Origin of the sequence: Pseudomonas bubulae, assembly GCF_900618535.1 — a bacterium.
Taxonomy (GTDB): domain Bacteria; phylum Pseudomonadota; class Gammaproteobacteria; order Pseudomonadales; family Pseudomonadaceae; genus Aquipseudomonas; species Aquipseudomonas bubulae.
The window spans coordinates 115,343-173,013 of the sequence record NZ_UYJA01000007.1 but is presented as its reverse complement, the minus strand read 5'-3'; the positions used below and the strand labels follow the sequence as shown (position 1 = coordinate 173,013).

The window sequence follows — 57,671 nt, the reverse complement described above, 5'->3', positions numbered from 1 at the left end:
CTTTCGCATGCTGAACGGCTTCGATGGTCTGCGGCATTACGCCGTCGTCTGCAGCCACAACCAGAATCACGATGTCAGTCGCCTTGGCACCACGAGCACGCATTGCGGTAAACGCAGCGTGACCCGGGGTATCGAGGAACGTGACCATGCCGCGTTCGGTTTCAACGTGGTACGCACCGATGTGCTGGGTAATACCACCGGCTTCGCCAGCCGCTACCTTGGCACGACGGATGTAGTCGAGCAGGGACGTTTTACCGTGGTCAACGTGGCCCATTACGGTCACAACCGGTGCACGGGAGAACGACTCGCCTTCGAACTTCAGGGACTCGGCCAGGGAATCTTCCAGGGCGTTGTCGCTGACCAGAGTCACTTTGTGGCCCAGTTCTTCAGCAACCAGTTGGGCAGTTTCCTGATCCAGTACCTGGTTGATGGTTGCTGGAGTACCCAGCTTGAACATGAACTTGATGACTTCGGCAGCCTTGACCGACATCTGTGCGGCCAAATCGCCGACAGTGATGGTCTCGCCAATCTGCACGTCACGAACTACAGGGCCGGTTGGGCTCTGGAAGCCGTGAGCGTTGCGCTTCTTCAGCTTGCCCTTGCCACGACCACCGCGACGGAAGCTGTCGCTTTCTTCGTCGGAAGTGCGCGGAGCAACACGTGGAGTCGGTGCTTTTTCTTTAACCGAGGCACGATGCGGAGCGTTTTTGCGATCGCCGTCACCACTGCCGCGACGATTGTTATCGTCTGCGCGTGGTTTGTCCGGGCGACGCTGTTCGTCACGCTTGCGTGCATCAGCGGCTGGAGCCGGTGCTGGCGCTGCGGCTTGCACAGGTGCAGGCGCTGCAGCGGCCGGAGCCGGTGCTGCAACAGGAGCAGATGCAGGCTGGCGGCGCGCTTCTTCTTCGGCGCGACGCTTGGACTCTTCTTCAGCCTTTTGACGTGCGGCATTTTCTACTGCACGACGTTCATCCATCTCACGTTTGCGCTCGGCTTCGATTTCTTCCGGGCTTTGCTGTACGAAGACTTTCTTCTTGCGTACTTCAACGCTGATGCTTTTGCTGCCAGCTACACGCAGGGTACTGGTGGTTTTACGCTGCAAAGTGATCTTGCGCGGTTCTTCCACTTTAGCCTTGTGGCTGCTTTTAAGGTGAGTCAGCAGAGCCTGCTTCTCACTATCGGTTACATTCTGCTCGGCGGCGTTGTGCGGCAGACCTGCCTCACGCATCTGCTGCAACAGGCGCTCAACCGGTGTTTTGACCTCATCGGCCAGTTGTTTCACCGTGACTTGCGTCATGCATTTCTCTCCTCAGGCCGCGCCTAATTACTCGAACCAATGGGCTCGGGCGGCCATGATCAACTTGCCGGCACGATCATCGTCAATGCCGTCGATGTCGAGCAGGTCGTCAATAGACTGCTCGGCCAGGTCTTCGCGGGTAATTACGCCGCGCACCGCCAGTTCCATCGCCAAATCCTTGTCCATACCCTCAAGCGAGAGCAGGTCTTCGGCCGGATGGGCGTCTGCCAGCTTTTCCTCAGTAGCGATGGCTTTAGTCAACAGTCGATCCTTGGCGCGAGCGCGAAGCTCGTTGACGGTATCTTCGTCAAAGCCATCGATGTTGAGCATTTCCTCCACCGGTACGTAGGCAATCTCTTCCAGGCTAGTAAAGCCTTCATCAACCAGTACCTGCGCCAGGTCTTCATCAACTTCCAGCTCTTCGATGAAGTTGCGCAGGATATCGCCGGTTTCTGCTTGCTGCTTGGCCTGGATGTCCGATTCGGTCATCACGTTCAGGGTCCAGCCGGTCAACTGGCTGGCCAGACGTACGTTCTGACCGCCGCGACCAATCGCCTGGGCCAGATTGTCTGCGCCAACGGCGATGTCCATTGCATGGGCATCTTCGTCGACGATAATAGCCGCCACTTCTGCTGGCGACATTGCGTTGATCACGAACTGCGCCGGGTTGTCATCCCAAAGGACGATATCCACTCGCTCTCCGCCCAATTCGCCGGACACTGCCTGGACACGCGAACCGCGCATACCAATGCAGGCACCTTGCGGATCAATGCGTTTGTCTTTCGAGCGAACGGCTATTTTAGCGCGTGATCCAGGATCGCGGGAGGCCGCCATCACTTCGATCAGGCCTTCGGAGATTTCTGGCACTTCAATGCGGAACAACTCGATCAGCATCTCTGGCGCTGTACGCGACAGGATCAGCTGAGGACCGCGGTTTTCAGTGCGGATTTCCTTGAGCAATGCGCGAAGGCGTACGCCAACACGGAAAGTCTCACGCGAAATGATGTCTTCACGGGCCAGCAACGCTTCAGCGTTGTTACCCAGGTCAACGATCACATTGTCGCGGGTCACCTTTTTAACGGTGCCGGAAATGATTTCGCCCAGACGCTCACGATAGGCATCGACTACTTGAGCACGCTCGGCTTCGCGAACTTTTTGCACGATGACCTGTTTGGCCGTCTGTGCAGCAATTCGACCGAATTCGATAGAATCGATTTTCTCTTCGATAATATCGCCGGCTTTCGCGCCTGGCTGTTTCGCCTGGGCCTGGTCTACAGCCAACTCGTATGCTGGATCATCCAGATCTTCGTCTTCGACCACAGTCCAGCGACGGAAAGTCTCATAGTTACCGGTGTGGCGATTGATTTCCACACGCAGTTCGACTTCGTCTTCAAAACGCTTTTTAGTAGCGGTGGCCAGAGCCAGCTCCAGCGCTTCAAAAATAACGTTTGCCGGTACGCCCTTTTCATTGGACACCGACTCAACAACCAGCAGTACTTCTTTGCTCATCGTACGCCTCGCCTTTCGCAAGCCATTGGATCCGCGGGATCCGCGTCTCAGTCAAAACTGGGAATAATGTTGGCCTTGTCGATCATATCGATCGGCAACAGGAACTCATGGTCTTCAACCTGCACCACGATGTCCTGCTCTTCTACGCCGCGCAGAAGGCCCTGAAAGTTGCGTCGCCCTTCAAAAGGCGAGCGCAGCTTGATCTTCACTTGCTCACCGACAAATTGGGCAAACTGTTCAAGGGTGAACAGCGGGCGTTCCATGCCAGGAGAAGAAACTTCAAGGGTGTATTCAACAGCGATAGGATCTTCGACATCCAGAACGCCGCTGATCTGACGACTCACGATAGCGCAGTCATCCACCAGTACGCCGCCTTCCTTGTCGATATACACACGCAACATTGAATGGCGGCCTTGAGCCGAAAATTCAATACCCCAGCATTCATAGCCAAGGGCCACGACCACCGGGGCCAACAAGTCCTGCAACTGTTCTAGCTTGCTCGACACCTGAACCCCCTAGTGCATGTTTGTGCATGCTGTGCAAAATGAAAAAATGGGCGAAGCGCCCATCTCTGAAACGTCGTTGAATACCGACGCTATAAAGTGTCCAGCTAACAAAAAGCCCCTGAAAAGGGGCTCCGCTGAAACTGGTTGCGGGAGCCGGATTTGAACCGACGACCTTCGGGTTATGAGCCCGACGAGCTACCAGACTGCTCCATCCCGCGACAAAGCTGGAGCGGAAGTATACGGTTGATCCCGTGACGGGTCAATCCAACCTTCCACATACAAGAAAGCCCGCTACTGCGGGCATTCTTGATAATTGGTACCGAGAAGGGGACTCGAACCCCTACACCCTATGGGCACAACCACCTCAAGGTTGCGTGTCTACCAATTCCACCACCTCGGCAATACAACGTTTACATCATGAAACCCGTTTTACTTTTGCTCTTGAGCTGGAGGTACGTCAGTCGCAGGAGTTGCCGACTTTTGCTCTTGAAGCACCGGAACATCATCTGAAGCCGGCTTTTGCACTGGAACTTCCAACACCGCTGGATTTGGCAAACCTACTTGAGTCAGCTGTTCAGCCTTCTCTTTAGCAAAGTAACCTAACCCCAAGCTGGTTATGAAAAAACCTGCGGCAAGTATAGCAGTAAACTTACTAAGAAAGGTAGAGGAACCTTGGCTTCCGAACACAGTATTTGATGCACCTGCGCCGAAAGATGCTCCAGCATCCGCTCCCTTGCCCTGTTGCAGCAAAACCAGGGCAATTACACCCAATGCTGTCAACAGATGAAACACAGTTACGACGTTATCCAGCATTTTCAGTTTCCTGCGGCACGAATGATCGCACCGAACTCATCTGCATTCAGGGAAGCCCCGCCAATGAGTCCCCCATCGATATCCGGCATGCTGAACAGTTCGACCGCATTGGCCGCCTTCACGCTGCCGCCGTATAGAAGCCGCACACCTTGTGCCACTTCAGAATTCTTTTGCGCCAGCTGTGCGCGAATGGCCGCATGCACATCTTGCGCTTGCTGTGGTGATGCGGTCAGCCCGGTGCCAATGGCCCAGACCGGCTCGTATGCAATCACGGCATTTACAAAAGCATCAATACCAAACTCGTCAATCACGGCATTCAGCTGACGCTCTACCACTTCCAGCGTTTGCCCCGCTTCGCGCTGCTCCAGGGTTTCCCCTATGCACAACACTGGCGTCAAGCCTGAGGCTTGGGCCGCTGCAAACTTGCGATTGAGTGCCTCGTCCTGCTCACCCAGTATCAGGCGGCGTTCGGAGTGCCCCACAAGCACCAGCTTGCAACCTGCGTCGGCCAACTGACTAGAGGAAATCTCGCCAGTCAGCGCGCCCTGCCCCGACTCCACTGCAGCATCCTGAGCACCGACCGAAATCGCTGCGCCTTGCAAGCCATTGATAACACGATCAATAAACAGCTGAGGCGGAAAAACTGCAACATCAACATCGTTTGGCAGGACCAGACCACGCAGACCGTCGATCAGCTCAGCGACGCTGGCGCGGGTACCGTGCATCTTCCAGTTACCAGCTACCATAGTGCGACGCATGCTTTACCTCGTCGGTCAAAGTGGGCGCAGATGTTACCCAACCAAATCAAAGCTGGCAAGCCGAATCAGGCACAAACTTCACTTACCAGTTTTGCCAGCTCTTCGGCGTAGCCGCGAACCATGTTTTCGTCATCGCCTTCGACCATCACGCGCACCAAAGGCTCTGTTCCGGACTTGCGCAACAACACACGACCACGGCCATTCATGGCAGCCGTCACTCGCGCGCACGCCTCCTTCACCGCCGGGTGCTCGACAGGGTCGACGCCACCGGCAAAACGAACATTCAGTAACACTTGCGGGCACTTGCGCAGCGCCTGACGCGACTGGGCCAGGCTTTCATCGCGACGACGCAAGGACAACAACACCTGCAGCGCCGCAATGATCGCATCGCCGGTGGTGGTGTGGTGGAAGCACACGATATGCCCGGAGTTCTCGCCACCTACCAGCCAGTTACGCTCTTGCAGGGCCGCGATAACGTAACGGTCGCCCACATTGGCGCGTACGAACTCGATACCCAGGTCAGCCAATGCCAGCTCAAGGCCAAGGTTGCTCATCAGCGTACCGACAACGCCACCCTGCAATTTGCCACGCTCGTGCAGGTCACGGGCAATGATAAACAACAGCTCATCGCCATCGACCACGGCACCGGTATGGTCAACCATCAACACGCGATCGCCGTCGCCATCAAAAGCAATACCCAGGTCCGCACCTTCAGCCACCACGGCAGCCTGCAACTGACCCATATGGGTCGAACCGCAGTTTTCGTTGATGTTCAGGCCATCAGGCTGCGCCGACAGAACAACGACTTGAGCACCCAGCTCCTTGAAAACACTTGGCGCAACCTTGTAGGTAGCACCGTGGGCGCAATCGAGAACAATCTTCATACCGCTGAATTTGGTGCTGCTTGGCACGCTGCTTTTACAGAATTCGATATAACGGCCCGGCGCATCATTGATCCGCGAGACCTTGCCGAGCTTGTCGGAATCGACAACGGTCATCGGCGCATCCAGCAACTCTTCGATCATCAGTTCAACGTCGTCAGGCAGCTTGGTGCCCTCGCCGGAAAAGAACTTGATGCCATTATCGTCGTGGGGATTGTGCGAAGCGCTGATCACGATACCCGCTTCCGCATGGAAGGTACGTGTCAGGTAGGCAATGGCCGGTGTCGGCATAGGCCCCAGCAACATCACATCAGCCCCGGCAGCCGACAAGCCCGCTTCAAGAGCCGACTCAAACATGTAACCCGAGATGCGGGTGTCCTTGCCTACCAGGATCCGGCAAGCGCCCTTGCTGCGAAACGCCATGCCCGCTGCCCAACCCAACTTGAGCATAAAGTCAGGGGTAATCGGATAAACGCCGACCCGACCACGAATACCGTCGGTGCCAAAATACTTCTTTGTCATAAGTGCTCCATCATTCTTAGTCGGCGGAATCTACCGCTGCGATCATCCGTACCACATCAACTGTTTCGGCAACATCATGGACGCGCAGAATGCGCGCACCCTTGGTCATCGCCAATGCTGCAAGCGCCAGACTGCCATAGAGACGCCCTGCAACTGGCCGGTTCAGTGTCTGCCCGACCATGCTTTTACGTGACACGCCCACCAGCAAAGGCCGACCCAGCGCATGCAAGGCCTCCATATGCTTGAACAGGCTCAAATTGTGCTGCAATGTCTTGGCAAAACCAAAGCCCGGATCGAGCACGATGCGTTCGGCCCCAATGCCAGCAGCAGCGCAACGCGCCATGCTGTCAGCGAGAAACGTCGACACCTCGCCCACCAGGTCTTCGTAATGCGGGTTGTCCTGCATGTCTCCAGGCTCACCGAGCATATGCATCAGGCATACCGGCAAGCCTGTCGCCGCAGCGGCCTGCAAGGCCCCTTCACGGCGCAGCGAGCGCACATCATTGATCAGCCCTGCTCCCAGGCGCGCAACCTCGGTCATGACGATTGGCGCGGATGTATCGACCGAAATAATCACATCCAGTTCCCGGGCAATTCGCTCGACAACAGGAGCAACCCGGTCGAGCTCTTCCTGCGGCAATACCACAGGAGCTCCGGGGCGCGTTGACTCACCGCCAACATCAATCAGGGTTGCACCCGCCTGCACCATCGCCTCTGCATGGCGCAGAGCTGCATCCAGGGCAGCAAAGCGGCCGCCATCGGAAAAGGAATCAGGGGTGACATTGAGGATGCCCATAACATGCGTATGGGCCAAATCAAGAACCCGGTTGCCGCAAGGCAACCGGGTTGAGGACTGAACAGAAGTCATTTCAAGCCTTATTGATCAGCAGCAGGGCCGCCGATAGGTGTTTCCGGGCGCTCGGTTTTATCCAGCGTAGGGGCAGTCGGGGTACCCGAGTTGCCATCTTCCCAGTCACGCGGCTCACGTGGCGGACGACCCGCCATGATGTCGTCGATCTGATCGGCATCGATCGTTTCGTACTTCATCAACGCGTCAGCCATTGCATCCAGCTTGTCGCGATTTTCGGTCAGGATCTGCTTGGCCGTGTTGTAGCACTGATCAATGATGCTGCGCACTTCCGAGTCGATCAGCTTGGCTGTCTCGCCCGACACGTTTGCAGACTGACCACCGCCACGACCCAGATAGGACTCTTCGTCTTCGGCATACATCAGCGGGCCGAGCTTCTCGGACAAGCCCCACTTGGTCACCATGTTGCGGGCAATCTGGCTGGCTCGCATGATGTCGTTGGAAGCGCCGGTGGTCACACCGTCAAAGCCCAAGGTCATCTCTTCAGCGATACGGCCGCCATACAGCGAGCAGATCTGGCTGATCAGCGCACGCTTGGACAAGCTGTAGCGATCTTCTTCCGGCAGGAACATGGTCACGCCCAGGGCGCGGCCACGAGGAATGATCGACACCTTGTAGACCGGATCATGCTCAGGCACTACGCGACCAACGATAGCGTGACCCGCTTCGTGATAGGCCGTGTTGCGCTTTTCTTTATCGGACATGACCATCGATTTGCGCTCGGCGCCCATCATGATCTTGTCCTTGGCCAGCTCGAACTCTTTCATTTCAACAACACGCTTGCCGGTACGCGCCGCGAACAGGGAAGCTTCGTTGACCAGGTTGGCCAGGTCGGCACCCGAGAAGCCCGGGGTACCACGTGCAATAACAGCCGGCTGGACGTCGTCGCCCATTGGCACTTTACGCATGTGTACTTTGAGAATCTGCTCGCGACCACGGATGTCCGGCAAGCCAACCACCACCTGACGGTCAAAGCGACCTGGACGCAGCAGCGCAGGGTCAAGCACGTCAGGACGGTTGGTGGCGGCAATCACGATGATGCCGTCATTCATCTCAAAGCCGTCCATCTCAACCAGCAACTGGTTAAGGGTCTGCTCGCGCTCGTCATGACCGCCGCCCATACCGTTACCACGGTGACGGCCGACAGCGTCGATCTCATCGATAAAGATGATGCAAGGCGCGTGCTTCTTGGCCTGCTCAAACATGTCACGAACACGGCTTGCACCAACGCCCACGAACATTTCAACAAAGTCGGAACCGGAAATAGTGAAGAACGGTACCTTGGCCTCACCCGCAATCGCCTTGGCGATCAGGGTTTTACCCGTACCTGGCGGACCCACCATCAGTACGCCGCGAGGGATACGCCCGCCCAGACGCTGGAACTTGCCCGGATCGCGCAGGAACTCAACCAGCTCGCCCACTTCTTCCTTAGCTTCATCGCAACCTGCCACGTCAGCCAGGGTCGTCTTGACCTGGTCTTCCGACAGCAGCCGCGCCTTGCTCTTGCCAAAGCTCATCGGGCCGCCTTTACCGCCGGCACCGCCCTGCATCTGGCGCATCATGAACATGAAGACCGCAATAATCACCAGGATCGGGAAGCTCGCAACCAGCAACTGGGTCCAGATGCTTTGTTGCTCAGGCAATTTGCCTTCAACGGTGACGTGGTTATCCACCAGGTCGCCGATCAAACCGTTGTCCTGAATCGCCGGACGGATGGTTTTGAAGGTATCGCCATCGCTGCGTTTGCCGGTAATCACGTAGCCATCCACGGCAACGCGCTCGACCTTGCCATCCTTAACTTGCTGGATGAAGTCGGAATAGTTGAGGGTTTGTGGCTCGTTTGGACTGGAGAAGTTGTTCATCACTGTCACCAGGACAGCGGCGATGATCAACCACAGGATCAGATTCTTTGCCATATCGTTCAATTAGCTACCCTCTGAAGCACAAGCCCCGCTACTGAAGCGTGCTTCGCATGATATTCACCGGCATAACTTACTACATTGCCTACAACCCTTGCAGGCTCCGTCTGTAACCCTTTGTGAAACTTTGCCTACACAATATTCGTTATGCCAGATCTGTAAAGCGATTCAAAAAAATCTATCGCCCTTGTTACAGACGTTCATCACTGGCCGAACCTTCAACACCGCGGAAGCCGCGCCCCAGCAAATACTGCTCGCGGGACCTGTCTCGCGACGAGGACGGCTTGCGCATCTGTACCTTGTCAAACAGCTTGCGAATGTCCTTGTGGTACTGATCGAAGCCTTCCCCCTGGAAAACCTTAATCAGAAAATCACCACCTGGACGCAGGACGCGACCGGCAAGATCCAGTGCCAATTCGCACAGAAACATCGCCCGCGGCATGTCGACAGCTGCCAATCCACTCATATTGGGGGCCATATCTGAAATCACAAGGTCTACTTGTGTATTTCCGACGGCCTCGAGGATCTGAGCAAGCACGGCGTCCTCGGTAAAGTCGCCCTTGATGAAGGTCACATCAGGGATGCTGTCCATGTCCAGGATGTCGGAAGCAATCAAACGCCCCTGACCACCGATCAGACGACTGGTCACCTGCGACCAGCCACCCGGGGCTGCACCCAGGTCGATAACGGTCATACCGGGACGAATCAGCTTGTCGCGCTCCTGGATCTCCAGCAATTTGTAGCTGGCACGGGAGCGATACCCGTCTTTTTGCGCCATTTTGACGTACGGGTCGTTGAAATGTTCTTTCAGCCAGTTAAGGCTAGTCTTGGAACGGGCCACGGGCCACCTCAAAAATTTTAAACGGGTCGTGATTAACTGGGCGGTCTGGGACTCGCTCGGGTAAACTGGCCGCCGCTTTTTACAAGATCAGACACAGGGGTCAGATTATGCCGCTCACTCAAGAGCAGAAGAAACAGTACAAATCCATTGGCCACCATCTGAAACCAGTTTTGACTGTGGCTGACAATGGTTTGACTGAAGGTGTTTTAGCCGAACTCGAACGCGCATTGGGCGATCACGAGCTGATTAAAATCAAAGTCAACATTCTGGATCGCGAATCCCGCCTGGAGGCCATTGCAGAACTGTGCAAGGCCGGCAAAGCGGAACTGGTACAGGTTATCGGCAAAATGGCGCTTCTGTACCGCAAGAACGTCAATGTAAACAAGCAACTGTCGAACATCCACCGTTTCAAGTGATGTAGACAAGGGTCAAGGGTGCGCCTGGCGCGCCCTGAAACTCTTCCAGGGCCAAAGCCCGAGAGTCATGCAAGCACTGCCCGCGCAACGCATCAGGCAGCCAGAGACGCCCAACGCACTACTTCCCCACTTGCTCCATGCCACTTCAACAGCTTCGCTGCCAACCGCATTGCGGCCAGCACCGGCAAACAATTCTGTGTGCAACAACCACAGGCCGCCAACCCGGAACACCCGGGCCGACCGCCAAAAAAGTGCGCCCGCACACGGCGGGCGCTCTTCTTAGATGTGACTTACTTTGACAATTTCGTACTCAATGACGCCGCCCGGTGTTTTCACCGCCACCACATCACCCTCTTCCTTGGCAATCAAGGCACGGGCAAGTGGCGAACCAACGGAGATCTTTCCGAGCTTGAAGTCAGCCTCATCTTCACCAACGATCTGGTAGGTCACGCTTTCGTCAGTTTCAACGTTGGCGATCTCGACCGTGGTACCGAAAATCACTTTACCGGTGTGAGGAATAGTCGTTACATCGATGATCACCGCGTTCTGCATGCGGCCTTCGATGTCACGGATACGCGCCTCAACCATACCCTGCTGCTCACGGGCAGCATGGTATTCAGCGTTTTCTTTAAGGTCGCCCAGCTCACGCGCCGTGCCGATATCCTGGCTCAGCTTGGGACGAACAACCTTGGTCAGATGTGCGTGTTCTTCTTCCAGGGCTTTGGCGCCCTGGACCGTCATTGGGTACTTGATCATGCCTTTAATCCTGCGTGTAGATCCTGCAAGCGACGTACGGTTTTTTCAGGACCGAATTTAAGCGCTTCACAGATCGCTTCGCCAGCAGCAATAGTCGTGGTGCAGTAGATCTTGTGCTGCAGCGCGTTGCGGCGAATGGAATAGGAGTCAGCAATCGACTGACGTCCTTCGGTAGTGTTGATGATCAAGGTTACTTCGTCGTTCTTGATCATGTCGACAACGTGCGGACGACCTTCGGTCACCTTGTTCACACGACGTACTTTCAAGCCTGCTGCTTCGATGAACTTGGCAGTGCCAACGGTCGAAACGATTTCAAAGCCCAGGTTGATCAGGTCGCGGGCAACGCCGGCAACCAGCGGCTTGTCGTCGTCGCGCACGCTGATGAAAGCAGTACCGCCAGTCGGCAGCACTTCGCTTGCACCCATCTGGGCCTTGGCAAACGCTTCGCCGAAGGTATCGCCCACACCCATCACTTCACCGGTGGACTTCATCTCAGGGCCGAGAATCGGGTCAACACCCGGGAATTTGGCGAACGGGAAGACCGCCTCTTTCACGCTGTAGAAGTTAGGAATGATTTCTTTGGTGAAACCGATTTCCTTCAGGGTTTTACCGGCCATTACGCGAGCTGCGATCATCGCCAGGGAAACACCGATGCACTTGGAGACGAAAGGAACGGTACGCGATGCACGCGGGTTCACTTCGATCACGTAGATATCTTCGCCCTGCAGAGCCAATTGCACGTTCATCAGGCCGACAACGCCCAACTCCAGAGCCATTTTCTTGACCTGCTCGCGCATCTCGTCCTGGATGTGCAGCGGCAGCGAGTACGGCGGCAGCGAGCAAGCGGAGTCACCGGAGTGAACGCCAGCCTGTTCGATGTGCTGCATGATTGCGCCGATCACTACATCAGTACCGTCGCAGACAGCATCCACGTCCATTTCGATGGCGCAGTTGAGGAAGTGGTCCAGCAGCACGGGGCTGTCGTTGGACACTTTCACTGCGTCACGCAGGTAGCGCTTGAGCTCGTCTTCTTCGTAAACGATTTCCATCGCACGGCCGCCCAACACGTAGGAAGGACGAACAACCAGCGGGTAACCGATCTTGCCAGCGGCACGAATGGCTTCGTCTTCGCTGCGCACAGTAGCGTTAGGCGGCTGACGCAGGTTCAGGCGCTCAACCATCTGCTGGAAGCGCTCACGGTCTTCTGCACGGTCGATCGCGTCAGGGCTGGTACCGATGATCGGCACGCCGGCTTCTTCCAGGGCACGCGCCAGTTTCAGCGGGGTTTGGCCGCCGTACTGGACAATCACGCCTTTTGGCTTCTCGACACGCACGATTTCCAGCACGTCTTCCAGGGTTACGGATTCGAAGTACAGACGATCCGAGGTGTCGTAGTCGGTGGAAACGGTTTCCGGGTTGCAGTTGACCATGATGGTCTCGTAACCGTCGGCACGCAGCGCCAGAGCGGCGTGAACGCAGCAATAGTCAAACTCGATACCCTGGCCGATACGGTTCGGGCCACCGCCCAGAATCATGATCTTGTCACGATCCGAAGGGTTGGCTTCGCACTCTTCCTCATAGGTGGAGTACATGTAGGCGGTGTCGGTTGCGAACTCGGCTGCGCAGGTGTCAACGCGCTTGTAGACCGGGAACACTTCCAGCTTGTGGCGGTGGCGACGCAGGTTCTTCTCGGTCACACCCAGCAGAACGGCCAGACGCGCGTCGGAGAAGCCCTTGCGCTTGAAGCGGTACATGGCGTCGCGATCGATCGACGACAGGGCCATGGTCTTGATTTTTTCTTCGTCCTTGATCAGATCTTCGATCTGTACCAGGAACCAAGGGTCAATCATGTTCATGCCGAAGATATCTTCAACGGTCATGCCGGCGCGGAACGCGTCAGCCACGTACCAGATACGCTCGGCGCCCGGCACGGTCAGCTCGCGCTTGAGCACGGCCATGCTTTCCGGGTTGCTCAGGTCCAGCTTTGGATCAAGACCGCTGACACCTACTTCCAGACCGCGAAGGGCCTTTTGCAGGGATTCCTGGAAAGTCCGGCCGATGGCCATGACTTCGCCCACAGATTTCATCTGTGTGGTCAAACGGGCGTCAGCCTTGGCGAACTTCTCGAAAGCGAAGCGCGGCAGCTTGGTCACAACGTAGTCGATGGACGGCTCGAAGGACGCAGGCGTAGCGCCGCCGGTGATTTCGTTTTGCAGCTCGTCCAGGGTGTAACCGATCGCCAATTTGGCAGCGATACGAGCGATCGGGAAGCCGGTGGCTTTCGATGCCAGCGCCGACGAACGCGATACACGCGGGTTCATTTCGATCACGACCATACGGCCGGTGTCCGGGCAGATACCGAACTGAACGTTGGAACCGCCGGTTTCAACGCCGATCTCACGCAGTACCGCCAACGAGGCGTTACGCATGATCTGGTATTCCTTGTCCGTCAGGGTCTGTGCCGGAGCAACGGTGATCGAGTCACCGGTGTGCACGCCCATCGGGTCGAAGTTTTCGATCGAGCAAACGATGATGCAGTTGTCTTTTTTGTCGCGGACAACCTCCATCTCGTACTCTTTCCAGCCGATCAGGGATTCGTCGATCAGCAGCTCTTTGGTTGGCGACAGGTCCAGACCACGGGTGCAGATCTCTTCGAACTCTTCACGGTTGTAAGCAATACCGCCACCGGTGCCGCCCATGGTGAAGGACGGACGAATGATGCACGGGAAGCCCAGTCGCTCGAGGACCGCATTGGCCTCTTCCATGGTGTGGGCGATACCGGAGCGCGGGCAATCCAGGCCGATGGACTTCATGGCCTTGTCGAAACGCGAACGGTCTTCAGCTTTGTCGATGGTGTCAGCGTTGGCGCCGATCATTTCTACGCCGAACTTCTCGAGCACGCCTTCGCGCTCCAGGTCCAGTGCGCAGTTCAGAGCTGTCTGGCCGCCCATGGTTGGCAGCAGTGCATCCGGACGCTCTTTTTCGATGATCTTGGCAACGGTCTGCCACTTGATCGGCTCGATGTACGTGGCGTCAGCCATGTCCGGGTCGGTCATGATAGTGGCAGGGTTGGAGTTCACCAGGATGACGCGGTAACCCTCCTCGCGCAGGGCTTTGCAGGCCTGGGCGCCGGAGTAGTCGAATTCACACGCCTGGCCGATAACAATCGGGCCAGCGCCGAGAATCAGGATGCTTTTTATGTCTGTACGTTTTGGCATGGGTTTGTCACTCAAATCCGCAGGTCAGTCGGCAAGCTGTCAATCAGGTTCCTGAAGCCCCCTGGGGGCCACCGAGATTCGGGGCCGCCACAGGGCGCTGCAAAAGGAGGCTGATTAACGGCGCTTGGCCATCTCATTGATGAAGCGATCGAACAGCGGTGCAACGTCGTTCGGGCCAGGGCTTGCTTCAGGGTGACCCTGGAAGCTGAAAGCGCTTTTGTCGGTCAGCTCGATACCTTGCAGGGTGCCGTCGAACAGCGACTTGTGGATGGCGCGCACATTGGCTGGCAAGCTCGCTTCGTCTACCGCAAAACCGTGGTTCTGGCTGGTGATCATTACAACACCGGTGTCCAGATCCTGAACCGGGTGGTTTGCACCGTGATGGCCATGACCCATTTTCACGGTCTTGGCGCCGGAGGCCAGGGCCAGCAGCTGGTGACCCAGGCAGATACCGAAAACCGGAATCTCGGTGGTCAGCACTTGCTTGATTGCTGTGATCGCGTAGTCGCAAGGCTCAGGGTCACCCGGGCCGTTGGACAGGAACACGCCATCCGGGTTGAGTGCCAGAACGTCACTGGCCGGAGTCTGTGCCGGAACCACGGTCACGCGGCAGCCGCGCTCAACCAGCATGCGCAGGATGTTCCACTTTACGCCGTAGTCATAAGCGACCACGTGGTAAGGCAGCTCGCTGGCTTCGATGGTCGGGTGACTGTCGGTAGCCAGGTTCCAGACGCTGGAGCGCCACTCGTAGGCTTTTTCGGTGCTGACGACTTTCGCCAGATCCATGCCCTTCAGGCCCGGGAAGCCGCGGGCCGCTGCGATGGCAGCTTCTTCAGAAATGTTGTCGCCCGCCATGATGCAACCGTTCTGCGCGCCTTTCTCACGCAGGATGCGCGTCAGGCGGCGAGTGTCGATACCGGCGATAGCCACAACATTGTTGGTTTTCAGGTAGTCGGCCAGCGACATGGTGTTGCGCCAGTTGCTTGCAACCAGCGGCAGATCACGAATTACCAGACCTGCGGACCAGACACGATCAGACTCGGCGTCTTCCGGGGTAGTACCGGTGTTGCCAACATGCGGGTAAGTCAGGGTCACGATTTGCTGAGCGTAGGAAGGATCCGTCAGGATCTCCTGGTAGCCAGTCATTGCGGTGTTAAACACCACCTCACCAACGGTTTGACCGTCGGCCCCAATGGCTTCGCCGCGAAAAATGCTGCCATCAGCGAGGGCGAGTATGGCTTGCTTAGTCAAGAAGACCTCCCGTAAATAAAGCCTGAAAGGGCGATCGCAGGTTGTAAAAAAGCGGAGTGACGTATGGACACGTCACCCCGCTTCTTCATCGAATTATCTGCGCGCTTTTAGTGGACACACTAAAGCTGTAGCTTACAGAAAAAGGCTTTTTTGGTCTACCGCTAAAGAGTCTAAAAGACAGGGGAATGCGACAGAACATCGCTTAGCGGTTAAAAATCGGGCTACTGGCGCGCCAACAGCCCGATTTTACAGAGGTTACTCAGCGCAGGTCGAGCACATCCTGCATGTCATACAGGCCAGGCTCACGCCCTTGCAGCCAGAGAGCAGCACGAACAGCACCCTTGGCAAAGGTCATGCGACTGGATGCCTTGTGGGTAATTTCCAGGCGCTCGCCTTCAGTGGCGAACAAGACCGTGTGATCACCCACCACATCACCGCCGCGCACCGTGGCAAAACCGATGGTTTCGCGCTCACGGGCACCGGTATGGCCTTCACGACCATAGACCGCAACCTTTTGCAGGTCACGACCCAACGCATCGGCGATCACCTCACCCATGCGCATCGCGGTACCCGAAGGCGCGTCGACTTTGTGCCGATGATGAGCTTCGATGATTTCGATATCGGCATCCTCACCCATCACCCGCGCCGCCATATCCAGCAGCTTGAACGACAGGTTGACGCCGACACTGAAGTTGGAAGCAAAGACAATCGCAATATCCTGGCCAGCCTCGACCAGCAACTGCTTCTGCTCGGCATTCAGCCCCGTCGTACCAATGACCATGGCCTTGCCCAATTTGCGACACACCGCCAGGTTGGCGAGCATCACTTCAGGCAAGGTAAAGTCGATCAGCACGTCGAAATCAGCCGCGACCGCTTGCAGGCTTTCGGACAACGGCACGCCGATGCGCCCGATAGAAGCCAGCTCACCGGCATCAGCCCCCACCAGGGAGCTGCCAGGACGCACGATGGCCGCCGTCAGCCCGCACAGCGGCGAACGCTGCTGCACCGCATCGATCAAGGTCTTGCCCATGCGCCCGGCAGCGCCCATCACAGCTATACGTCGCATCTACCGCTCCTTACAGGTCGCCGAAAAAACGCTTTACGCCTTCGAACCAGCCAGTGGCGTTCGGCGAGTGACTGCTGTCACCTTCCAGCGTGGTGCGGAACTCTTCCATCAGCTCACGCTGGCGGCGGCTCAGCTTGACCGGGGTTTCGATCACCACACGGCACATCAAGTCGCCAGCACCGCCACCCCGTACAGGGGCCACACCCTTGCCACGCAAACGGAACTGCTTGCCGCTTTGTGTGCCTTCCGGGATTTTCAGCTTGACCCGACCATCCAGTGTCGGCACTTCAATTTCAGCACCCAGCGCAGCGTCGGCAAAGTTGATTGGTACTTCACAGAACAGATGCTTGCCGTCGCGCTGGAAAATCGCGTGCTCGCGCACATCGATCACCACATACAGGTCACCCGTAGGCCCACCCTGCACGCCCGCCTCGCCTTCGCCCGACAGACGAATGCGGTCACCGGTATCAACACCAGCCGGCACTTTCACAGAAAGGGTTTTGTATTCTTCTACGCGGCCTTCACCACGGCAGCTCTCGCACGGATCAGAAATCACCTTGCCTTGACCGTGGCAGCGCGGGCAAGTCTGCTGAACCGCGAAGAAACCCTGCTGCATGCGCACCTGACCAATACCGCCACAGGTGGTACAGGTCACAGGCGAAGAACCTTTCTTGGCGCCCGAACCGTCACATGGTTTGCAATTGACCAGTGTAGGAACGCGGATATTGACCGTAGTACCGCGTACGGCTTCTTCCAGATCCAGCTCCAGCGTGTAGCGCAAATCGCTACCGCGCTGAGCGCCACCCCGGGAGCCGCCACGACCGCCGCCAAAGAAGTCGCTGAACACATCACCGAAAATATCGGAGAAGTTCTGACCGCCGAAACCTGCACCGCCGCCGCCCATTTGTGGATCAACACCGGCATGACCGTATTGATCGTAAGCAGCACGTTTGCTGGAGTCCGACAGAACCTCGTAAGCCTCGTTGGCCTCTTTGAACAATTCTTCCGAAGCCTTGTCATCCGGATTACGGTCCGGGTGATGCTTCATCGCCAGGCGACGATAAGCCTTTTTCAGCTCTATCTCGGTCGAGGTGCGTTCAACACCCAAAATTTCGTAATAGTCGCGCTTTGCCATAATTCTTTGCACTCTCAAGGACGTTCGACAAAACCCTCCCGAGCCTCGCCAAACCCGCCAAGCCCGAAAAGGATCAGACCCGACTCACGTCTTTTCAACGATATAGGTTTGTGTTTAACAGCCAATGCATTGGCCGCCAGGAGCGGTTACTTCAGGCCGGAAAACAGAAAAGATCCAGACCAAACCGCCAGCATTCGACTTTGTCGCATGCTGTAAAAATTTCGGTACTCCAGACACGCCAACGCGGGAGCAAGCTCCCGCGCGGCGACATCCTACCAGTCACCGCGCAAGCGCGGTCAACCGGGCGACAAACAAGCTGATTACTTGTTGTCTTTTACTTCTTCGAACTCAGCGTCGACAACGTCGTCCGCTTTTTCAGCCGAATCAGCTGGCTTGGCCGCTGCGTCTGCCGGGTTCGCCTGCTCGGCGTACATTTTCTGTGCAACCGGAGCCGATACCTTGGACAGTTCTTCAACCTTGGCTTCGATAGCCGCCTTGTCGTCGCCTTTAACAGCGGTTTCAAGTGCAACTACAGCAGCTTCGATTGCAGCTTTCTCTTCCTCGGTCACTTTATCGCCAGCATCGACGATCATTTTGCGAGTCGAGTGAACCAGTGCATCGCCCTGGTTACGTGCAGCTGCCAGCTCTTCGAACTTGCGGTCTTCCTCAGCGTTGATCTCGGCATCGCGAACCATCTGAGCGATTTCTTCCTCGGACAGACCCGAGTTAGCCTTGATCACGATCGACTGAGACTTGCCAGTCGCCTTGTCTTTTGCACTTACGTGCAGGATGCCGTTGGCATCGATGTCGAAGGTCACTTCGATCTGAGGCACGCCACGTGGAGCAGGTGGAATGTCAGCCAGGTCGAACTTGCCCAACGACTTGTTCTGTGCAGCTTGCTTACGCTCGCCTTGCAGCACGTGAATGGTCACAGCGCCCTGGTTATCGTCTGCAGTCGAGAACACTTGCGATTTCTTGGTAGGAATCGTGGTGTTTTTCTCGATCAGGGCAGTCATTACGCCACCCATGGTTTCGATACCCAGAGTCAGCGGGCTCACGTCCAGCAACAGAACGTCTTTAACATCACCGGCCAATACCGCGCCCTGGATAGCAGCACCCATTGCAACAGCTTCGTCCGGGTTCACGTCTTTACGTGCTTCCTTGCCGAAGAACTCGGTTACCAGCTTCTGTACCAGCGGCATACGAGTCTGGCCACCGACCAGGATCACGTCGTTGATTGCGCCAACGTCGATACCGGCGTCTTTCAGCGCGATGCGGCAAGGCTCGATGGTGCGTTGAACCAAGTCTTCAACCAGCGATTCCAGCTTGGCGCGCGAAATTTTCACGTTCAAGTGTTTAGGACCGGTGGCATCTGCAGTGATGTAAGGCAGATTCACGTCAGTCGACTGGCTCGAAGACAGTTCGATCTTGGCTTTTTCCGCAGCTTCTTTCAGACGCTGCATCGCCAGCGGGTCACCTTTGAGGTTCATGCCGCTTTCTTTCTTGAACTCGTCAACCAGGTAGTCGATCAGACGGATGTCAAAGTCTTCACCACCCAGGAACGTGTCACCGTTGGTTGCCAGCACTTCAAACTGGTGCTCGCCATCCACTTCGGCAATTTCAATGACCGACACGTCGAAAGTACCGCCACCCAGGTCATAAACGATGACAGTGTGGTCGCCTTTCGCTTTATCCATACCGTAAGCCAGAGCAGCTGCGGTTGGTTCGTTGATGATGCGTTTTACGTCCAGACCCGCGATACGGCCGGCGTCTTTGGTCGCCTGACGCTGGCTGTCGTTGAAGTAGGCCGGAACGGTGATTACCGCTTCAGTCACTGGCTCGCCGAGGTAGTCTTCGGCGGTTTTCTTCATTTTCTTCAGAATTTCAGCCGAGATTTGTGGCGGAGCCATTTTCTGGCCGTTCACTTCAACCCAGGCGTCGCCGTTGTCAGCCTTGGCGATCTTGTACGGAACCATCTGAATGTCTTTCTGTACAACTTCTTCGTCAAAACGACGACCGATCAGACGCTTCACCGCGTACAGGGTGTTATGCGGATTGGTCACTGCCTGACGCTTGGCCGACTGGCCAACCAGAATTTCGCCATCATTGGCGTACGCAACGATCGACGGCGTAGTACGCGCGCCTTCTGCGTTTTCGATAACTTTTGCTTTACCGTTTTCCAGAACCGACACACACGAGTTGGTGGTCCCGAGGTCAATACCGATAATTCTGCCCATGTTTACTCTCCCTAAATTTGAATTTTGTTGCCGCAGCAGTAATGACCAACTGCGGCACTGCTTAACGCTTGACTTCTAAATGGGGGCCTTGTGGCCGATTTCAAGCCTGCTCGTCAATCGATGGCGAAACCGGCGCTGGCGCCTTGCTGACTACGACCATAGCCGGGCGCAGCAAGCGACCATTGAGCTGATAACCTTTTTGAAACACCTTGAGCACACTGTTTGGCTCCAGGTCTGCGCTTTCCTGCATTGCCATCGCCTGGTGATGCTCGGCATTGAAGGGTTCGCCGTGCGGGTCGATGGCTTCCAGCTGATAGCGCTTCAGGGTGTCCTGGAACATTTTCAGGGTCAGCTCGATCCCTTCACGCATCGGACGGATGTTTTCATCGTCCGGGCTGGACAGCTCAAGACCGCGCTCCAGGCTGTCGATCACCGGCAACAGGTCGCCAGCGAATTTTTCCAGTGCAAACTTGTGAGCCTTCTCAACGTCCTGCTCGGCGCGGCGGCGAACGTTCTGCAGATCGGCAGCTACGCGCAGAGCCTGATCGTTAGCGGCTGCCAGCTGCTCTTCAAGCACCTGCACGCGGGTTGCCAGATCTTCGCCAGCTACTTCGGCTTCCTGGTTCTGCGTATCCATAGTCTGTTCGTCTGCCATAGATTTCTCCTTTCAAACTTCGTCCGCGAGCTCGACTCGCGCTTGTGCCAAGGTATATGGGGTCGCAATTCTCAGGTTCAAGAGCCAAAAACCCATAAAAGGCATGTTTGGCGAACCACCCTCCCACTGCCGAAAAAACCAAACGAGCTAAGAACCCGAATAAAACAAGCAAATCGAACTAAACACAGCCATTGTCAGCACGAAACAAAACACTGTATAAATAACCAGAAATTACGTTTTGGAGCAGCTCCCATGCTGGTGCACCTGTCCGTACACAACTACGCCATCGTTGAACATCTCGATCTGGAACTGGATCGCGGGATGAGTGTAATCACTGGCGAGACCGGTGCCGGCAAATCGATCATGCTCGATGCATTGGGCCTCACCCTGGGCGACCGCGCCGACAGCGGCGTCGTGCGCCCCGGGGCCGACAAGGCCGATATCCTGGCCACGTTCGACCTGCAGGATATCCCCGAAGCCCGTGCCTGGCTGGCCGAGCGCGACCTTGAAGGCGACGGCCCGTGCATCCTGCGCCGGGTCATCACCGCCGAAGGCCGCTCGCGCAGCTATATCAACGGCACGCCCTGCCCCCAGGGCGACCTCAAGGTCCTGGGCGAGCTGCTGATCGATATCCACAGCCAGCACGAACACCAGTCGCTGCTCAAGCCCGATACCCATCGTCGCCTGCTCGACGAGTTCGCCGGTGCAACCGACCTGGCCCGCCAGGTACAACTGGCTGCACAACGCTGGCGCCAGACCAAACAAGAGCTTGAGCACCTGTCCAACTCCGGCGACGAACAGCGCGCGCGCCATCAGTTGCTCAGCTATCAGCTTGAAGAGCTGGAGACACTCTCGCTGGGAGAAAACGAACTGGAAGAGTTGGAGCAGGAACATAAAAACCTGACCAACGCCGAAACCCTGCTGACCATCTGCCGCCAGGTAGTCGAGCAATGCAGCGAAAGCGATTCCGGCAACGTGCTCAATGCATTGACGGCCAGCCTCAACCGGCTTTCGAGCATCAACAGCAACTCCGGCTCACTGGGCGAAGCCACCGACCTGCTGGCCAGCGCACAGATTCAGGTCGAAGAGGCCGTCGGCGAGCTCAACCGCTTTATTGACCACTTCGACGCCGACCCGGGCCGCCTGCAGTATCTCGAGGAGCGCCTCGACACCATTTATACCCTGGCACGCAAACATCGGGTTCAACCCACCGAAGTGGCCGCCTTGCAGCAAAAACTGCTGGATGAGCTCGAAACACTCAACGCCAATGATGAAAATATCGAGCGTCTGGCCAATGAGCTGACCTCCTATACCCGCCACTATCAAGAGTGTGCCCGCGAACTCAGCAATTTGCGCAACCTGGCCGCGACACGCCTGAGCAGTGCCGTCGAAGAAGAGATCCAGCGCCTGGGCATGCCTGGCGGCCGCTTTGTGATCGAACTGCGCCCGCAAGCCAGCAGCGACCCGGCGCCCTTCGGCCTCGAACACGTTGAACTGCTGGTGAGCGCCAACCCCGGCCAACCGCTCAAAGCCCTGGCCAAAGTGGCCTCGGGCGGCGAACTGTCGCGTATCAGCCTGGCCATTCAGGTCATTACTGCACAAACCTCGCGCGTACCGACCCTGGTATTCGACGAAGTGGACGTGGGCATTGGCGGGCCGACCGCAGAGATCGTCGGGCAACTGCTGCGCCGCCTGGGCGAACGCGGCCAGGTGCTGACGGTCACTCACTTGCCGCAAGTGGCAGCGCAATGCCATCAACATCTGTTTGTCCATAAGGTTCGCGAGAGCGATACCACCCGCACGGCCGTGGCCAAACTGAGCAAAAAAGAGCGCGTAGAAGAAGTCGCCCGCATGCTTGGCGGTATCGACCTGACCAAGGAATCCCTGGCCCACGCCAAAAAGATGGTGATCACTGCAAAAAATCTTGCAGCTTAACGACGAACGGTCATGAAATAACCGATATCAGAAAGCACGAAGGCGGCCCTTGGGCCGCCTTCGATCGTTTCGCGAACCGTAATTCGCGTGACATGCTCTTACTTGGCCTTCTTGCGCACGTACAGCACCAAGTTGTGATCCACCAACTCAACACCGTGCTTGGCTGCAATGGCGTGCTGCAGTTTTTCGATGTCTTCGTCGAAAAACTCGATCACTTCACCGCTGTCCACGTTGACCATATGGTCGTGGTGGCCGCCGTCAGCATCAGCCAATTCAAAGACAGCATGACCGCCATCAAAATTATGGCGAATCACCAGCCCAGCTGACTCAAACTGGGTCAGAACACGGTAAACCGTGGCCAGACCTACGTCCTCGCCTGCTTGCATAAGTGCCTTGTAAACATCCTCGGCGCTCATGTGACGCTGCTCTGCAGAGTCAAGCATCTGTAGAATTTTGACTCGTGGCAGAGTCACCTTAAGTCCGGCCTTACGTAGTTCGCTATTTTCAACCATGGTTAGCTTTCTCGCGGAAGCCGCTTCGCAGCTTCTCTTAATACGGGTATGATCGGCGTTTACGTTGTCCCAGCCAAGATAGTGGAAGTCGCCCACCGATGCAAAACACCAAGCTCTTGCTAACCAGTTTCACCTTTGTGGGACTGCTCGCACTCGCCGGTTGTTCATTCCCCGGGGTTTACAAAATCGACATCCAACAGGGCAATGTCGTCACGCAGGACATGATAAACCAGTTACGCCCGGGAATGACCCGCCGGCAAGTGCGGTTTATCATGGGTAATGCCCTGCTGACCGATACATTCCACCCTGATCGCTGGGATTATCTGTATAGCCTGCAGCCCGGCGGCGGAGAACGCCAACAGGAACGCATCAGTGTGTTCTTCAACCAGAACGACCAGCTCGTGAGCCTGTCAGGTGACTTCAAGCCTGGCGTCAGCCGCGACGAAGCCATTCTCGGCAAAACCGGCGGCACAGACGTGACCGAACCGGCGACTCAAGCTCCAGCCGAGAAGAGCGAAGTTCCAGCCAAGCCTGGTTCATTGCTTGATCAAATCCAGAAGGACGTAGACGGTGTTGAAACCGTACCGGTTCCTACGCCAGAACCTCTGGATACCACCGAGCAATAAGCGCCCGGTACAAAAAAGCCCGGCATGCCGGGCTTTTTGTTGCCTGCAAGAAAGCTGTCAGGGCTGACTGAGGCGCTTGGCCTCGGCAGCCTTGGCCGCACGTTGACGGCGAATCTCTTTGGGGTCGGCCAGCAGCGCTCGATACATCTCGATACGATCCCCTGCCTGCAGCACCCGGGTATCAGGATCAGACACCTGCTTGCCGAAAATCCCCACCGGGCAATTAGCCAGGTCAACCTCGGGAAATTCGCGCCCCATGCCCGACACCAATACCGCTGCCCGCAGCGTCGTGCCTTGCGGCACAACCACGGTCAGCAGGCACTGGCGATCGACCGCGGCATAAACCACCTCAACTTCAATCACCGGCTCAGCCATACAACTGCTTGGCGCGCTGGCAAAAAGCATCCACCAGCGTATTGGCCGCCTGATTGAACAAAGGCCCCAGAGTGGCCTTGACGATGGCCCCGGCGTAATCAAAGGTCATGTCCAGGCTGATTTTGCACGCTTTGTCACCCAAAGGTTTGAACACCCACAGGCCGTGCAGCTTGGTAAAAGGACCTTCTTCCAGGTTCATCTCGATGGACTGCCCGGGCACCAGGGTATTGCGGGTGACAAAGTGCTGGCTCAGGCCACCCTTGGCCACCCCCAGGCTGGCGCGCATCAGCACTTCAGTGCTTTCCAGGATTTCGGCAGACGAGCACCACGGCAAAAACTGCGGGTAGCTCGCAACATCATTCACCAGGTCATACAGCGCCTGGGCTGGATAAGGCAACAAGGCAGAGCGTTGGATATGGGTAGTCATGTCAGCGTTACTTCCACAGCTGGGCGGCAAACACAATCAGAATGCCGAGTGGCGCCACATAGCGCATCAAAAAAAGAGTCAGGGCGAACATCACCGGGCTGCGCATCGACAATTCGTCACGAACCGCGCCGCGCCCCATGATCCAGCCTGCAAAGACCACAAAACACAGGCCGCCCAAGGGCAACATGATACGCGAGGTGAAGAAATCGACGACACCAAAGAAGTCCAGACCGCTGGCCGCGCCCCATTGATAGAGATGAAAACCGGAATCTTCGTTCACGAAAAACTTCGCCTGTTTCCAGATATTGAACGAAAACACCGTGCCCAGGCCAACAAACCAGCAACTGAAAGCCAGCCAGAAAGTGACCCACAAGCGCCGCACCCTGGTGCGCTCCACCAGGTACGCCACCATTGGCTCAAGCAACGAAATGGCCGAACTCCAGGCAGCGACTGCCACCAGCACAAAAAACACCACGCCCATCAACTGACCAAAGGCCACGTTACCGAAGGCAAACGGCAAGGTGACGAACATCAGGCCCGGGCCTTCGCCAGGGTTGAGCCCCGACGCAAATACAATTGGAAACAATGCCAGCCCAGCGAGCAATGAGACAAAAGTGTCGATCAGCGCCACCCCGACTACGGTGCCCGAGATCGATGCATTCTTGGGCATGTATGCGCCATAAATCATGATCGACCCCACACCCACGCTCAGGGAAAAGAACGCATGCCCCATCGCGGCCAGCAACCCGTCGAGTACGCGATCGGGGTTGAAGTCGAACATGAAATGTACGCCCTGCATAAAGTGCCCGGTGGTCATGCTGTAACCCAGCAGTACCAGCAGAAGCACAAACAGCAGCGGCATCATGATCCGCAAACTGCGCTCAAGCCCCGCCACCACCCCCTTGGCGATCACATACGCAGACAGCAACATAAACCCGGTATGCCAAAAAGTGAGGCGCCAGGGATTGGAAATCACATCACCAAAGTACTGGCCGACCTGATCGGCCGTCGCCCCCTGAAAATCGCCCTTGCCCATATTGATGATGTAATCCAGCGACCAGCCGCCCACCACGCTATAGAAAGACAAAATCAGCAGCGCCGTGATCATCCCGGCAAAAGCTCCCCACGACCAACGCCCCGAGTGCCCCGCCTCGACCGCCAAAACCTTCAAGGCATTCGCCGGACTCAGCCGGGCACGCCGCCCGATCAGGGTTTCAGCCAGCATCACCGGCACACCGATCAGCGCGATACAGGCCAAAAACACCAACACAAACGCGCCGCCGCCATAGACGCCAACCATGTAAGGGAATTTCCAGATACTGCCCAAACCCACGGCAGAACCGGTCGCAGCGAAAATAAAGACCCAACGGCTTGCCCAACTGCCGTGGACAGAAACCTTGTCTGTCGACATCGTTACTACGCCCAACCACTAAAAAAAGAGGGCGCATTGTCCGGGAATCACCCTACGTGCTCAAGCACGCAGGTGCCCGTAGCCGACACGCTCGCAACTGCCTATAATGCTGCCCCTATGGCTAAACAGAAGAAACACCCAACAGGGACCATCGCGCAGAATAAAAAGGCGCGACACGATTACTTCATCGAACATCGGTTCGAGGCTGGTCTGGTCCTGGCCGGCTGGGAAGTAAAAAGTCTGCGTGCAGGCAAGGCACAGCTGGTCGACAGCTACGTGCTACTCAAGGATGGTGAAGCATGGTTGCTCGGCAGCCATATCGCACCTCTGACGACAGCCAGCACGCACGTTATTGCCGACCCAACGCGCAGCCGCAAACTGCTGCTTAACCAGCGCGAGCTGGAAAAGCTGTTTGCCTCGGTGCAGCAGAAGGGTTACGCCTGCGTCTGCCTCTCGCTTTACTGGAGCAAGCACTTGATCAAGTGCGAAATTGCCCTGGGTAAAGGCAAGAAGGAATACGACAAGCGTCATACCGAGCGTGAGCGCGATTCCGATCGCGAGCTGCAACGTGCGGTGCGCAACAAGGGCAAGGAAGACTAGTTCTTCAGCCCTTGCACTCGTGGGAGCAACTGCCTTGATGCTGCCTCAGCTCTTGTGGGAGCGGGCTTGCTCGCGATGGAATCGACTTGGTATACCTGAATACCGAGTTGCATGAATCGCGAGCAAGCCCGCTCCCACAGGGTTTGCATCAACAATTACAAGCCATTGCGCCGCTCGGCCCGCGCCATGCGCTGAACTTCCTGACGCACTTCTTCCAGCACTTCCTGCACATACACCAGGTGTCGGCTCGCCACTTCCCGGGCGTCTTCCGCCCTGCCCTCGATAATCGCCAGATACAACTCGCGATGCTGACTGATCAGCATGTCGCGCGTTTCACTGCGCTGCTTGTACATGCCACCAATATTGGTCACCACGTTGCGCTTGAGCAGGTCGAATAACCCGCGAATCGTATGCAGCAACACCGCGTTATGGCTCGCTTCGGCAATGGCCAGGTGGAAGTTGGCATCGGCCTCCCCCTCTTCTGCGCGACTGACTTCATCCACCCGTGCATAACAGTCCTGCAACCGTTCAAAAGCCAGCCGCAGCCGCTCACGGTCCATCTCGGTGGCACGCGATGCCGCGTAAAAAGCGCACGAAGCCTCAAGCGTGTGACGGAACTCAAGCAGATCGCGCTGCGCTTCAGGGTTGCTTTCCAACAGTTGCAACAAAGGATCACTAAAGGTCGAGCCCAGGGATGTCGCCACATAATTGCCGCCACCCTGGCGACTGACCAGCAGCCCCTTGGCCGACAATTTCTGGATCGCCTCCCGCAACGAAGGGCGCGACACCCCAAACTGCTCCGCCAGCGCACGTTCGGCAGGCAAGCGCTCACCTGACTTCAACGTGCCCTCGAGGATCATGCCCTCGAGCTGCTCGACAATATCGTCCGACAAACGGCGCTGCCGGATCTGATCAAACCCCATAACTGCTCTCCACCCTCCCGACCACGCGCCGGGGGCCGCTATTCTCGCCGATTGGCGCCACGCATACACCCATCAGAAACACCGCTAAAAACCCCATCAGATGCCCGGACAACGAACACCCCGACGAAAGTTTGTGAGGCGGCAAATTGACACATGCCTCATAAGGCTTTTAACCTAGCCAACAGTGATTGTAAATTGGTAATACCAATATACCAAACACAGTCTGTAGCATCGACCAATAACAATTAGGGGCCACCCCATATGCAAACCTGGCAACAGCTCTACAGCCCGCTCGGCAGCCTCGGCCTGTCCGCTCTCGCGGCCGTCGTCCCGATCGTATTCTTCTTCCTCGCCTTGGCCGTGTTCCGTCTCAAAGGTCACGTCGCCGGCAGCATCACCCTTGCCCTGTCGATTCTGGTGGCCATCTTTGCCTTCCAGATGCCTGTCGATATGGCCTTCGCAGCAGCGGGCTACGGATTTGCCTATGGCCTGTGGCCAATTGCCTGGATCATCGTTGCCGCGGTGTTCCTCTACAAACTGACCGTCAAAAGCGGCCAGTTCGAAATCATCCGCAGCTCCGTGCTGTCGATCACCGACGACCAGCGCCTGCAAGTACTGCTGATCGGCTTCTGCTTCGGTGCTTTCCTTGAGGGTGCAGCCGGTTTCGGTGCGCCGGTAGCGATTACAGCAGCACTGCTTGTAGGCCTGGGTTTTAACCCGCTGTACGCCGCTGGCCTGTGCCTGATCGCCAACACGGCCCCGGTCGCCTTTGGCGCCCTGGGTATCCCGATCATCGTGGCGGGCCAGGTCACCGGTATCGACGCGTTCAAGATCGGCGCCATGGCCGGTCGCCAGTTGCCACTGCTGTCGCTGTTCGTGCCGTTCTGGCTGGTATTCATGATGGACGGCCTGCGCGGCGTGCGTGAAACCTGGCCCGCAGCCCTGGTGGCCGGTTTGAGCTTCGCCATCACCCAGTACTACACCTCCAACTACATTGGCCCGGAACTGCCGGACATCACCTCGGCCTTGGCCAGCCTGGTCAGCCTGACCCTGTTTCTGAAAGTCTGGCAGCCAAAACGTACCGCAGGTGCACGAATTGCTGGCGTTAGCTCTGACGTAATTGTTACCGCGAGCGCAGGTGGTTTCGGTAAACCGACCAATCTGATGGCTTCGCCTTACAGCCTGATGCAGATTCTGAAAGCCTGGTCACCGTTCCTGATCCTTACCGTGCTGGTCACCATCTGGACCCTCAAACCGTTCAAGGCGATGTTCTCTGCCGGTGGCTCGATGTACGGCTGGGTGTTCAACTTCGCGATCCCGCACCTTGACCAACTGGTGATCAAGACCGCCCCTATCGTCAACGCGCCGACCGCGATTGCCGCCGTGTTCAAACTTGATCCGATTTCGGCCACCGGCACGGCGATTTTCTTCTCGGCACTGATCTCGATGCTGATCCTGAAGATCGACATCAAGACTGGTCTGACCACTTTAAAAGAAACCTTCTACGAACTGCGCTGGCCGATTCTTTCCATCGGTATGGTGCTGGCCTTCGCCTTCGTCACCAACTACTCGGGCATGTCCTCGACCATGGCCCTGGTACTGGCAGGTACTGGCGCCGCGTTCCCGTTCTTCTCGCCGTTCCTCGGTTGGCTGGGCGTGTTCCTGACCGGTTCCGACACCTCGTCCAACGCCCTGTTCAGCTCGTTGCAGGCCACCACCGCGCACCAGATCGGCGTGAGCGACACCCTGATGGTGGCTGCCAATACCAGTGGCGGCGTGACCGGCAAGATGATTTCCCCGCAATCGATCGCTGTCGCCTGTGCGGCGACCGGCCTGGTGGGCAAAGAATCGGACCTGTTCCGCTTCACCCTCAAGCACAGTCTGTTTTTCGCCACCATCGTCGGCCTGATCACCCTGGCCCAGGCCTACTGGTTCACCGGCATGCTGGTTCACTGATAAGCGCTATGGTTACTGCACGTTAATGTCGCCGGGGCACAGCCCCGGCGTCAGTAATTCACGACCCGGTCCACCTCGGTGGACACATAACCGGGACCACCCGGAGACGCCTGATGAGCGAGCTTTTTTACAACGCCGTGCCGAATGCGACCCGTGTCGCCCCGCCCTTGCCTGTACCCCGCCAATACCCCGCGCAAAAACCGCGCAAGGTCTACCTGTTCGGCACCTGCGTGGTCGATCTGTTCTTCCCCGAAGCCGGGATGGACGCCATCCACCTGATCGAGCGCGAAGGTATCGACGTCGATTATCCCCAAGGCCAGAGCTGCTGTGGTCAACCGGCCTACACCTCGGGTTACACCGAGCAGGCCCGGGAAGTGGCCCGTGCGCAACTGGCCCTGTTCGCCGAAGACTACCCGGTCGTCGTGCCTTCCGGCTCCTGCGCCGGCATGCTGCGCGAACACTATGAAGACCTGTTCAAGGATGAGCCCGACACCCTGAAAAAGGTTCACGCCCTGGCTGAACGCACCTTTGAACTCACCGAATTTTTGCTATTTGTGTGCAAGGTCCGCTTCAAGGACCACGGCGCCCCGGTCAAGGTCGCACTGCACACCTCCTGCTCGGCCCGCCGCGAAATGAACACCCACCTGCACGGCCGCGAAATGCTCGCGCAACTGGGCAATGTGGAGCGCATCGACCACAGCCACGAAAGTGAATGCTGCGGTTTTGGCGGGACCTTCAGCGTACGCATGCCGGATATTTCCGGCGCCATGGTCGCTGACAAAACCCGCTCCCTGATTGATACCGGCGCCCATCAAGTGCTCACCGCCGATTGCGGCTGCCTGATGAACATCAACGGCTCCCTGGAAAAACAGAAGGAATCACTGCGCGGCCAGCATCTGGCCAGTTTCCTGTGGCAGCGCACCGGAGGTGGCCAATGAGCGCCAGCACCCTGATCCCCACCGTCGCGGTCGAAGAAGACTTCCGCGAGCGCGCCCACGAAGCCCTGGGCGACAAGCAACTGCGGAACAACTTCCGCAGTGCGATGGATTCTCTGATGACCAAGCGCGCTGTTGCCTTCAGCGACGCCCATGAGCGCGAGCACTTGCGCGCTCTGGGCAACGCCATCCGCGCCCGCGCCCTGTCCAAGTTGCCTGACCTGCTGGAACGACTGGAAGCCAACCTGACCCGTAATGGCGTGCAGGTTCATTGGGCTGAAACCGTCGACGAAGCCAATCAAATCGTCATGTCCATCGCCCGCCGGCGCGCCGCCAAACAGGTGATCAAAGGCAAGTCGATGGTCAGCGAAGAGATGGAGATGAACCATGTACTCGGCGCCCAGGGCATTGAATGCCTTGAGTCCGACATGGGCGAATATATTGTTCAACTCGACAACGAAAAACCCTCCCACATCATCATGCCCGCGATCCATAAGAACGCCGGGCAAGTGGCCGACCTGTTTCACGAAAAACTCGGCGTGGAATACACCAAGGACGTGGATCAACTGATCCAGATCGGCCGCCGCGTACTGCGCCAGAAATTCTTTGAAGCGGACATCGGCGTGTCTGGCGTCAACTTTGCCGTTGCTGAAACCGGCACCCTGCTGCTGGTGGAAAACGAAGGCAACGGCCGCATGTCCACCACGGTGCCGCCGGTGCATATTGCCGTTACCGGCATCGAGAAAGTGGTCGAGAACCTGCGCGACGTTGTACCGCTGGTGTCCCTGCTGACCCGCTCGGCCCTTGGCCAGCCCATCACCACCTACGTCAATATGATTTCCGGCCCACGCAAACCCGGCGAGCTGGACGGCCCTGAAGAAGTGCACCTGGTGCTGCTCGATAACGGTCGCAGCCAGGCGTTTGCCGACAGCGAATTGCGCCAGACACTCAACTGCATTCGCTGCGGTGCCTGCATGAACCACTGCCCGGTTTACACCCGCATTGGCGGTCATGCCTACGGTGAGGTGTATCCCGGCCCGATTGGCGCAATCATCACGCCACATATGGTGGGCTTGAACAAAGTCCCGGATCACCCGAGCGCCTCGTCGCTGTGCGGTGCCTGTGGCGAAGTGTGCCCGGTAAAAATCCCGATCCCGGCCCTGCTGCGGCGCCTGCGTGAAGAAAACGTCAAAGCCCCCGATACCGTACCGCGCATCATGCGTGGTCAGGGCAGCAAGTATTCGCGTAAAGAGCGCCTGATCTGGAATATGTGGGCCAAGCTCAACAGCTCACCCGCGCTTTACCGCACCTTCCTGAAAGCCGCTACCCGTCTGCGCGCCCTGACGCCGAGCAAGGTAGGCCCGTGGACGCAAAACCACAGCGCGCCCAAACCCGCCGCCCGTTCGCTGCACGATATGGCCCGCGAGCATCTGGCGAAAAAGTCGGGAGAAACACGATGAGCGCCAAGCAAAACATCCTCAATAAACTGCGTAAAAGCCTGACGGGCACCACACCGGTGCCTGACAATTTTGACGAAGTGCTAGTCACAGAGCCCTGGACCTACACCCCGGAGCAACGTATCCCGCAACTGCGCAAGCTGATGGAAGCGGTCCACACTGAAATCCACCTCAGTACCGAGCAAGGCTGGCCTGCATTGCTCGCGCAATTGGTCACCGACCGTCAGTTGCCAAGCCTGCTGATCGCACCGACTACAGCGCACGGGCAAAAGGTCAGCGAACACTGGGCACAAAACCCCGGGTTGCCAGCACTTAAAGCCTACGACCGGCCGGTAGAAGCGTGGAAAGCCGAACTGTTCAACGATACACCGGCCAGCCTCACCACCACCCTGGGGGCAATTGCTGCCACCGGCAGCCTGATCATGTGGCCAACCCCGGAAGAACCACGGCTGATGAGCCTGGTGCCGCCGGTGCATTTTGCCCTGCTTAAGGCCAGCGAAATCCGCGACAACTTTTATCAGGTGCAGCGTGAAATGAACTGGACCGCCGGCATGCCGACCAATGCGTTACTGGTGTCCGGCCCGTCGAAAACCGCCGATATCGAGCAAGTGCTGGCCTACGGCGCCCACGGTCCCAAAGACCTGATCGTGCTGATTCTGGAGGATGCATGAGCCTGCCCGCCGCGTTTATGCGTGATGCCGAGCGACTGATCCCCCAGGACCGCCGTTTTACCGATGCGCTGTCGACCCTGGCGTTCGGCACCGATGCGAGCTTTTACCGACTGATCCCCAAGCTGGTGATTCGCGTCGAGTCCGAAGATGAAGTGGTGGAGCTGCTGCGCCTGGCCCGTCGCGATCAGGTATCGGTGACCTTTCGCGCAGCGGGCACCAGCCTCTCTGGCCAGGCCATCAGCGACTCGGTGCTGATCGTGCTCGGCGACAACTGGAACGGCAAGGAAATCCGCGGCCAGGGCAGGCAAATCCGCCTGCAACCGGGAGTGATCGGCGCCCAGGCCAACGCCTGGCTGGCCCCGTTCGGACGCAAGATTGGCCCAGACCCGGCATCGATCAACGCCTGCAAAATTGGCGGCATCGTCGCCAATAATGCCAGCGGCATGTGTTGCGGCACCGCACAAAACACCTACCACACCCTGGCGGGCCTGCGCGTAGTGCTGGCCGACGGTACCCGGGTCGACACCGAAGATGCCGCCAACATCGCCGCCTTTCGCCAAAGCCACGGGCCATTGCTCGAGCAGTTGGGGACGTTGGCTCGCGAAACCCGCGCCAACGCTGAACTGGCTGCAAAAATCCGCCACAAATACCGTCTGAAAAACACCACAGGCCTGTCCCTTAATGCCCTGGTGGATTTCGACGACCCGCTGGATATCCTCAGCCACCTGCTGGTGGGCAGCGAAGGTACCCTGGGCTTTATCAGCGCGGTGACCTACGACACCGTGATCGACCACCCGAACAAGGCTTCGGCGCTGATCGTGTTCCCGGATGTCGAGACCTGCTGCAACGCCGTCACCGTGCTTAAAAGCCAGCCCGTGTCTGCCGTGGAACTGCTCGACCGTCGCAGCCTGCGTTCGGTGCAGGACAAACCCGGCATGCCGGCTTTCGTACAACAATTGTCGGCCAATGCCTGCGCGCTATTGATCGAGTCCCGCGCAGCATCCCAGACCTTGCTGCACGAACAACTGGCGCAAATCATGGCCTCGCTGGTCGATTTCCCGGTTGAAAAACAGGTCGACTTCACCGAAGACCCTAAAGAAAACGCCAAGCTGTGGGCGATCCGCAAAGACACCTTCCCGGCCGTCGGGGCGGTGCGCAAAACCGGCACCACGGTGATCATCGAAGACGTGACCTTCCCCGTTGAACAACTGGCCATCGGCGTCAACCGCCTGATCGAGCTGTTCGACAAGCACCACTACGACGAAGCGATCCTGTTTGGCCATGCGCTGGAGGGCAACCTGCACTTCGTCTTTACCCAGGGTTTCAACAACCCCGAGGAAGTGGCGCGCTACCAGGCCTTTATGGATGACGTGGCGCAACTGGTGGCCGTGGAGTTTGGCGGTTCGCTCAAGGCCGAACACGGCACCGGGCGCAATATGGCGCCCTTTGTCGAGCTGGAATGGGGCAGCGACGCCTACCAGTTGATGTGGACGCTCAAGCGTTTGCTCGACCCGCAAGGCATTCTCAACCCCGACGTGGTGCTCAGCGAAGACCCGCATATCCACCTCAAGCACCTCAAACCGATGCCGGCGGCGGACGAGATTGTGGATAAGTGCATCGAGTGCGGTTTTTGCGAACCGGTGTGCCCGTCCAAGGGGCTGACCCTGAGTCCACGCCAGCGGATTGTGATCTGGCGCGATATCCAGGCCAGGAAACGCGCCGGCATCGACACCACAGAGCTGGAAAAAGCCTACGCCTATCAAGGCATTGATACCTGCGCAGCCACCGGTTTATGCGCGCAACGCTGCCCGGTGGGCATCAATACCGGCGAACTGGTGAAAAAACTCCGGGCACGCAGCGCTGACAGTGTGAAAACGGCTGACTGGCTGGCCAGTCACTTCACCACAGCACTGCAGGGGGCACGTTTTACCCTGCACGTGGCCAATGGTGCGCGCATGCTGCTGGGGGCGCCGCGACTGGCAAAACTCTCATCGGCCCTGAGCAAGGCGAGTAAAGGCCGCGTGCCCTTGTGGACCAACGCCATGCCCCAGCCGGAACGGGCGATTCGTTTTACCCCGCCGGTCAAGGATGCCCGCCCGCGGGTGGTGTACCTGGCGGCTTGCGTGTCGCGGGTCATGGGCCCGGCGGCAGGAGACAAAGAACAAATGTCGTTGCTGGACAAAACCCGCGGCCTGCTGGAAAAAGCCGGTTACCAGGTGGTGTTCCCCGACAATATGGACAGCCTGTGCTGCGGCCAGCCGTTTGCGTCGAAAGGTTACAACGAACAGGCCGAACACAAACGCCAGGAACTGATCGGCGCACTGCTGCATGCCAGCCGTGGCGGGCTTGACCCGATCTACTGCGACACCAGCCCCTGCACCCTGCGTCTGGTGCAGGACCTGGGGGAAAATCGCCTCGACCTGTACGACCCGGTACGCTTTATCCGCACCCACCTTGTGGACAAGTTGACCTTTACCCCGCAAACCGCACCGATTGCCGTGCATGTCACCTGCAGCACCCAGCACCTGGGCGAAAGCCAGGCCCTGATCGATATTGCGCGGCTGTGCAGCACCGACGTGGTGATCCCCGAGGGTATCCATTGCTGCGGCTTTGCCGGTGACAAAGGCTTTACCACCCCGGAGCTGAACGCCCACTCACTGCGCACTTTGAAAGACGCGGTGCAATATTGCAGCGAAGGGATCTCCACCAGCCGAACCTGTGAGATTGGCTTGAGCCAGCATGGCGGGATTGATTATCACGGCCTGGTGTATCTGGTAGACCGCGTCACCAGCGCCCAGGCCTGAAAATGTGGGAGCGGGCTTGCTCGCGACAGGATCGCTGCGGTGTGACCCATACACCGCGTCGATGCCATCGCGAGCAAGCCCGCTCCCACCAAATCAAATATTCGCTCTACTTTCGGGCACAAAAAAAACCAGAAATTAATGGCCTGACCCAGGCAGAACTCCCGAGCGTGGCTATAGTCAATTGGCTTAAGGCCCCAATGTTTGGGGCATAAAACCGAGCCTGGAAACACCGGGCCTACCCTGTGCACAAGGAGTTTTCCCCATGAAGCGTACCGCTCTTGCTGGTCTGTTTATATCCGCAGTGATGTTGGCCTCCCCGGTGTTTGCGGCAGACGACCTTTGCCAGATCAACCTGCAAAAGATCAACGACGCCGTAGCCAGCTCTGGCGAAATCAGCTCCGACTTACAAGACAACATCGACAGCACCGTCGCCCAGGCCAAGGAAGAACAATCCAAAGGCACCAAAGAAGGCACTCAGGCCTGCGTTTCACTGACCACCCAGGTGCTCCAGGACATTGCCAACAACAACAAAGGTGGTGAGTAACCCCTTTGGGTTGGCCTTCTGCGTCAGAAAGGCGTAGACTCCGCTAGCTTGCTGGTTATACACAGCAGGCATCGGGGCCGTTTAGGATTCGACGCCGGTTGCGAAACTCTAGGTGCATGCCGAGTTGGTAACAGAACTCGTAAATCCACTGTTGCAACTACTTATAGTTGCCAATGACGAAACCTACGAGGGTCAAGCTCTCGCAGCGTAAGCTGCCTTAGCCATCCTCCTGGTACCTTCGGGTCCAGCAATCACTAGGGGATGCCTGTAAACCTGAAGTGATTGTCATATAGAACAGGATCGCCGTGCAGTACGTTGTGGACGAATCGGCTAAAACTTACACAACTCGCCCAAAGCACCCTGCCCTTCGGGTCGCTGAGGGTTAACTTAATAGAAACGGCTAAGCATGTAGTACCGACAGCGGAGTACTGGCGGACGGGGGTTCAAATCCCCCCGGCTCCACCACTTCAACATCTAAAGACGTCCACGGACGTCTTTTTTTGTGCCTGAAACCCAGAAAACACGGGGCCTTAAGCGCCAGCAGGATCCATTAGCGTCCATAGACATCCATGCAACCGTGTATTCCAGGTGGTATTCCAAGCCCCCAACTGGTAATTTTTGGAATACACAAACAGCATTGGAATACACCATGTGCGCCCAACCCACTCGCCTTTCAGATATGAAAGTCAAAGCCGCCAAGCCTAAGGAAAAGGACTACACACTCACGGATGGCAACGGCCTTCAAATGCGAGTGAGAATCAATGGCTCCAGGCTATGGAATTTCAACTATATCCATCCGGTGACCAAAAAACGGATCAACATGGGATTAGGTACCTTTCCCGAAGTCAGCCTGGCGCAAGCACGCAAACGGACTGTTGAGGCCCGAGAACTTGTCGCTCAGGGACTAGACCCGAAAGAGCAGCGCGACGCAGATCGCCAAGTGAAAAAAGCTGCGACAGAGCACACGTTTCAAAACGTGGCGACGACATGGTTTGAACTAAAGAAAGACTCGGTGACGGCTGCCTACGCCGAAGATATTTGGCGCTCGCTCACGCTACACATCTTCCCGGACTTGGGCTCGACCCCAATTTCCGTAATCAGCGCCCCTAAGGTCATCAACCTGCTCAGACCTCTTGAGACCAAGGGGAGTTTGGAGACTGTTAAACGGCTGACCCAGCGCCTCAACGAGATCATGACTTACGGGGTGAATTACGGACTCATCCATGCCAATCCCCTTAATGGGATTCGCTCGGTCTTTAAGAAACCAAAAAAGAAAAATATGGCGGCATTGCCTCCCGACGAGCTGAATGAGCTCATGGTGGCAATTGCCAATGCCAGCATAAAAAGAACTACGCGCTGTCTTATCGAATGGCAGCTAAACACCATGACTCGCCCAGCAGAAGCAGCCACCACTCGCTGGGTCGACATAGACTTCGAAAAGCGCATCTGGACGATCCCTGCTGAACGTATGAAGAAACGGCGCACACATATCGTGCCGCTTACTAATCAAGCATTGGCTCTTTTGGAGGCAATAAAGCCCTACAGCGGACATCGGGAGTACGTGTTCCCCGCAGACCGGGATCCTCTAACCCATTGCAACAGCCAGACCGCCAACATGGCACTAAAACGCATGGGATTTGAGGGGCGCTTGGTAAGCCATGGCATGCGCTCAATGGCTAGTACCATCCTCAACGAACACGGCTGGGATCCGGAGCTGATTGAGGTAGCGCTTGCCCACGTTGACAAGGATGAAGTGCGAAGCGCTTACAACCGTGCAGAATACATCGAAAGAAGACGTCCGATGATGACTTGGTGGAGCGAGCACATCCAAGAGGCCGCCACCGGCAGCCTCTCTGTGTCAGCTATTACTGAAAATCGGGACAAAAAAGTCGTCTCGATACGCTGACCCAAGCACAGACCTCAGCCCACAGCGACAGTCCTCCGTACGAGCTATAGCTCCATCAGTATTTAAACCATGAGGCTATAACTGAAGTCTTACCGCGCCTCGACTCCGTTTTGAACTGAACTGCTAAAAGGTGTGCGTCACTGAAAACCTTGATGGAGCGCTCAAGGAGCGCTGTGGTGGAAATCGACTTGACCAAATGCACCACAGAACTTTCGAACAAATGCGGCAGCGCCGACTAATTGACTACCAGACCTGCAGCCGACCCGCGCGCCAGCTGAATGGTCTGGAACGATTCTCCTAAGAAGCCAAACTTTCGGGCAAAGAGCGAAGCAATTCGAGTATCCGCTGTAGCAAAGAAAATCTGTCGATTGGAGTTCACGGCCAAATCGCGTAAGTAGTCGAGGAAGGACAAAGCGTTCAAATCATCGATATGCGCGATCGGGTCGTCAATCAGAAGGACTGGTGGTGCCTTAGTCGCGTTGCGATTCATCGACAAGAATATAGACAGCGCAAAAGCTGCACGCTGCCCGGTGCTTATTTGCTCAAGCGTACGTTTCTCGTGTGAGGCGGATGTCTGAAGGAGTACCTCTCCCTGCCCAACATATTCATATTCGTTCGGAGCATGGATGCGACTGAAAATTTCATTTATCTGCGTGCTGATGGTGCCCAACGATTCTTGCGTTGCTTGTTCAAGGGAGCACTCTTCGCGGAGCAGTTCCAGGGTTTGTTTTGCGGTCTGATAGTTTTCCGCCTGCTCCAAACCTCCTGTCAGCTGCCGCTTAAGTTGCTCAACCTGCTCGACAAGTGTGGAAATATTGCTCGACACCATACTTTCAATTTTGACGGCCTCCATCGCCTCCGAATGGAGGCGGGTGGCGCCAATTATCCCCACGCTTAATTCAGCAAGAAGTGTACTTCCGTCTATATCCACAAGTCCTTGCAAAGCACTAATTCGACTCTGAATCGATTCGATTTCACCTTGCATGATGACGAGAGACTCCATGCCAGCGTCGTTTTGCGCTCGCGTCTTCCAGCCTCCGGCGATGGCAGAAGCACTTAGATCAGAAAGTTGTTTTTCAAGGTGTTTATACAGCTCGAGACTCTGAGCTTGAAGTTTCCGAGCTGCAGTAGCCCCTTCGAGACACGTGATTCGTGCTTCATTGATAGCTGCGGTATCGAGCTCTGATTCTGGCGAGGGCAGAATCGCGGATATCGCGCTCTGAAGGAGGTCATGCTCGTTCGTGGTCAAACCTGAATTGTCGAGTTGCTTCCAATCCCTCCTGGCGGCGGCAAGTTCTGACTCGGCATCCGCCAACTCGGATTTCAGTTCTACAAGTCGAGCGGGAACCTCAGCGCAGAGCACATCTGGTGGTAGGTCAAAGGCACTTGCCATCCGCTGCAAGAGTTCGAAGAAACGGACTCTGCCTTGAAAATGTTCAAGGTTTTCCTTAGCCTCAGCAAGTTGAGCAGTAACCACTGTGAGCTCGCTTGTCTGTTCTAGTGTGTGGGTGATTTGTTCGACAAGAGCGGCCAGTTCCTGAGGCGAATATTTGGCCCGGCAGATGGGGCAATCATCTTTCGGATGGCCCGCCTCGAACGATGCCGTTGCGGCGGCTCGCAATTGGCGCGCTGCTTGCGCTCTTTCAGATGCTGCCTTTCCGAAACTGTCGGACAGACTCTCCAAACTGGTCACTTGGGTAGTGCTGTCCTCAACATCCAACTTTGCACCACGGACGGCGGATTCCAGCGATATGGCGGCATACTCTTCGGGCACCTCGGGAATGTCGACATTCGCGTAAAGGCCCAGTCGGCCTAGTGCGACATCTGCCGCTGTTTTAGCCTTCGTACCGCGAGCATAGACGACGGAGAAGCCACTATTCACGTACGTTAGCCAGCGGTCTAAGGTTTGAGATGCACGTTCGCTGTCAATTGCCTGTTCCGCAAGCCGTTTCAGTTCTTGTTTACATCTTGTTCGCTCAACGTAAAGCGGACGCGCCTTGGCAAGCGCCAAGTTAATCTCCCTGACTCGCACCGAAATTGCATCTAGAGACATCGCGACTGAATCTGCACCTAGTACAGACTGCAGATGGCCCAGCGCTTCCGACAGGCCATTTGCTTCCTCCGCCGTAGCTAGAGGCGTTGTAGCTCTGGGGGCTTTCCACCGAAGCCCATCCAAGGAGAAGCGAAATGCCTCTGTGAGAGCCCTGCCATTAGAGGGGCGACTCTGGACGCCCTCGAGCTCTTTTTGAGCAATTTCGAGCTTCTGCCGACTCTCGGCGACTCGTATGATTGAGCGCTCGTGGGCGGTTTCGACCTCAGGCGAAATCTTTCCGAGATAGTCCCAGATCATCGAGGCATCCGCACCGACAAGCATGCGGCTTAAATCACCTGGTATCTCTGACGGTTCTAGTTCCGTCGCGAATCGGAACGCCGCATCTGTATCGAGAAAGTTGTATCGAGTGAATGCACTCAGAATCGACTTCGCAAATCGCTCGTCCCGGTTATACCAACTGAAGCAGCGTGCCCTGATTCGCCCAGCCTCTGCGGAGGCTAACAGCGGCTCAATGTTGCCGACCAATGAGCCGGAGATTCTCGGAGTGGCCGCATTCCCCGGCCTTCGGTTGTGCCCGCAGTAGAAGTACTCTACAGCTTCAAGCAGCGAGGTCTTGCCAGTGCCATTAGCTCCAACGATGAGGGTAACCTGGCCAAAGGTGTAGGACTTACCATCGTGGACTGGACGGAAACGATCAATCGAAATAGAGGAAAGCCACTTCTGAGCTAGCAGAGCGTCGGATGGATTGAGCGTCAGGGTCTTGTCGGCAACGGGTACACGCTTGGCTGAGCGAGTGCCGATGCGCTCAACGACGTCCTTTCGCGTAGGTCGATCGAGCAGTTCATCCAAGTCAGCTGCGGCGAGGCGTTTCTCCCATTCGCCAACGACATTGAAGTCCTTGTCGGCGTCGTTGGGTGTGAAGTATTGATCGGCACCAAGCAACGCTTCGAGCTCTTCCTCGGAGACGACACGCTTGCGGGCATACTCTTTGTCTGACTCAATCGTCGCCTTCGCTTTTTCGAAGCCGTCATGGCGTAAAGATTTCGGGCCGGCAACGATAAAAAGGTACTTGTTCCATCGCAAGTCGCCAGGCGTGCCGAAAAAATCGTCTCCCAGGATTCGCTCCTGAAAGTCATAAAGTTCGCCAGCGCGGCCGACCACGTTATCAGCAAGGTCCACATAGGCGATGGCGTAACACTTGCCTTCGTGGCGGCGCTCGCCTCGGACCACCGTGTCACCGATACTCTGGACGTCACCGAGCAATGCGACGACTTTCTCTCGAACCGACTGAAGCTCCAACATTTAGTCCGCCTCCGCAATGGAGGTGGCGCTGCCGCCTCCATGGGTAATATCAGTGAGCTTGGCAATTCGAGCGAACTCTGCTTGCCCATCTATTGTGTGGAAGCAGACCGCGATACGGTGCTTGTGATTGTCATTGTTCTCACGGCGCAGCAACTCATACGCGGCGTCGCTCACGTTCTGGATAGTCTCTGGGCTCGGATCCATTCCAAGGTACGCGACCAAGGCCGGAGGCTTTCCATCTTTAAAGACGTTCACGTGCGGCACATCCGGCCGCCACATGATGCGAGCGTCACCACCACCGAGGTCGTGAATTTGACGCGGTAGCTTCTTCGTAGCCAATATGTTGTTGAGTGACGCGACCTTCTTCATACTGCTTTCACGGGCTTGACCTGCAGCGACATCGCGATCCAATACAAGCGTGACTCGCCGCACGATTTCACTTTCGTCCAGCTTGCAGGCCTCGAGCTCGCCAGCGTAGTACCAAGTTTCCTTGCACTTCGAAAGACCGCATGACAGCGCAATTGCACGTTCCACCTGTAGTCGGCTGTTCACCGACTTCAGGCTTGAGAACGCCGATTCCACATGAGGCGAAAGGGCGAAGAGTTTTGACAAACCCGGATCGGGGTTCTCAGCATTGGGTACCCAGTTCTGCTGGTCCTCACTCCAGGTGTACCTAGCATCCATCTTTGGTCCGAGATGGTTGTCGTGGACGTGCGTCCCAAGCTGGACGATCTTCGCGACTGTCAGTTCAAACGCAGCTGCGCTGAAGTGGAAGTGGAGCACATGCCGGTGATTCACGTGCCGCGAGTAGTAAAGACCGCGTTGTTCGTTATTCTCAACCTCAGCGTCTTTCGATGAACAGCGATTGTCCGAGATATACCAGGCAGATCCGCTCTCGTTCTTCCATGCCTCGCTCTTACCGTTGGGCTCATCAAACTGGACCATGTTCTCCGCCCAGTTCAGGCAGACAATGTCGCAGTTGTTTAGGTCCTTGTTCTTGACGAACGTGTCGAGGCGATAGCGAATGTAGCCCGTGTGTTTCGGCTTCGGATTCAATTGGATGTGCAGCAGCGTTGAGAAGCGTGAGAGTTGCTTGCGAAGACTCTCGTCGGGCGCGACATTGAAGGCGTCGGAGCAGATGATGGTTGCGAGCGAGAGCTCTTCATCCGCGCCCTTGAACTGATAGATAACGCTTCCGCAGCGAAGGTTCTTGTTCTCGAAGAAGTGCAGGTCCCTCGAGGAAATCGTTTTGAATTGTAGGAGGACCACGCGCCGGTACTCCCCCGCAACGTCCTTCGTGACAAAGCAGTACGCGACGGGATCGTAATAGACACCCTGGATTGGTGCCGCGGTGTCCTCCTCAAAGATAACATCGCAGTACCCGAAGCAGTCAGTCTCGAACTTCTCGAGCTGAGCTGGCGTCATGCTTTCACAGCCGAGAACCCAGAGGGCTCCGACGGCAGGGAACGTAGTGCCCTGAACACACTTCAGCAGAGTCTCGATGGGGAGGTAGTACTCCGGGGTTACAACAAGATGGTGTCCCTTCTCTGTGGCCAGCTCAAGGAACTTCGTCGCCTGATTATCGGCGAACGCGAGGTCGAGCGGCCCGATGCGGGTGACATCGGCCAATATTGGACCGGCAGGCTGGAGTAAGAGCGCCCGATAAGACTGGTCGTTCGGGTTCAGCGCATCAAGCGATGGATTCGTGAGTGAGCGAGCAAGGAGCACGCCTTCCACGTCACGGATGGAAATAGTCACAACGCCTCCCTGCAGCGCCTATAGCGGTCTTCATCACCGCCGCATCTTAGTCAGTTACTAGCTGGAAATGAGAATGCACTCTAGGACTATCTCCTTGCAATGGGGGACGTCACGGATGCGGGGGAATATTCGCAGCAGCTGTAAAGAGCCTAGCTGCCGCAGAAAACGCTTTTACTCGGACTTAGTTGTAGAAGTCTCGACTTAATCTGACACCCCTCTTGAAAAAGAGCGGGGCTACCGGGTTTGATGGTTGTGCGAGCAATCACCAACCCAAGAGGAGTAGCCCCGCATGAACGTTGTAAATCAACCGATTGTTAAGCACAAGTTGGGCTTGTTGAACCTGGCCGAGGAACTCGGCAACGTTTCACAGGCCTGCAAAATCATGGGCGTGTCGCGAGACACCTTCTATCGCTACCAGGAAGCCAAGGCGAACGGTGGAGTCGAAGCCCTGCTACAAAAAGATCGCAGAAAGCCAAACCTAAAAAACCGTGTCGATGAGGCTGTTGAACAATGCGTACTGGACTACGCCATTGAACAACCCGCCCACGGCCAAGTCCGTGTCAGCAATGAACTGCGTAAGCGTGGCACATTCGTCAGTCCCTCAGGTGTACGATCAATCTGGCTGCGGCACGCGCTGGCGAACTTCAAGCAGCGTCTGACTGCTTTGGAAAAGCACGTTGCGGCTACAGGCTCTGTTCTGACCGAAGCCCAGGTCGTTGCTCTAGAGAAGAAACGTGATGACGATATCGCCTGCGGCGAAATCGAAACGGCCCATCCGGGCTATCTTGGCTCCCAGGACACGTTCTACGTCGGCACTATGAAAGGCGTAGGCCGTATTTATCAGCAGACCTTTGTTGATACCTACAGCAAGGTCGCGTTCACCAAACTCTATACAACGAAGACGCCAATCACGGCAGCAGACCTGCTCAACGACAAAGTGCTACCGTACTTTGCAGAGCAAAACGTCCCCGTGCTGCGGATTTTGACGGATCGTGGAACGGAATATTGCGGCAAGCTGGAGCAGCATGATTACCAGCTCTACCTGGCAATGAATGACATCGAGCATACCCGGACGAAAGCCGCGTCACCGCAAACTAACGGTATCTGCGAGCGGTTTCATAAGACGATCTTGCAGGAGTTTTACCAGGTTACTTTCCGGAAAAAGATCTACCAAAGCATGGAGCAGTTGCAGGCCGATCTTGACCAGTGGGTGGCCCACTATAATGATGAACGGACTCATCAGGGAAAAATGTGCTGTGGCCGGACGCCGGCAGAGACATTTGAGGATGGAAAGAAAATCTGGCTGGTCAAAATGATCAACTGAATTTGACCTGACAGTCACGACCTCAAATCCGGTAACTGTCAGATGAAGTCTGAGTTTCTACAACTTAGTAACTGTCAGCCAGAGTTTTTATGGCAATCTAGTAAGATTGCTTTCGGTACGCGTCCAAGGTGTCTCAGAGCCCCAAACGGACCTTCGTGAACTTCCGAATCTGGTCAGCTTCAGCCCGTCACCAATGGCCGCACTGAATTGTTTTCTGCCGTAGTGATTAGATCGTTCATCTAAAAGCACGCTTATACGAATCAAAAAAATCTCAGCCCTACATAACCGTAATGACATCAACACCAAGAAGGTTCGCCTCATGTCATTACAATGCCCTCGCTGTCATTCCCCCCAAATTGCCTCTTTCCATCACGCCATGAAAATCGGTGCTGCCATCGGCACCGTGGACGGTGCCGCCCGTGGCATCAGCGCAGCTCTAACTGGTGGTCAGGCTGGTGCGCTTATCGGCGCTATCGCCGGGCCCGTCGGCATCACCATCGGCTCAGTGTCAGGCGCGATCCTCGGCGGCCTAGCCGGCGGTGTCGGCGGCTGTGCGCTCGGCGCCCAACTGGGTGAGTCACTCGATCGTCACATTCTGGCCCACAACCTCTGCCTGCTCTGCGGCCACCGTTTCAACCTTCCGACCTGATCAGGCCACCTTTCCCTTCTTTATATCCTATCCGGACGGTGCTGCGCTCTGCGCAGCGCTGTGTGCCGGCCTGCATTCATACAGGACTGCCCGCATGAAATATCACAAGCTCAAAGCCGGTGAGGCCACCGGCACCTATGTCATGGATTCACCGGTCACCGAGGCCGACATCCTGCAGATGGCACGACAACTGGCGATGAGTCGTTTGTCTAAAGGCAGGGCACTGACTGATCCGAAGCAGGTATTCAGCCACCTGCAAACACTGCTGCAGTATCACGAGCACGAAATTTTTGCTTTGTTACTGCTCGATACTAAACACAGGGTAATAAGCTTTCGGGAGCTATTTAGAGGCACGCTGGACGGTGCTAGCGTTTACCCGCGGGAAGTGGTCAAGATCGCTCTAGAGCACAATGCCGCTGCCGTGATTTTGGTGCACAACCACCCATCCGGCGATCCAGAGCCCAGTCAGGCTGACCGCTCGCTGACGAACACGCTCAGAGAGGCGCTGAATCTGATTGGGGTAAGAACGCTGGACCACATCATCGTTGGCAGCGACGGCTGTAAATCGCTGGCAGAACAGGGCTACCTGTGAGGAGGTAGGCATGAAGCAACTGGTACGAATCTTCGCAACCCTGTTCATCTTCGTCGGCATTCTTGCCGGCTGCATGACAGCAATACTTTTGTTGATTCTCATGGTGCGGTTTCCGCCGCTTCTGATTGCAGCAGTACTGACTTGCCTGATTTTCAGTCGACTACGGAGCACTGCAAATAACACATCTGAATAATTGTAAGCTCAACCAACGTCCGTCGCCTGCCAGCGACGGACGTTGGTAGATGTACAGTCCTTTTTTTCACCCAATCTAATGCAGTTACAGACCGCAGGGTTGCGCTATGTACAAGGCCCCTCTGGGACCGTCGTCAAAGATCGCTGAACTGTGCCCCCCCTACTCCACAATCGCTTTCAACAACGCATCCCTTGCATCCTGGTAGAACTGGATGTCGATCTTTGTTGCCATGTCATCAGATAGGTCATACAGCTGGCGTCTGGCTGTGACGGGCATGAGCAGCACGCTGGCGCCCTTCTCTACCGCCAGCTCGGCAATATTCACTGCGCTGCTAATCGGCTCAATCGAGCCGCCAAGGTTTATCTCGCCGACGACGATCACTCCGCCCTTCACCGACTTTTTCAGCAAGCTGCTACACATCGCAATCAGCGCCGCCATGCCCAGTTTGGAACCGCGTTTGGCGGCGTCGTAGGCTCTGAGCTGAACGGAGAACTCGTGGGCACGTGGGTCGCGGTCTCCGATGAGCTGAGTTGCTCTGGAATACAAATTCTGCTCAGCATAGCGCAGCGACTCCTTGAAGGCTGCGGGTGCCGGATTATTGAGGATGCGTACTCCAGAGCCAGGGCCTTCATTCACCTCGATGCGATACAGGCCAGCGTTGTCGTCGATGTCCGCCCCACCTTCGCTGATGGTCCAGATCTGGCCCGGTTCCAGTGGGTCATCACCGATTTCGTTGTCGGCGCGTAGCTCCGGCGTAGCCACGAACTTCTCGACTCCGTCATCGCCAATGAAGTAACTGAAGTGGGTGTTACGAAACTCGGCGGCTCCGACTCGCTTTTGCTGTTCCTTGACCCGACGCCGCACCTCAAGCCCTAAACGAGTGGCCCATTCTAGATCTTCATCGGACACGACCATGTCCTGACCCGGATACATCAGCTTGAGCAAGCCGGAAACGGTTTTGTTGACCGCATTGGTATCACGACCACTGAGTGCTCCGCCCAAGTGAACGCGATTCTGCATAGCAGATACACGGCTCTGGAAGCGCAGACGGCTCATACACTCGGAGAAGAAGTCACTAACCAGACCGAAGTGGTCTGTGGTCAGTGTCTTGTTCATCTTAGGTACATCCCAACCAGGTAGATAGCAATGGATTCGGTCCATCCAAGCCGTGTCATCACGCATTTCTGCCGGTAGTGGACCAAAGAGATGGCCTACTCGCTGCTGGTGTTCGACATCGACATCGAAGTTGCCGACAAACACCAGAGAGCCATCGGCTCGAATGCTTTCCTTGCCACGACTGAACTCGCCGGACTCCATGTAGCCCTTCATGATGTTGATCCCTTCCTTGGTATCGAAGGAGATCCCACTGACCTCATCAAAGCAAACCACATCGTACTGGCACACCAAGCCACGCTGCCCGCTGGCGTTGTTGACAAACATCTTGGCGATGGTCGCTTTGCCGCCTGAGATCAAATGCGCGTAGGGCGATATTTGCTGAAATAGGTGACTCTTGCCCGTGCCCCGCGGCCCCAGTTCGACCATGTTGTAGTTGCGCTCAACGAACGGCACCATGCGCAACAGAATTGCGTCTTTGGCGCGCGGTGAAAGCTCATTGGATTCCAGGCCAATCGAGCGGACCAAAAAATCCCGCCACTCTTCGCTATTGAATTGGGCTCGGGCTTCAGCCATGACATCCAACACATTACGCTTGGACATTTGGATGGGACGTAACTCGGCAATACCGAAAGCGTTCCCCTTCTCTTCAGCAATAACACTGTCGTACGTCAGCGTCACCTCAGCATAAAAGCCGCCGGTCAACAGACGTTCGTTATCGTCCACAATTTTGTCAGGGATGCGAACCCGGCTGAGATTCAAGCTGGGTAACGACGCCAGGTAGCCACCTTCCTTTTCTACAAACCGCACGCTGACAATATCGATCAGTTTGGCAGAGCCGGTTTTGTAGGCTCGTGCCTTGAAAAGCTCTTCCTCGCCGGCACGCACGGTACGATCAGACAGCTGTCGCTGAACGATTTCCAAACCTTCTTCGATTTCAATGGGATCGGTTGAGGCGCAGTATCTACCCAGCATGAACTCGACGACATAGGTCGGAACCGGAAATTGACGCGCAAAAGTACGCACCAGGTCTTTGCGAACCAAGTACCCCTCAAAGACCTCCGCGGACTTACGGTCCAGCGTATCCATTTCCACTTACTCGTCTCCTACCAGAGTTGGTTTTTTCGCCAGCACATTGCCGTTGTCATCCAGCAGCACTAACACAGCAGTAGTACCCTCATACTGGTCATCTACCAATAGGGTGCACTTGCCTTCTTTCAACGGTTTACGCTTGGTGATCTCTGAGTCAGGGTCAGCCGGGTGCGTTCTGAGTACCGCCAGCCCCCCTTCAGCACTGGTTTGCGCCTGGACTTTACAGGTCAACCCCACCCAGCGCAGATCCGAGAGCGTTGCAGAGATGGCTGAAGTCATAACTGCGGCTTGTGTGCTGCGAACCTCTAGGACTGGTGTCAAACACTCCTGCAGGCTCAGGCCACCGTGATCATAGTGCTGTCCTGCCTTGAAACTACAGGCACCTGGAGCCATCGCAATACTGACGGCACCGTTCCAGTACCAACCTACCTGCTGATAACCGCTGTCCACAGAATCTTTGATGACAGCACAGCGGCCCCAGCGCGTTTCGGTCAAGTGCTTGGGCAATTCGACCTTCACCATCGGTGCGGGTGTCAGCATCCAGCCATGGTCGGTGACGATGCGGATTTTTCGCCAGCCAGCAACCAGGAGCTCTTCAACCCGCTCCACAACTTCAGCCAGTAAGGTATCAATTCGAGCTGCCAGCTTAAGCCCCTTAACGTGGCCTTCTTTGTCAATATCGCCGCTTTGAACCCAAGCATTGGATGCTGGGTCGCCTGAATCGCCCTCATCCAAATATTGCCAGCCTTTTTCCTGCAGAAACTTCTTCAGGTAATAAGCTGAAAAGTCCTTATCTTCGTCCAGCAAGCTGGGCTCAAAATCACGGTCGGTAGTTCTGCCAGTCAACCGGTTATGCACCGGTGTCACGGCTGCTTTCGCGGTAGACGTCACTGAAGGCAAAGCTGCCCAGTTTGCCGAAAGCGTTACTGCACCCAATCCTTGCAGAGCCTGACTCAGACGCTGGGCAATGTCGTAACGCAGGCCGTCTACGAAAAATACCACTTCACCACCCGCGGCATACTCAGCCGTGGCTTCATTCACCTGGTTGCTACCCGGATAGCCCTTAGATTTGACCACACCTTGGAAATTGCGCGTCACCTCATCCAACCAATGCGTGTAGATCAGCGCGAGGATCTGCTGCACAAGAACTTGCTGGCTTGCGGATAAGGGGGAAGCCAAGGCTTTGAGCATCTGATCATCAACCTGCCAATAGTGCTCCCGATACTGCGCCGCCATTTCATCTGCATCGACGCCGGAGAAGACCTTTGTGGTCTTCTGAGCCACTTGGCTCAGGTGACCAAGCACGCCTGCCAACGGAGCCAGATCAAGTTCAAACCAAATCCAAGCACGCCGTTGTGCATGCCGTTGCTCAAGGGTCTGCAGGCTTTGGCGAACCTGGGCCGCATCTTGCTCAAGCAATTGCTGTAACGTCTGTTCCAGGTATCCCTCTTCACTCAAATTGATAGCAGGATAGCTTTCACCGTTGGAAGCCAAATCAGGCTGGACCTTAAGCAATAACTGCGGCAAGAACGGGTAGTGGCGGCAAGACTCAGTATAGCGTTGCCATACGCTCTCCCAAATCCCCTGACGTTGACACAGCAGTTCGGCGGCCGTCAGCTCCCCGTCCTGCTCAGGATTGAAGTGATATTCGGTTTCGCAGATGCCAACCAGTGCTTGCCAGCGTGACCCGTCCCAGCGGTTACGGCAGCTTTTGCTGTCATTCATCCAACTGAGCAAATCACGCACCGGGTCACTGCTCACTAGCTTATTGAAATCTGCTGCCTCGAGACGGCGGTTGCACAGCTCATCACGCTCACTTTCCAGAATCTCAGGTAAAACACGCAGCATGGCTTGTTGGGACTTCTCATCCTTGGCGACATCCAGCCCTGCTCCGCCGTTACTGGAGATCAAAAAGGCGTTCACCGTCCAATCACGGCCAGAGTTGCTGTAGATCCACCAGCAACCTCGGTACTGCAGCTCAGCCAGCGGTTTGAGGTCGTCCGGGCAAGTGCCTATTGCACGCAGGTCGCGGCGCTCCACGCCCGGTAAATACAGGATCGGTGTTCGATCGACTGGGAGCTCAATGCTGGGCAGCGCATTCTCCACAACACATTTGATCCAAATGGCTGGACCTACTTTCTTTTCGGGGGCGTAGTCACCCAACACAATCAGTTCCGGCATTGCAGCTTGCAGTAATGGCAATGCTGCCTCCCACTGGCGCAGCGCGTCAGTCCACAGAATCACGCTGGGGGCGACTTGTACATTGGAGTTGTAAGCAGCGCTGTTCCGGATTTCGGTGGCCAGCAAATCGATCAGTTTCATATCAGTCCTTGGGATTTATTAAGCAGGCTTGATCATGCGACCGTTATAACCAATGGATACTTCGCCTGTACCTCTTGCACCAATTGCATCGTTCTCGCCTCCAGCTTTTCCACGGTCCAGCTGTTCTCCGCGGCCAGTACATTGTTCAGATAGAGACCGTTGTTGTACCCAACCTCCCGACCCTGGCTGTCGGTGCGGCTTTTCTTTTCAGCAAAGCTCTTGTTGCCCAGAGCGCTGTTGTAGCCAGATATGGTTAGGTTACCCAGGCAGTGGGCGTAGATCTGACGGTGTTGCTCGGCAAGATTTGCATCGCCATCAGCAATCATTTGCACCCAGCTGTCAGGGATGTTTTCACCCTGGGGGAAGATATGCTCGATGGTCCATACATACTGCTTACCTTTCAACGCCCACAGATCGACTTGGGTTTCGCGGGTCATGCGGCTTTCTTCAAGGGCGCAGAGCACAAAGCGACAGACCGACTTGTTGTCTTCGTAGATCGGACCTTTGAGACTTTTCTCGAACTGCTCATCACTGGCGCTTTCGGTTTTAAGTGTGTGCTGAATATGACTGACTACATCACCAGCATGCAGCTCCCGGATGGTCTCGGCCACATCCATGAAGATACGGGTCAAATCACGGGTAGGCGGTAGGTCGGTCGTGTTGCGGCGAACAAAGAAGGCAATCAGAAAGATCACTACCTGTTCAAGGTGCTCATGATTCAGTTCCAGCTCGGTTTGGCACTCCATCAGCACCATGAGAAGCAAATAAGCGGCAGCCCCCTGGATGCGGTCCAGCGAGAGCAGCAAGCTGGAGAGTTTGGGCTGCTCAGGCACAGCACGGTAGCCGACAATTTGAGCGTAGCGGCTGGACAGACGAATCATGGCGTGCAAAAAGCCCTCGGCATCATGGGCGATCAGCTTTTCATACACCTGCATCAGGTTTGATTTGGTGGCCACCGGTACTGAAACGACATCCTTCAGATCGGGTTTGAACGCGTTGTAATACTGGCGAAAGAAACGCTCCTGCACGGCGTAGTCATCACCCAGGGCATCAATCACCTTTTTCCATCGGTTGTACTGCTTGTCAATGCTGCCAGGATCTTTGGACTCCAGCACCGCCAGCAACTTGTTCTTAATCAGGTCAATGGCCGTCAGCGGCACACCGCGATTGTTCAGCGACTCGAACAGGGTGTAGGCATCGGAATGCCCTGCGACCTCAATCTTGACCAGGGTGGCGGTGTTTACCTTCTCCAGCAGAGCTTGCAGGCTGGTGATGGGGTCAGCGCTGTGCTCCAGGTACAGTTCGATGCGGCTGATAAAATGCCGGAAGGCCTTCATCACTCGCCGATTTCCGGCATTCGGCACAGTCTCCACATCGTCCAAAATGCCGGTCTGGCCGAGCACCGCGAAGTAGTCCTGTTGGTTGTTGTTCTGCACCTGTGGGATCAGGCGCGGCTGATCCGACTTTTTCTTCAGCACCAGTTTGTGCTTGAGGTTGTACAGCTCAATTTGCTGCTCCATACCCAGATTCGGCAAGGTGCGGTAGCTCTGATAGACAGCCGCCAGCAGCAAAGATAGCGTGGTCATGCGTTGCTGCCCGTCTACCAGTTCCAGGCTTTGCACAGTCAAGGCATCTTGCGACTGGTTAATGCAGATGATCGAGCCGAGGAAATAATGCAGCTCGTTGTCCAACAGATCTTCGAACAGTGCATCCCACTGCGCCCGGCACCAGGTGTACTCACGCTGGTAGCGCGGGATGGCATAAACCACCCCGCTCTCAATATCGAGCAGGGTGGAAACCGGGTAGTTGTAAACGGACTTGATCATGGGCTAGCTCCTTGCCGCCTGTTTTTCAGCCAAGGACAGATGGTGATCATTGATCCGCGCACCTTCGCCTTCGTCATACTGGAGGCCGAGGGTGTACCAGGGGGCGGATTCGACATCTTTACCGCGATCTTTGGTCCATTTGATATTGGGCATCCAGCGCAGGATGCCGGCGCCTTTTTTACCGACGGCGCGGGCGCTGAGGAACGGTCGGATGTTCAGGCGCACGCCGTCGTTGAGATCGGGGGTCCAGCCGATGGGTTGTTCGGCCAGGGGTTTCCAGCGCACGAAGATGTCGTAAGGCGCCTCGCCTGCGAGGATGGCTTCTAGCTCGCGCTTGAGGGCTTCGGCGGCGAGCAGGCGTTCTTGCGCACCGTCTTCACCGTTGCCCATACCGACTTGCTGGGTGCGGATCCAGTCGCCCAGGTAGGTGTAGATCAGGCGTTCGAGGGCAGCTTTGTCAAGTTTGTGGTAATTGATCAGAGCGCAAAAGCCGTCATTGAGGCCATCCCAGATGTGCCAGATAAACGGCCGGTGCTGGAACAGTTTGCAGTGCTGCTCAAAGAACTTGTCACGCAACCATAGGCTGAGGGACTTGCTGCCGACGGCCTCCAGCAGACGGTTTTTCAGCGGCGTGGTCCAAGCATCGCCGTAGGCGGCTTGCAGCAGCGCCTCTAAACGCTGGTCGGCGGCCTTTTCACCGCGCACAGCAGGCAGGCAGACAATGCCATCGTCATCTACATAAGCATTCAACGCCTGACAGCGCTGCACCCACTCACGTTGTTCTGCAGCCACCCCCATATCCGGATCCAGCTCTGCTGGCCAGCGGTAGCCGAGCAGGCGAGCGACCGCGACTTGCAGCACGCTGTCATCTACACGTAGTTCGCCATGAGCAGTCCACTTAGCCAGCTCATCCAAGATCACCGAACCACAAGGGTGGCCGTGAAAGATCCATTGTGTAGGGTCATCAGAGAAAGGCGCGGGAAGCCCCTTCGGTAGGAGCTCTGTGGCTTTTTTCCTCAAGTCATCAATATCAACTCGGACCTTAGTAAAGGTTCCTGCCGTTACAGACATTTTCTTATCGAGTTTCTTAACCTCACTCTGAAGATTCCCCGATATCGCGAAATACCAAAGAGCCCCAAAGTCTGACTCTGTGTTTGGCCTCAGTACAGCCACGTTATCGTCGAATATCTCTCCGGTATACGGGGTAAACCTAAAATTACCAGCTTTACCAATTGCTATACCTTGCCGGCCATGAACTCTATGACCATGATGCCGAAAGCCAGTCTCGGCCGTCGGATCAAAACCCCCACCCCATAAAATGAAATCTTGGCGGCCAGAATATAGTACGTTATGACCGGGGCTATTCAACCATAACTTTAATCCTGTCCTTTTTTCCTTGAACTCCCAAAACTTCCTAAGATAGTTTGCCCCGTCGCCTGAAACACTTCCTTTGCCAAAGTCCGCATAGTCTGAGAGAGGCTTCCCAAAGCTTGAATCAAGTTCAAACGAAATTCTAAAATCTGGGTTATTAAGCTGTAACTCCTGATGCGCGCTTGTGAGCGCCTCATTGACTAAAGCATCTTCTTTCCCTTGAGAACCAGGAAACGCAGTTACGTCAATACCATGGTGCTGTCCTTGTAACTCATTAAACGTCAATTGAAGGCAGACATTTACTACCTCTCCTCCAATTTCATCAAATGCACCAGCCCCCAAGCGAGCTATAAAGCCTAGCCCTTTCGTGCGAATAAACTTCTCACGCAACCGATCGTAATATTTAAGAAAAAGCCAATATTGCTGAGTAACAATTGCTGAGCATCCGCCAGGACTTAAAAATTCATGGCATCTCTCAGTGAACGTTGACTCCAGAGCGAATTTTGAGTGTGGGTAATATCCTTCACAGTAACTCTTCAAAATTTCGCATTGGTCACCGGCTTTTAGATAAGGAACGTTGGTGATAACGAGTTGGTAACTATCGACTAACAAGCTCAAGGCTTTAGATATTCCTTGTGCAACGATACCTGCCTCAAATCGACTAATAGATGCTAACGCCTCCACCTCACTTATCTCGCCTTGCTGTCCGCTAGCTTGTTCCTGCGACAGTGCCTCACCCAGCAATTGCTGCAACTCACTCCATTGGGCAATTTGCGCGGCCTTGCTGCGGCGTGGATTGATCAGACTGCCGAGTACCGGCGCGTCCTGGAAGGTCTGATACATCCAATCCAGGGCAATGGTCAGGTTTTGTTTACCTGCCTTACGGCTGAGTTCTTTCCACTCGTCGCGAGCGGCGGCGATGGACAGGCCACTACAGGCCAGATGCAATTCCGGCAGGCTGCGATAGCCACCGGCGCCTGGATAGCGCCAGGCTTCCAGCGCCACGGCAAAGGCAGCGAGCTCCACACAGCGCTGATCCAGCTCCAGGCCGTGCAGGTTGTCACTTAGCACGCGGTCGATAGCTTGCTGGACCGTGAGGCTTTCCGCCTGCATGCGCATTGGCACCAGCATCAGGAAAGCGGCGACCAAAAAGTGGCCGGAGCCGCAGCAGGGGTCGAGAGCTTTCAGCTCGCTCAGCTGCTTGGGCCATGCATCGAAGGTGCCGGAGGCGGGTTGCCATTGCTGGGTCGTCTGATCTTTAACAAAGCGCAGATAGCTCAGCGGTACACCGGGGATAGCGGCTTTGTCGCGCAGCTGCTGTTCGCTGCCGGCTTGCTGCCAATCGCTGTCGCTCAGACGTTGACCGGCCCACCAGGCGCCTAGGCTGTTATCGAGCAGAAAGCTGACCATATAGGGTTCGGTAAACAGCTGGGTGACCGGCGAGAGCTCATCAGCACCGATTTTTACCGCTGACTTATTGACCTCCTCCTTGCGCTTGCTCTGCCAGAACTGATAAACCCAGCCGAGGCTGTCTTGGGCCTGAAAGGTTTCCAAGGCAAGGCCTGTGACCAACTGTTCCAGACTGCGCTGGTGCTCAGGGGCAAACTCCAGCTCGAACACTGGCGAGTCGATGCGGAAGATCTGCGGCAACATCTTGGAGGCCAGCACCCCTGCCAGCTCCCAGCCACTTTGGCAGTGGCGTTCCAGTTCGTCGCGAGCCACATCCGGGTCTTGCACCAGCTCGTTGCATTCAGCCAGGGTCAACTGCGTGTGCTCGTCATACATAAGCAGATTGTTCTGCTCTAAAAAGCGCGCAAACAACATGCGGTGCCAGTGTTCGTAGGCGACTTCGGTGACCAGCTTGTGGATCGACTGCTGGCCGTTGCCGTCTTTGCTGTCACCCAACTGGCGGCCATGGGCACGCAGGCGGGTGCGCAGCTTGCGCTGTTCATCACTCAGGTAGTCGGCCGGCTTAGCATCGCCCACGCCCAGTCGTTTGACGGCCTGGATAGCAGCTTGTTCGGCGATGTCGCGAGCTTTGACGACAGTGGCTTCCAACGTACGGCGAAGGGCTTTATTGAGGGGCTGTCGAGTCATCAGAAAGTCACCGGTCCATCATTGAGTTTGTCGAGAACCTGTTGCTTCACTTCTGCCAGCCAGGTGTCGACGTCGGCTTCGGTCTCAAAGGTCTTGCGCGGAAGGCTGATGCGCTGCAGTTTAGGTTGCAGCAGTTGAACGGCTTCCATGCGTGCGTTATCAAATTTACTGGACAGCGATTCAGTGCGATCTGTCCACTGCTCCAGACTGACTTCATTGAGGCTGTCGATAATGGCCTCAGCGTCATTCAGCGCCGGTTGCGTCAAGGAAAGCAGTTTACGTTTGCCGAGGATGTCGCTTTTTTGCTGCTCATTGAGTTGCTGCCAGTGGCTGTCGGCCTGCAGTTGAATCAGGCACTCGGCATACCGATCCTGATAGGCCTGCAGATGGAACTGAATAGCATCGCGCAGCTTATTGACCAGTTGCTGGACCAAGCCGGATACCGGATTTGGGTCATCAAGCAAGGATCGATGGCTTACTATGGCATCCACCTCGGTCTGGATAGCAGCATGGAAAGACAGACCACGACTAAGATCGAGCAGGCTTTTGAGCCGCGCCCAATCACTGCGCCGCGCTTCAATACGTTGTGCAATATCGGCCCAAGCCTTGACCGCCTGTTTTATGGCGTCTTGCTCATCGAGCACATGCTTGAACTGTGCATTACCAGAGTGACGCGCCAGCTCATCGAAAATACGGCTGTCGGGGATTTTCGGCAGAGGGGCTTCCCCCCCGGCGCGCTTGGCCAGCTCACGGCCTTTTTCAGCTAGAAGTGGCAGCTTGCTAGCCTCTTCACCGGGCTGGCAATCGATGCCGCAGCTGCTAAGTACACCACGTATTTTGATCAGGTCTACCGGGCGGATGGTGATGCTTTCCGGCTTAAAGCTGGTTTGAGTGATCTGCTTGCGATCCAGCGTTGTGGCGGTAACCGGGTTATTGCGGTTGTCGTAAGCGATGAGAATGCCTGTAGCCATTAGAATGGCGAGGCCACCGTCGATGGCGTCCTGCGGCCAGCCGTATGGGGCAGCCAGAAAGTGCTCGCGGATCTCACTGCCTTTTTTCGAAACCCCGATATAACGCTTAATGGCAGCGCACACGGGATGCTGCTCGGCATCACCGCTGTAGTTCAGTGCCTCCAAGGCATTTTGCCCACCCTCTTTGCTGGCGCGGTCGTAGACCTTGCCCCAACCGGTATGATCAGCGACATCGAAGTCGCGGTAGAGGCGAATCAGCGAGGCTTTAGCAGCCGTTTCTACCCGCTCGGCAATCGTGTTGCCGTCTACTTCGTTGCCACCGGCCTGAAGTACTTGCACACCGTCGAAAATTTCGCGCAGCAGTGCTTGTACCTGCTTTTGCGCATCGCGGTAGCGGGTTTCCATCGCGCTGCGGGCATCTTTGCCCGCATCGGTGTTGGGGATGCCGCGCTTTTCCAAGGTGGCGTGAGCAGCGTGTTCGGCAAGGATGGCGTTTGTTAACTCGGAGCGATTACGTCCCGGCACAAATACGAAAATAGTCGGATCTCCAGGGTGAAAACTGCGAGCATCTGCAAGGAAGCTTTTTTCCGTTATGCCTAATCCGATCTCATCCTGCACCCAGACGTAGACTTTTTCTTTGGCGTCTTTGGGCAGCTCGGAGTCAAAGCAGGGGATAACCTGGCGCGGCTCGTTGCACTTGCCCTGGGTTAGGCGCACTTGGGCTACCTGGCGGCGTAACTCTTTGTGCAGCAGGTCGACACGGATGTTTTCGATGCGCTGCATATTGCCGCGTAGGTCGGCCTCTTCCTGTCGCAGGGTATCGTACCACTGAGCACTCTCCTGGGTTTGCAGGCGGTACTCGGTGCCAACGCTGGTTTGCATGGGCATGACTAGCCCTTCGTCGGCCAATGCCTGCAGCAGTTTGGGCACGCTGGTTCGAATAGAATCCTTGCCGCTATTGAGGTCATCAATCAGCAGATCAGCCAGCATGTCGGCGGTGGCCCGCACTCCGCAGTCGGCGGTGGGATCTGAAGGCAGTTTACCGATCAGCAGCACCAGCCCGAGAATGCGCGACTTGAGCTTGTCGTCAGCATCGCCGGCGGACAGGCGACCAATGGTTTCGGCGATTTCTTTGGAGATTACGCCGGTCTGCAGCAGGTTGACTGCGATCTGGTTGTATATGAAGTCTGCGGGCACCACATGGCCCAACGGCAGATCGGCGGTGGCCTGTGCGGCCTCGTGGATGACCTTGAGCTGATTACGCAATTGCGAAACAGT

General features: G+C 56.3%; 43 protein-coding genes, 2 tRNA genes and 1 other RNA gene (2 of these 46 running past the window's edge). 16 read left to right on the top strand and 30 right to left on the bottom strand.

The genetic code is table 11. The features are described from left to right. The 11 genes from infB to rlmE all read right to left on the bottom strand — a co-directional run. Positions 1-1,297, bottom strand: the 5' portion of a protein-coding gene (infB, locus tag PPTH39_RS22510; RefSeq protein WP_095002554.1) for a translation initiation factor IF-2. Its footprint begins 1,208 nt before the window's first position; only the first 1,297 of its 2,505 coding nucleotides appear in the window; the start codon lies at positions 1,295-1,297; its stop codon lies beyond the left edge, outside the window. Between the two features lie 27 nt (positions 1,298-1,324). Further along, on the bottom strand, positions 1,325-2,806 hold the full coding sequence (gene nusA, locus PPTH39_RS22505; protein WP_016783437.1) for a transcription termination factor NusA: 1,482 nt from the start codon (positions 2,804-2,806) through the stop codon (positions 1,325-1,327). Positions 2,807-2,853: 47 nt separating this feature from the next. Further along, positions 2,854-3,312, bottom strand: a complete 459-nt coding sequence (rimP, locus tag PPTH39_RS22500; RefSeq protein ID WP_016783438.1) for a ribosome maturation factor RimP — start codon at positions 3,310-3,312, stop codon at positions 2,854-2,856. Positions 3,313-3,453: 141 nt separating this feature from the next. After that, a tRNA-Met gene (locus PPTH39_RS22495) sits at positions 3,454-3,530 on the bottom strand. A 96-nt stretch (positions 3,531-3,626) separates the two neighbouring features. After that, positions 3,627-3,712: transfer RNA gene (locus PPTH39_RS22490), tRNA-Leu, on the bottom strand. A gap of 29 nt (positions 3,713-3,741) precedes the next feature. Then, a complete protein-coding gene (gene secG, locus PPTH39_RS22485) occupies positions 3,742-4,125 on the bottom strand; it encodes a preprotein translocase subunit SecG (protein WP_003439612.1) in 384 nt (127 codons plus the stop codon). A gap of 2 nt (positions 4,126-4,127) precedes the next feature. Then, on the bottom strand, positions 4,128-4,883 hold the full coding sequence (gene tpiA, locus PPTH39_RS22480; RefSeq protein WP_130872499.1) for a triose-phosphate isomerase: 756 nt from the start codon (positions 4,881-4,883) through the stop codon (positions 4,128-4,130). Positions 4,884-4,948: 65 nt separating this feature from the next. Beyond that, positions 4,949-6,286 carry a phosphoglucosamine mutase gene (gene glmM / locus PPTH39_RS22475; protein ID WP_095025609.1) on the bottom strand — a complete coding sequence of 446 codons (1,338 nt, stop codon included), beginning with the start codon at positions 6,284-6,286 and terminating at the stop codon, positions 4,949-4,951. 16 nt (positions 6,287-6,302) lie between these two features. Then, complete coding sequence (gene folP / locus PPTH39_RS22470; RefSeq protein WP_095002550.1) at positions 6,303-7,154, bottom strand: dihydropteroate synthase; 852 nt, start codon at positions 7,152-7,154, stop codon at positions 6,303-6,305. An 8-nt stretch (positions 7,155-7,162) separates the two neighbouring features. Beyond that, positions 7,163-9,070 carry an ATP-dependent zinc metalloprotease FtsH gene (gene ftsH, locus PPTH39_RS22465; RefSeq protein WP_016783442.1) on the bottom strand — a complete coding sequence of 636 codons (1,908 nt, stop codon included), beginning with the start codon at positions 9,068-9,070 and terminating at the stop codon, positions 7,163-7,165. Positions 9,071-9,263: 193 nt separating this feature from the next. Then, positions 9,264-9,914 (bottom strand): 23S rRNA (uridine(2552)-2'-O)-methyltransferase RlmE, encoded by a 651-nt coding sequence (rlmE, locus tag PPTH39_RS22460; RefSeq protein ID WP_016783443.1) that lies wholly within the window; start codon positions 9,912-9,914, stop codon positions 9,264-9,266. Positions 9,915-10,021: 107 nt separating this feature from the next. On the opposite strand from rlmE, the gene yhbY reads away from it, so the two are divergent. Then, complete coding sequence (gene yhbY, locus PPTH39_RS22455; protein WP_003439595.1) at positions 10,022-10,330, top strand: ribosome assembly RNA-binding protein YhbY; 309 nt, start codon at positions 10,022-10,024, stop codon at positions 10,328-10,330. Between the two features lie 279 nt (positions 10,331-10,609). Here yhbY and greA read toward each other — a convergent pair whose 3' ends face one another. The 7 genes from greA to grpE form a co-directional block, all read right to left on the bottom strand. Further along, complete coding sequence (gene greA, locus PPTH39_RS22450; protein ID WP_016783444.1) at positions 10,610-11,086, bottom strand: transcription elongation factor GreA; 477 nt, start codon at positions 11,084-11,086, stop codon at positions 10,610-10,612. Beyond that, complete coding sequence (gene carB / locus PPTH39_RS22445; RefSeq protein WP_095002549.1) at positions 11,083-14,304, bottom strand: carbamoyl-phosphate synthase large subunit; 3,222 nt, start codon at positions 14,302-14,304, stop codon at positions 11,083-11,085. Before carB ends, greA begins: the two co-directional genes overlap by 4 nt. 114 nt (positions 14,305-14,418) lie before the next feature. Further along, positions 14,419-15,555 (bottom strand): glutamine-hydrolyzing carbamoyl-phosphate synthase small subunit, encoded by a 1,137-nt coding sequence (carA, locus tag PPTH39_RS22440; RefSeq protein ID WP_016783446.1) that lies wholly within the window; start codon positions 15,553-15,555, stop codon positions 14,419-14,421. A gap of 259 nt (positions 15,556-15,814) precedes the next feature. Then, on the bottom strand, positions 15,815-16,621 hold the full coding sequence (gene dapB, locus PPTH39_RS22435) for a 4-hydroxy-tetrahydrodipicolinate reductase (protein ID WP_095002548.1): 807 nt from the start codon (positions 16,619-16,621) through the stop codon (positions 15,815-15,817). A 10-nt stretch (positions 16,622-16,631) separates the two neighbouring features. Next, a complete protein-coding gene (gene dnaJ, locus PPTH39_RS22430; protein WP_095002547.1) occupies positions 16,632-17,756 on the bottom strand; it encodes a molecular chaperone DnaJ in 1,125 nt (374 codons plus the stop codon). A 320-nt stretch (positions 17,757-18,076) separates the two neighbouring features. Next, on the bottom strand, positions 18,077-19,993 hold the full coding sequence (dnaK, locus tag PPTH39_RS22425; RefSeq protein WP_095002546.1) for a molecular chaperone DnaK: 1,917 nt from the start codon (positions 19,991-19,993) through the stop codon (positions 18,077-18,079). Between the two features lie 100 nt (positions 19,994-20,093). Further along, complete coding sequence (grpE, locus tag PPTH39_RS22420) at positions 20,094-20,648, bottom strand: nucleotide exchange factor GrpE (protein WP_095002545.1); 555 nt, start codon at positions 20,646-20,648, stop codon at positions 20,094-20,096. A 252-nt stretch (positions 20,649-20,900) separates the two neighbouring features. Between grpE and recN the strand changes: the two genes are divergently transcribed. Then, entirely contained in the window at positions 20,901-22,583 is a 1,683-nt protein-coding gene (recN, locus tag PPTH39_RS22415) for a DNA repair protein RecN (RefSeq protein ID WP_095020682.1), read from the top strand. A gap of 98 nt (positions 22,584-22,681) precedes the next feature. Here the strand turns inward: recN and fur are convergent, their stop codons facing one another. Continuing rightward, positions 22,682-23,095 carry a ferric iron uptake transcriptional regulator gene (gene fur, locus PPTH39_RS22410; RefSeq protein WP_029611724.1) on the bottom strand — a complete coding sequence of 138 codons (414 nt, stop codon included), beginning with the start codon at positions 23,093-23,095 and terminating at the stop codon, positions 22,682-22,684. A 98-nt stretch (positions 23,096-23,193) separates the two neighbouring features. Between fur and PPTH39_RS22405 the strand changes: the two genes are divergently transcribed. After that, positions 23,194-23,721: an outer membrane protein assembly factor BamE gene (locus tag PPTH39_RS22405; RefSeq protein ID WP_016783453.1), complete on the top strand. Its 528-nt coding sequence runs from the start codon at positions 23,194-23,196 to the stop codon at positions 23,719-23,721. A 57-nt stretch (positions 23,722-23,778) separates the two neighbouring features. Here the strand turns inward: PPTH39_RS22405 and PPTH39_RS22400 are convergent, their stop codons facing one another. From PPTH39_RS22400 to PPTH39_RS22390, 3 genes are read right to left on the bottom strand one after another with little or no spacing between them, the layout of a single operon-like run. After that, positions 23,779-24,096 (bottom strand): RnfH family protein, encoded by a 318-nt coding sequence (locus PPTH39_RS22400; protein WP_130872498.1) that lies wholly within the window; start codon positions 24,094-24,096, stop codon positions 23,779-23,781. Beyond that, positions 24,089-24,523 (bottom strand): type II toxin-antitoxin system RatA family toxin, encoded by a 435-nt coding sequence (locus tag PPTH39_RS22395; protein ID WP_095002542.1) that lies wholly within the window; start codon positions 24,521-24,523, stop codon positions 24,089-24,091. The genes PPTH39_RS22400 and PPTH39_RS22395 overlap by 8 nt, the downstream gene beginning before the upstream one ends. Positions 24,524-24,530: 7 nt before the next feature. Then, on the bottom strand, positions 24,531-25,934 hold the full coding sequence (locus tag PPTH39_RS22390) for a sodium-dependent transporter (RefSeq protein ID WP_095002541.1): 1,404 nt from the start codon (positions 25,932-25,934) through the stop codon (positions 24,531-24,533). 117 nt (positions 25,935-26,051) lie between these two features. Here PPTH39_RS22390 and smpB point away from each other — a divergent pair, with 117 nt between their 5' ends. Continuing rightward, positions 26,052-26,534, top strand: a complete 483-nt coding sequence (gene smpB / locus PPTH39_RS22385; protein WP_048383611.1) for an SsrA-binding protein SmpB — start codon at positions 26,052-26,054, stop codon at positions 26,532-26,534. A 155-nt stretch (positions 26,535-26,689) separates the two neighbouring features. On the opposite strand, the gene PPTH39_RS22380 is transcribed toward smpB, so the two are convergent. Next, positions 26,690-27,457 (bottom strand): GntR family transcriptional regulator, encoded by a 768-nt coding sequence (locus tag PPTH39_RS22380; protein WP_016783458.1) that lies wholly within the window; start codon positions 27,455-27,457, stop codon positions 26,690-26,692. A gap of 261 nt (positions 27,458-27,718) precedes the next feature. Between PPTH39_RS22380 and PPTH39_RS22375 the strand changes: the two genes are divergently transcribed. The 8 genes from PPTH39_RS22375 to PPTH39_RS22340 all read left to right on the top strand — a co-directional run bounded on the left by PPTH39_RS22375 (position 27,719) and on the right by PPTH39_RS22340 (position 37,730). Then, positions 27,719-29,413 (top strand): lactate permease LctP family transporter, encoded by a 1,695-nt coding sequence (locus PPTH39_RS22375; protein WP_095002540.1) that lies wholly within the window; start codon positions 27,719-27,721, stop codon positions 29,411-29,413. A 113-nt stretch (positions 29,414-29,526) separates the two neighbouring features. Next, positions 29,527-30,351 carry a (Fe-S)-binding protein gene (locus PPTH39_RS22370; protein WP_095020678.1) on the top strand — a complete coding sequence of 275 codons (825 nt, stop codon included), beginning with the start codon at positions 29,527-29,529 and terminating at the stop codon, positions 30,349-30,351. Beyond that, the gene (locus PPTH39_RS22365; protein ID WP_095002538.1) at positions 30,348-31,808 is read left to right on the top strand and encodes a LutB/LldF family L-lactate oxidation iron-sulfur protein; all 1,461 of its coding nucleotides are present in this window, start codon (positions 30,348-30,350) and stop codon (positions 31,806-31,808) included. The genes PPTH39_RS22370 and PPTH39_RS22365 overlap by 4 nt, the downstream gene beginning before the upstream one ends. After that, positions 31,805-32,476, top strand: coding sequence for a LutC/YkgG family protein (locus PPTH39_RS22360; protein WP_095002537.1), 672 nt, complete (start codon positions 31,805-31,807; stop codon positions 32,474-32,476). The genes PPTH39_RS22365 and PPTH39_RS22360 overlap by 4 nt, the downstream gene beginning before the upstream one ends. Then, on the top strand, positions 32,473-35,280 hold the full coding sequence (locus PPTH39_RS22355; protein ID WP_130872497.1) for an FAD-binding and (Fe-S)-binding domain-containing protein: 2,808 nt from the start codon (positions 32,473-32,475) through the stop codon (positions 35,278-35,280). The genes PPTH39_RS22360 and PPTH39_RS22355 overlap by 4 nt, the downstream gene beginning before the upstream one ends. Positions 35,281-35,542: 262 nt before the next feature. Further along, positions 35,543-35,824: a hypothetical protein gene (locus PPTH39_RS22350; RefSeq protein WP_095002535.1), complete on the top strand. Its 282-nt coding sequence runs from the start codon at positions 35,543-35,545 to the stop codon at positions 35,822-35,824. A gap of 73 nt (positions 35,825-35,897) precedes the next feature. Next, positions 35,898-36,289: a transfer-messenger RNA gene (ssrA, locus tag PPTH39_RS22345) on the top strand. Positions 36,290-36,473: 184 nt separating this feature from the next. Beyond that, the gene (locus PPTH39_RS22340; RefSeq protein ID WP_095018762.1) at positions 36,474-37,730 is read left to right on the top strand and encodes an integrase domain-containing protein; all 1,257 of its coding nucleotides are present in this window, start codon (positions 36,474-36,476) and stop codon (positions 37,728-37,730) included. 235 nt (positions 37,731-37,965) lie between these two features. Here PPTH39_RS22340 and PPTH39_RS22335 read toward each other — a convergent pair whose 3' ends face one another. Both PPTH39_RS22335 and PPTH39_RS22330 read right to left on the bottom strand, forming a co-directional pair. After that, entirely contained in the window at positions 37,966-41,085 is a 3,120-nt protein-coding gene (locus PPTH39_RS22335) for an AAA family ATPase (protein WP_095018761.1), read from the bottom strand. Beyond that, positions 41,086-42,843, bottom strand: coding sequence for a hypothetical protein (locus PPTH39_RS22330; protein ID WP_095018760.1), 1,758 nt, complete (start codon positions 42,841-42,843; stop codon positions 41,086-41,088). 289 nt (positions 42,844-43,132) lie between these two features. On the opposite strand from PPTH39_RS22330, the gene PPTH39_RS22325 reads away from it, so the two are divergent. The 4 genes from PPTH39_RS22325 to PPTH39_RS22310 all read left to right on the top strand — a co-directional run bounded on the left by PPTH39_RS22325 (position 43,133) and on the right by PPTH39_RS22310 (position 45,601). Then, positions 43,133-44,167: an IS481 family transposase gene (locus tag PPTH39_RS22325; protein ID WP_047882718.1), complete on the top strand. Its 1,035-nt coding sequence runs from the start codon at positions 43,133-43,135 to the stop codon at positions 44,165-44,167. Positions 44,168-44,486: 319 nt separating this feature from the next. Further along, on the top strand, positions 44,487-44,816 hold the full coding sequence (locus PPTH39_RS22320; protein WP_095018759.1) for a hypothetical protein: 330 nt from the start codon (positions 44,487-44,489) through the stop codon (positions 44,814-44,816). A 94-nt stretch (positions 44,817-44,910) separates the two neighbouring features. Next, the gene (gene radC / locus PPTH39_RS22315) at positions 44,911-45,408 is read left to right on the top strand and encodes a RadC family protein (RefSeq protein WP_095018758.1); all 498 of its coding nucleotides are present in this window, start codon (positions 44,911-44,913) and stop codon (positions 45,406-45,408) included. A gap of 10 nt (positions 45,409-45,418) precedes the next feature. Continuing rightward, positions 45,419-45,601: a hypothetical protein gene (locus PPTH39_RS22310; RefSeq protein ID WP_095018757.1), complete on the top strand. Its 183-nt coding sequence runs from the start codon at positions 45,419-45,421 to the stop codon at positions 45,599-45,601. A gap of 159 nt (positions 45,602-45,760) precedes the next feature. Here PPTH39_RS22310 and brxL read toward each other — a convergent pair whose 3' ends face one another. The 5 genes in view from brxL to brxC are tightly spaced (at most 32 nt apart) and all read right to left on the bottom strand, a layout consistent with a single transcriptional unit that may run on beyond the window. Next, entirely contained in the window at positions 45,761-47,803 is a 2,043-nt protein-coding gene (gene brxL / locus PPTH39_RS22305) for a BREX system Lon protease-like protein BrxL (RefSeq protein ID WP_198417421.1), read from the bottom strand. A 6-nt stretch (positions 47,804-47,809) separates the two neighbouring features. Continuing rightward, positions 47,810-50,128 carry a BREX-1 system phosphatase PglZ type B gene (pglZ, locus tag PPTH39_RS22300; protein ID WP_095018755.1) on the bottom strand — a complete coding sequence of 773 codons (2,319 nt, stop codon included), beginning with the start codon at positions 50,126-50,128 and terminating at the stop codon, positions 47,810-47,812. Positions 50,129-50,160: 32 nt separating this feature from the next. Beyond that, a complete protein-coding gene (locus PPTH39_RS22295; RefSeq protein WP_095018754.1) occupies positions 50,161-51,954 on the bottom strand; it encodes a DUF262 domain-containing protein in 1,794 nt (597 codons plus the stop codon). Between the two features lie 3 nt (positions 51,955-51,957). Beyond that, a complete protein-coding gene (locus tag PPTH39_RS22290) occupies positions 51,958-55,422 on the bottom strand; it encodes an Eco57I restriction-modification methylase domain-containing protein (protein WP_095018753.1) in 3,465 nt (1,154 codons plus the stop codon). Continuing rightward, positions 55,422-57,671: the 3' portion of a BREX system P-loop protein BrxC gene (gene brxC, locus PPTH39_RS22285; RefSeq protein ID WP_198417420.1), read on the bottom strand. Its footprint extends 1,230 nt past the window's final position; the window shows 2,250 of its 3,480 coding nt (coding positions 1,231-3,480); its start codon lies off the right edge, out of view — the gene reads right to left on this strand; its stop codon occupies positions 55,422-55,424. The genes PPTH39_RS22290 and brxC overlap by 1 nt, the downstream gene beginning before the upstream one ends.

Excerpts from the sequence above, each read along its gene's own strand:
- PPTH39_RS22335 (WP_095018761.1), bottom strand. The coding sequence starts at position 41,085 with ATGTTGGAGCTTCAGTCGGTTCGAGAGAAAGTCGTCGCATTGCTCGGT.
- PPTH39_RS22355 (WP_130872497.1), top strand. The coding sequence starts at position 32,473 with ATGAGCCTGCCCGCCGCGTTTATGCGTGATGCCGAGCGACTGATCCCC.
- PPTH39_RS22375 (WP_095002540.1), top strand. The coding sequence starts at position 27,719 with ATGCAAACCTGGCAACAGCTCTACAGCCCGCTCGGCAGCCTCGGCCTG.
- PPTH39_RS22390 (WP_095002541.1), bottom strand. The coding sequence starts at position 25,934 with ATGTCGACAGACAAGGTTTCTGTCCACGGCAGTTGGGCAAGCCGTTGG.
- PPTH39_RS22325 (WP_047882718.1), top strand. The coding sequence starts at position 43,133 with ATGAACGTTGTAAATCAACCGATTGTTAAGCACAAGTTGGGCTTGTTG.
- PPTH39_RS22290 (WP_095018753.1), bottom strand. The coding sequence starts at position 55,422 with ATGACTCGACAGCCCCTCAATAAAGCCCTTCGCCGTACGTTGGAAGCC.
- pglZ (WP_095018755.1), bottom strand. The coding sequence starts at position 50,128 with ATGAAACTGATCGATTTGCTGGCCACCGAAATCCGGAACAGCGCTGCT.
- folP (WP_095002550.1), bottom strand. The coding sequence starts at position 7,154 with ATGACTTCTGTTCAGTCCTCAACCCGGTTGCCTTGCGGCAACCGGGTT.
- fur (WP_029611724.1), bottom strand. The coding sequence starts at position 23,095 with ATGGTTGAAAATAGCGAACTACGTAAGGCCGGACTTAAGGTGACTCTG.
- glmM (WP_095025609.1), bottom strand. The coding sequence starts at position 6,286 with ATGACAAAGAAGTATTTTGGCACCGACGGTATTCGTGGTCGGGTCGGC.
- dnaJ (WP_095002547.1), bottom strand. The coding sequence starts at position 17,756 with ATGGCAAAGCGCGACTATTACGAAATTTTGGGTGTTGAACGCACCTCG.
- PPTH39_RS22360 (WP_095002537.1), top strand. The coding sequence starts at position 31,805 with ATGAGCGCCAAGCAAAACATCCTCAATAAACTGCGTAAAAGCCTGACG.
- PPTH39_RS22340 (WP_095018762.1), top strand. The coding sequence starts at position 36,474 with ATGTGCGCCCAACCCACTCGCCTTTCAGATATGAAAGTCAAAGCCGCC.
- PPTH39_RS22380 (WP_016783458.1), bottom strand. The coding sequence starts at position 27,457 with ATGGGGTTTGATCAGATCCGGCAGCGCCGTTTGTCGGACGATATTGTC.
- PPTH39_RS22365 (WP_095002538.1), top strand. The coding sequence starts at position 30,348 with ATGAGCGCCAGCACCCTGATCCCCACCGTCGCGGTCGAAGAAGACTTC.
- recN (WP_095020682.1), top strand. The coding sequence starts at position 20,901 with ATGCTGGTGCACCTGTCCGTACACAACTACGCCATCGTTGAACATCTC.
- PPTH39_RS22395 (WP_095002542.1), bottom strand. The coding sequence starts at position 24,523 with ATGACTACCCATATCCAACGCTCTGCCTTGTTGCCTTATCCAGCCCAG.
- PPTH39_RS22370 (WP_095020678.1), top strand. The coding sequence starts at position 29,527 with ATGAGCGAGCTTTTTTACAACGCCGTGCCGAATGCGACCCGTGTCGCC.
- radC (WP_095018758.1), top strand. The coding sequence starts at position 44,911 with ATGAAATATCACAAGCTCAAAGCCGGTGAGGCCACCGGCACCTATGTC.
- greA (WP_016783444.1), bottom strand. The coding sequence starts at position 11,086 with ATGATCAAGTACCCAATGACGGTCCAGGGCGCCAAAGCCCTGGAAGAA.
- PPTH39_RS22295 (WP_095018754.1), bottom strand. The coding sequence starts at position 51,954 with ATGATCAAGTCCGTTTACAACTACCCGGTTTCCACCCTGCTCGATATT.
- PPTH39_RS22400 (WP_130872498.1), bottom strand. The coding sequence starts at position 24,096 with ATGGCTGAGCCGGTGATTGAAGTTGAGGTGGTTTATGCCGCGGTCGAT.
- carB (WP_095002549.1), bottom strand. The coding sequence starts at position 14,304 with ATGCCAAAACGTACAGACATAAAAAGCATCCTGATTCTCGGCGCTGGC.
- tpiA (WP_130872499.1), bottom strand. The coding sequence starts at position 4,883 with ATGCGTCGCACTATGGTAGCTGGTAACTGGAAGATGCACGGTACCCGC.
- secG (WP_003439612.1), bottom strand. The coding sequence starts at position 4,125 with ATGCTGGATAACGTCGTAACTGTGTTTCATCTGTTGACAGCATTGGGT.
- dapB (WP_095002548.1), bottom strand. The coding sequence starts at position 16,621 with ATGCGACGTATAGCTGTGATGGGCGCTGCCGGGCGCATGGGCAAGACC.
- PPTH39_RS22405 (WP_016783453.1), top strand. The coding sequence starts at position 23,194 with ATGCAAAACACCAAGCTCTTGCTAACCAGTTTCACCTTTGTGGGACTG.
- ftsH (WP_016783442.1), bottom strand. The coding sequence starts at position 9,070 with ATGGCAAAGAATCTGATCCTGTGGTTGATCATCGCCGCTGTCCTGGTG.
- PPTH39_RS22310 (WP_095018757.1), top strand. The coding sequence starts at position 45,419 with ATGAAGCAACTGGTACGAATCTTCGCAACCCTGTTCATCTTCGTCGGC.
- smpB (WP_048383611.1), top strand. The coding sequence starts at position 26,052 with ATGGCTAAACAGAAGAAACACCCAACAGGGACCATCGCGCAGAATAAA.
- yhbY (WP_003439595.1), top strand. The coding sequence starts at position 10,022 with ATGCCGCTCACTCAAGAGCAGAAGAAACAGTACAAATCCATTGGCCAC.
- grpE (WP_095002545.1), bottom strand. The coding sequence starts at position 20,648 with ATGGCAGACGAACAGACTATGGATACGCAGAACCAGGAAGCCGAAGTA.
- PPTH39_RS22320 (WP_095018759.1), top strand. The coding sequence starts at position 44,487 with ATGTCATTACAATGCCCTCGCTGTCATTCCCCCCAAATTGCCTCTTTC.
- dnaK (WP_095002546.1), bottom strand. The coding sequence starts at position 19,993 with ATGGGCAGAATTATCGGTATTGACCTCGGGACCACCAACTCGTGTGTG.
- PPTH39_RS22350 (WP_095002535.1), top strand. The coding sequence starts at position 35,543 with ATGAAGCGTACCGCTCTTGCTGGTCTGTTTATATCCGCAGTGATGTTG.
- nusA (WP_016783437.1), bottom strand. The coding sequence starts at position 2,806 with ATGAGCAAAGAAGTACTGCTGGTTGTTGAGTCGGTGTCCAATGAAAAG.
- brxL (WP_198417421.1), bottom strand. The coding sequence starts at position 47,803 with ATGGATACGCTGGACCGTAAGTCCGCGGAGGTCTTTGAGGGGTACTTG.